Source organism: Nitrosomonas limosa (assembly GCF_054188085.1).
Genome location: NZ_CM135180.1, coordinates 1 through 57,671 on the forward strand (window position 1 = coordinate 1; position 57,671 = coordinate 57,671).

The following is a 57,671-nucleotide window of genomic DNA, read 5'->3' on the forward strand; positions in this document are numbered from 1 at the left end:
CTCAATATAGTAGTTTTTTCTCGCAGCTAGCTGTAAAGACTTCTTAGCAATTCAATTCCCCAACAGACGCCGAAGCCGGTAATTTCGCTATCGACCGCTCCTAATCCGCCTTTATGACTACTGGCGGATAGATCCATATGCAACCACGGGATATCGGCAACGAATTTTTGTAAGAAGCATGCGGCGAGAATATGATCGAAATCACCGTCTAATTCGCATTGTTTAATATCAGCGATTGTGCTCTCCAGACTTTCTTCATAGTCCGGATCCATTGGAAACACGCAAACGCGCTCTCCGCAATTGTTGCCAGCCGTAACCGCTTTTTGGGAAAGCTCATTGCGATTGCTGAAGATTCCGCTATATCGTGATCCCAGCGCGGTTTGCATACTGCCCGTCAGAGTGGCGAAATCAATAATCAGATCAGGTTTTTGTTTGCTTGCCAGGGTCAGCGTGTCAGCGAGTACCATTCGTCCCTCGGCATCGGTATGGATAATTTCAATTGAAAGTCCACTGAGAGCAGTAATCACATCACTTTGTTTATAGGCGCGGGGGCTGATATGGTTCTGCGCAATCGCAAGCCAGCAATCGATTTTTACGGGGATTTCAGCGCGCGTGGCTGCCAGTAAAATGCCGAGTGCAACTGCCGAACCGTTCATGTCTTCATGCATACCTTTCATAGAGCGGGCTGGTTTCAAATTGTGTCCGCCGGTGTCGAAGCAAATACCTTTGCCGACTAAGGCTACATTTTTAAGTTTTGTGTTTTGATTACTATGATGTTGTAAATGCACAATCGCAGCGTCTTCGGTATCGCTACCCTGAGCTACGGCTACGAAAGCGCCAGCGCCCATTTCTTTAAGTTTACTAATATCATATTCCTGATACTTCCAGCCTTCACTTTCGGCCAGTTTTTTTATTTGCTGACGGTATGTTTGGGGGGTTAATTCATTGGCAGGCAACACTGTGAGGCCGCGAGCCAGTAGATTGCCTTCCGCCAATGCCCGTTGCATTTTGAAGTTTCCGTTATCTTCGTATCCATATAGGCTGATTTTAGTGAGGGGTTTTCTCGCAGGTTTATTTTTTCTTACTGGTAAGGCAGCGCCATTAACCCATGCCACATAGAGTGCACATTCCGCAAAACTTTTTTTCTGTTGGGTATTACCAAGGATCACAATGTGTACTTCTAACGGATTTTCCTGCAGCAGCAGTTTCATGGCCTTGCGCATGGTGGTTTGCTGGTTAAAGACTGGCTGAGCGGAATCAAGCATGACCCAGGTGCATAGTTCACCATTCTGTAAGTTAGCGCACACAGGTGTTTCGCTGAGGTCGGTTAATTTCATGCCGCGACGGAGCAGCAACTGATTTAACGACTCCTCGCCGGGGATATAGTTTTTTTTGGGGAATTTTTCTTGTTTGGGTAGAACTACGAGTATGTAGGATGCTTTGATGGATGGGGGGTCAAACAATGATATATTCTGGTTCTGGTGAAGTGTTGCCAGCATTGAAAACTTTCCTGTCGAGTATTATTTTTAGAGTGACAATATCGGAAGTCATTGCATTAAGAATGATTGCAGATAATATTGCTATTATATACGGGTTAAGGGTGTTTGGGCTGCGTAGCCGGCTACAGAACAGTGCGTCCCTATGTATATAAATGGAGAATAAACGTAATGCGTCAGTATCTCGAGTTAATGCGGCATGTGATTGATCATGGTCATCGGAAATCGGATCGGACAGGTACTGGTACGCTGTCAATTTTCGGACATCAAATGCGTTTCAATCTTGCTGATGGTTTTCCATTGGTAACTACGAAGAAATGTCATTTAAAATCCATTATCTATGAATTGCTTTGGTTTCTCAGGGGTGACACAAATATTAATTACTTGCGCGATCATGGTGTTACAATTTGGAATGAATGGGCTGATGAAAAAGGTGATTTAGGGCCTATCTATGGTCATCAGTGGAGATCCTGGGCAACAGCGGATGGCCGTTATATCGATCAGCTTCAGCAAGTAATTGAGCAAATTAAAAACACTCCCGATTCACGGCGTATGCTAGTTTCTTCCTGGAACGTCGGGGATTTACATAAAATGCGACTGCCCCCATGCCATGCTTTTTTTCAGTTTTATGTGGCAGGTGGACGATTGTCATGCCAGCTTTATCAACGCAGTGCGGATATTTTTCTTGGGGTGCCGTTCAATATCGCATCTTATGCCCTGTTAACATTAATGATTGCGCAAGTTTGCAAACTTGACGCCGGTGATTTTGTTCATACTTTGGGAGATGCACATTTGTATCTGAATCATCTGGAGCAAGCGAATGAGCAATTATCACGTGAACCGAGAACGCTTCCAGCGATGAAGTTAAATCCTGATATACGCGAGATTCTTAATTTTAAATATGAAGATTTTGTTCTGGAAAATTATGATCCTCATCCTGCGATTAAAGCACCGGTAGCCGTATGACCCCACTGCGATTTTCTATTTTGGTTGCAATGGCGAACAATCGGGTGATTGGCAAGGATAATCGATTGCCGTGGCATCTGCCAGCGGATTTAAAGCATTTTAAATTTCTAACAATGGGTCAGACGATTGTAATGGGAAGGAAAACCTATGAATCCATTGGAAAACCACTTCCAGGGCGTGCCAATATCATTATTACCCGCCAGACGGATTACGAGGTGCCAGGTGCCCTGGTGGTTAACTCCATCGAAGATGCATTGCAAATCTGTGAAGAAACGAGCGTTGGCAATACCGAGAATTTTATTATTGGCGGAGAGAAGTTATACCGGCAAGCGCTGAAATTCTGTCAACGCATGTATGTTACTGAAATTCTAAGAGATTATGAAGGTAATGTCTTTTTCCCTGAGTTTGATAAGAACGAATGGGAAGAAAAACAACGTGACAAGCATGTTTCTGCGAAAGATGACAATCTGGAATATCACTTCGTCATTTATGAGCGGAAAATATAAAACAAGTTTATTTGTCTCATAAATTAAGCTACAAAACGATAAAGGCGCGATGAGCAATTTATGCTCATCGCGCCTTCAGTTCAAATTAGATTTCGTGACTACGCGAGTGATAGCCCAAGAATCATATTACCTTTACATCCGGTAGCGGAAAACCGTTGAAGTTGCTGGCATAAGCTGTGGTGTAAGCGCCAGCATTCGGAATGTAAATGAAATCACCTTCCTGGATATCGTTTGGTAGCATCAGATCCTGCATCAGGATATCAACCGAATCGCAGGTCGGTCCGGCAACGGACCATGAGATTTGATTGCCTTTCCGGTCCGTTAGAATGTCATAGCGCAAACCTTCGGTCATCTCGATAACACCGCCAAACATACCGGCATCCCAATACATCCAGCGCTTACCATTGCGGGTTGCCGTTCCTACTACACGGCAAACAAAATAGGCTGAATCGGAAACCAGATAGCGTCCGGGCTCCGCCATGATGCGAATGCTATCAGGTAAGTCAGCAATGGCTTCGTTTATTACCTCCGCGATGACTTCAATCGATGGAATCGGCTTAATATGACGAACCGGATAGCCGCCGCCGATGTTTAATAGCCTTGGATTCAAGCCGGCTAATTGCATTTCGGCAAAAACCTTTTTAGCACGCTCAATACCTACACGCCAGTTTTGCGGATTACGACATTGCGAGCCGACATGAAAAGTAACACCTGCCAGGTCCGCTTTCAGTGAAGCAGCTTCCTGTATGATCTCGTTGATGTCGCCCAGATGTGTTCCAAATTTGCCTGCTAACGGCCAATCACTGCCGATGTTGGGTGTGTCGATACGCAAATACATTTTGGCATCTGGTTTAACACTGAAGATTTTACGCAGCTCTTCAATACTATCAAGAACATACCATTCAACGCCTTTCGCTGCAGCGTACTCTAGGTAGGTTCTTGATTTCATCGGGTTGCTATAAAAAATCTCGGCAGCCGGTACTCCGATACTGAGTAATAAGTCGAGTTCGGCAATAGAGGCTATTTCAAATCCGGCGCCTTCTTCAATCAGGGTTTTTAGGACGCGTTCATCAGGATTGGCTTTAACGGCATAGTGAGGATTTACTCGTGGCATGGCCGTTTTAAATCGTCGGGTTTTTTGCCGGATAATGTCGCTGTCGACCAATAAAAAAGGTCGTTCATAACCTTCTTTCAGAGCATTTTGTACATGCTCAAAATTCAGACTGATTTCAGGATGGGTGTCAAATAGAATTTCAGATTGGTCGGTTTTTTGAAGTGTGGAAAGTGTGGCCATGAGCGTGCTCCTTTAAAAAACGCTACGTTTCAGGAATATGTACATTAACTAAATCGGCTGGAGCAAAAAAGTTCTTGGTGCTTCTCATGATGACCTCCTTATCGGTAAATTGTCTGTTTTTAATTTGCACGCATTATAGTCTGCATTGTGTGCAAATCAAGTATTTTTTAAAACTTTTATAATCTTTTATTCGTCAAAATAGTCTATTCAAAAACAATAGGTTATGTATGCCTATTTATATGCGGCATTAGACGGGTATTTTAAAAAAAAGTTTAGCGCTTTTTATTGGAAAAAGGCGAAGGCTGGATAAGTAGTCAGAAGTTATTTAGGAAAAGATCATGTGCTTTCGCGGTAAGGTAAAAAAACTTCAGTTCCATTGTAAACGTAAATAGCCATCTATTTTTTCATCGAAGTGGAGGCGTAGAAGATTTTCACCGCGCCGAATCAATGTTTGCCGTGGGATGGGTTTAAAAGGGCCTGCGGCTGAAGTTGATTTTTCCATTCTTAACCGTCCGGTGCGCGGTGAGAAAATCTTAAGTTCAAAACGACCAGGAGCAACTTCACGCAATGACGGTGCAAAAGGTTTTGCCAGAGGCTCTCCGATAAACACACCCTGGCCCGGCCAGGCAACACTTTTCCAGTATGCTTCGATAACACTGGCGCCGGTTGCATAGTAGAACATCGCAACTGCAGGCGCAGGAAATTTTTGTGGAAAGCTGCAGGGCTCTACAGCGGTCCCATAACTGGCGGTTGCGCCTGCTTCCAGCCAGCGCAAGCTGCTCATCTGCAAGGAATCTGTCAACATGCCGCCATACGATGTCAGATGATCCGCGATTGCGCCTGGCAGAAAATCCAAGGTATCTAACATTGGGACGTTAACCATCCCAGTGAAATAAAAAAGCACATCATCACGATCAGCAATATGGTTGGTAGCAAGGATTTGTATCGGGAATACACCGGAGAATTCATCTTTGATCATCTGAAAACCAGGTGCGCGGCTGTTGCGAGCGGTATCGGAAGTGCTCAATAGATAAGCCTGGCCTTTCGGAAAAGTCCGGTCGGAACGGATGCCGCGGTCAATCAACGCCTTGGCGTTCTCGAAAGAAGTGCCGGCCAGCATCATGGCTGGCCGGACTCTATAATCGGTATAGGGTTTAGTACCGGGCGAATTGAAATAAGGGTTTAGCGCTGTGGGTGCACAAGTTTCAGCGCAATATTTGTGATCGAAGCCGAAAGCCAAAGCCGCCGTCAACGACATGCACCCAACCCGGTAAGGAGCCGCCCAGGTGACGGCAAACGCTTGGACGTAATCCGGTGTTTTTTGATCGATAATAGCTTTCAGTTTTGCAAATTCATCAGGTGTGATTTCGCTGTGGCCGGGTTGGAAACGGATGCGAATGATATTGACTGGCGGAATCTTTCGCGCTGATTGGTAATAATTACCGATCTGACGGGATAATGGATCGCTGTCATTGATGATGACGGCAATATCTTTCGGCTCCAAGCCGGTACGAGGCAAGGAGATGTGTCGGAGCGCATCCGCCAGGCATGTTGAAGAGAATAGTATCAGCAGCCATAGGGCAGAAAGTTTTGGAATTAACTGCAGTCCTTTCAGCGTCAACATTAAAGCGCGCCTCCATAGGATTAAGAACCTTAAATTTTTGGCAGCGTAACGCCGTGCTGTCCCTGATATTTACCGCCGCGATCTTTATAGGAGGTTTCGCAGATTTCGTCCGATTCAAAAAAGATCACTTGTGCGACACCTTCATTGGCGTAGATTTTTGCTGGCAGTGGCGTGGTATTGGAAAATTCCAGGGTTACATAGCCTTCCCACTCCGGTTCAAACGGCGTGACATTGACGATGATGCCGCAACGCGCGTACGTCGATTTTCCCAGGCAAATCGTCAGCACATTGCGTGGGATGCGGAAATATTCGACCGTGCGGGCAAGCGCGAAAGAATTCGGTGGAATGATACAAATATCGCTTTTGATATCGATGAACGAATTCGGGTCGAAATTTTTCGGATCGACAATCGTCGTGTTGATATTGGTGAACAGCTTAAACTCGTCGGAGCAGCGGATATCGTAACCATAGCTCGATGTGCCGTACGAGACGATGCGTTGGTCATCCTTGTGACGGATCTGATCGGGTTCAAACGGCTCGATCATGCCGTGCTCCAGTGCCATGCGGCGTATCCACTTATCTGATTTGATAGTCATGTCCCGCTATCCTAATTGTCTTCCATGATAATTTTGGCGAACAGCTCCGAGTGATCCTCCGCCGCCTCGGCAATTTTTACAGCCACCCGCCGAGCGATCAGTTTATAAATTTCCGCGATTTTGCCATCCGGCTCGGAAATCACGCTGGGCTTACCGGCATCGGTATGCTCGCGGATTTTGATATCGAGCGGTAATGCACCCAGCAATTCAACGTTATAGTCCTTGCACATTTTTTCACCGCCGCCGGTGCCGAAAATCGGCTCGGTATGACCGCATTTCGAGCAGGTATGCGTGCTCATGTTTTCGACGATTCCCAAAATCGGGATGCCGACTTTCTCAAACATTTTGAGGCCTTTGCGGGCATCGAGCAAAGCGATGTCTTGCGGTGTGGTGACAATGACGGCACCTGTCACCGGAATCTTTTGCGCCAGCGTCAATTGAATATCGCCGGTGCCGGGGGGTAAGTCCACTACCAAATAATCCAGATCCTTCCAATTGGTATCATTTAACAGTTGCTGCAAGGCTTGCGTTACCATCGGTCCGCGCCACACCATCGGTGTTTCGACGTCAACGAGCATTCCGATCGACATTGCCTGAATACCATGTGCGTGCATCGGCTCCATCGACTTTCCGTCAAGCGACTCCGGGTGACCGGTGATACCCAGCATCTGCGGCTGCGACGGGCCGTAAATGTCGGCGTCAAGGATGCCGACAGAAGCGCCTTCAGATGCCAGCGCCAGTGCCAGATTGACCGCCGTGGCCGATTTGCCGACGCCGCCTTTGCCTGAGGCCACGGCGATGATGTTTTTCACGCCGGGAATCAATTTGACACCGCGCTGCACGCTGTGTGGAATGATTTTGCTGCTGACCGTGACCTGAATCCCGCTGATATCCGGTACCGAACGCAACGCGTCGGTGATCTGTTGTTGCACTTGATGCTTCACGCTGTTGGCGGGATAGCCGAGTTCAATGGCGACAGCTACGTTGTTTCCGTTAATTTGAATGCTGTTGACCGATTTGGCGGTCACATAATCTTTGTTCGTGGTTGGATCAATGGTTTGTTTCAGTACAAATTGAATCTGCTGCTCGGAAATAGTCACTACAAAACTCCTTTAATACTGCCTGCTTGAGGCGAACAATTTAATGCATGGATGGTAACAAATATCGGGAATGCGCACACAGTTTGTTACAATTGACATTTATTTGACCTGGTGCATTTAGAGCGAATGAACATGCGAAAAATTCTGGTGACTTCCGCGTTGCCTTACGCCAACGGCAGCATCCATTTAGGCCACTTGGTGGAGTATATTCAAACGGATATCTGGGTGCGTTTCCAGAAGATGCGTGGCCACAAGGTGCATTATGTGTGTGCCGACGATACGCATGGCACGCCGATTATGCTGCGTGCGGAAAAAGAAGGCATCACGCCGGAAGCATTGATTGCGCGTGTTCATGCCGAACATCTCGGGGATTTTACCGGGTTCCATATCCAATTCGACAATTACTACAGTACGCATTCGCCGGAAACGCGGCATTTCTCCGAAGATATTTATCATAAATTGAAAGCCGCTGGTTTGATCGCGGTGCGCGGTATCGAGCAGCTCTACGATCCGGTCAAAAACATGTTTCTGCCGGATCGTTTCGTCAAAGGCGAATGTCCGAAATGCGGCGCCAAAGATCAGTACGGCGATTCCTGTGAAGTCTGCGGTGCGGCGTATGCGCCGACCGAACTGAAAAATCCGTATTCCGCGGTATCCGGCGCGAAACCGGTCAGTAAATCGTCCGAACATTATTTCTTTAGCTTGTCCGATGCACGTTGTGCTGATTTTCTGCGGCAGTGGGCATGTAACGGTGATCACTTGCAACCGGAAGCTGCCAACAAAATGCGCGAGTGGGTCGGTGAAGCCGGGGAAAACAAACTCTCGGATTGGGATATTTCGCGCGATGCGCCGTATTTCGGTTTTGAGATTCCCGGCGCACCGGGTAAGTATTTCTACGTCTGGCTTGATGCACCGATCGGTTACATGGGTAGCTTCAAGAACTTGTGCGAGCGCGAAAATATCCGGTTCGACGACTACTGGCAACCGCAATCGGACGCGGAACTGTACCATTTCATCGGCAAGGATATTTTGTACTTCCACGCATTGTTCTGGCCGGCGATGCTGAAAAATGCCGGTTATCGAACACCGACCAAGATTTTCGCGCATGGTTTCTTGACAGTGAACGGCGAGAAAATGAGCAAATCGCGCGGAACGTTTATCACCGCAGAAAGCTATCTGAAGCAAGGACTCAACCCCGAATGGCTGCGCTATTACTACGCCGCAAAACTCAATAGCACCTTGGAGGATATCGACCTGAATCTGGAAGATTTTGTCGCACGCGTCAATTCCGATCTGGTCGGCAAATTCATTAACATCGCCAGCCGCTGTGCGGGATTCATCACCAAGCGTTTCGACGGCAAATTAGTTGCGGGAGAACAATACCAGGTATTGCAAGCGATGGTCGACGAGCATTTTTCTAGCTGGCGTCCTGATGCGATCGAGCAAGCATTCGAGGATCGCGAGTTTTCAGCTGCGATCCGCCAGATCATGAAGTTCGCCGACGAAGCCAACGAAATGATCCATCATCTGGCGCCGTGGGAAATCGCCAAGCAACCGGATCGAAGCGACGATTTACACCGTGCGTGCAGCCTCGGCATTCAATTGTTTTATATGCTGGCGCGGTATTTAAAACCGATTTTGCCCGGCACGGTGCAGCAGATCGAGGCGTTTCTTAATCGCGAACCGTTAACCTGGCCGCAATTGTCCGCCGATCAACCGGTATCGAGCCTGTTGCTGCCTGCGGGGCACGCGATTAACGCGTATCAACATTTGATGACGCGTATTGAAGTTAAGCAAATCGATGCGCTGATTGCTGCCAATACGCAAAGTCTGGCTGCAGCGGCAGCGCAATCGCCCGCCCGGCACGCAGAAAAACAACAACATGCTGCCAGCCAAGTTACCCCGATTGCCGAAACCATTTCCATCGACGACTTCAGCAAAATCGACCTGCGCGTCGCCAAAATCGTCAACGCCGAGCATGTGCCAGGCGCGGAGAAACTCTTGAAATTGACGCTCGACATCGGCAACGAACAGCGTACCGTCTTTGCCGGCATCAAATCCGCGTATGACCCGGAACAACTGAAAGGCCGCTTGACCGTGATGGTCGCCAATTTGGCGCCGCGGCAAATGAAATTCGGTTTATCGGAAGGCATGGTGCTCGCAGCCGGTGGCGGCAATCCTGGTGAGTTGTTCATTCTGTCGCCGGATAGCGGCGCGCAGCCCGGCATGCGGGTCAAGTAACTCCCGGATATGGAAAACAGCGCGACCAGCCAATTGAGTGACCAGATTCAACGGTTGGAACTTGATCTGCTGCAAAGTGATCTGAGCACGCATTCCGGATTGATCGACGAATTACTGGCGCAGAATTTTGAGGAAATCGACAATCAAGGGCAATTGCATAGCCGGGCCGATGTGATCGATTGGTTAAAACGTAAAGACCCCGACTTACACTGGGCATTCCGGAATTTTCGCGTCAAAGTGCTGGGTGATGATCTGTTGCTGGCTATTTACACCCTGCGGAAACCGGATACAGCAAGCAACCCAACACCGGGATCGATTCGTACCTCGCTATGGCAACGCCAGGGAAAGAATTGGAAAATGATTTTTCATCAAGCCACAAAAATAACAGGAGCATCCGCACCATGAACCAGGAGATCGCCGTGGAACTCAACGCCGAACAACAACTGATCGACATCAAAAACAACCTCGCCACTGTCAAACAGCGTATCGCCGATGCCTGCAAGAAAGCCGGGCGCGACCCCGCCAGCGTACGATTGCTGCCCGTGACCAAAACCGTATCCGCGGAACGGCTGCGCATCGCCTATGCCGCCGGTGTTCATGAAATGGGTGAAAACAAAATTCAGGAAGCACGTGAAAAATCCGAGGTGCTCGCCGATTTGGGTATCAAATGGTCGATCATCGGCCATCTGCAAACCAACAAAGCCAAATATCTGGCGCGTTTCGCCAATGAATTCCAGGCGCTCGACAGCCTCAAAGTCGCCGAAGAACTCGATAAACGTCTGCAAAACGAAGGCCGTGCGATCGATGTCTATGTGCAAGTCAACAGCTCCGGCGAAGAAAGCAAATTCGGCCTGCCACCCGAAGCCGTGCGCGATTTCGTACAACACCTGCCGCAATTTTCATCACTGCGCATCAAGGGGTTGATGACGCTAGCAATTTTCTCCTCCGACCACGACCGCGTGCGCGAATGCTTCGTCAAAATGCGCAACATTCAAGCCATGCTGCGCCAGGAAGCCCCTGCGGGATTATCGTTCGACGAACTGTCGATGGGCATGTCCGGCGACTACGAACTCGCTATCGAAGAAGGGGCCACCGTAGTGCGCGTCGGCCAAGCGATCTTCGGCAAACGACCGCTGCCGGATAGTCATTATTGGCCGGGATTGGGGTGATGGACTTGTCTAAGGCCCAGTAAATAAAGTACGTCCCACCTTATTTGTATCGGAGGTGTTTTAATGAAGCGCGATTGGGATGTTGTTCGAGAACTCCTAGTAAAAATTGAAGAGTGCTCAAATCCTGGTGAAGCTCTAAGTTTGTCAAGCTTTTCTAGTGAACGCTCTGCTGAAATCTCTTACCATGCCGAGCTGTTGCTTGAAGCGGGTCTCGTTGATGGACAGATACTGAAAACAATCAGTCGCGGCCCTCATGACTTTTTTCTGCATCGACTTACTTGGAATGGTCACGAATTTCTCGATAGTATTCGTAGTGAAAGTGTTTGGGAAAAAACAAAGAAGGTGTTTGCGTCAAAGGGAATCGAAATGACAGTTGATCTGGTCAAATCTGTTGCAACAGAAGTCGCAAATGTTGCACTCAAAGGAGTTATTGGTAGTTAATTCAAGCCAAGCGTTAAGGGTGTAATCAGTTTTCTGCAGCTCTTTATCAATCCGGTAACAAGGTAAGTTGGATTGCCTCAGAAAGTTCAACATCCAATGGAAAGAAAAAAGATGAGTAGTACGATCTTACCATTTTCTTAAGCTATGCATCTCTTTCAAACATAAGGTAAACTGAAAATGATTGATAGGCCAACACATTTCCGGCTTGCCCGTCCGGTCAGCAACCTGCACCGGATGCGAGAAATGTACCAAGCAGGACTTGGATTGGAAGAGCCCGGTTGGGCTGCCGAAGAAAGCCCAACATTAAACGGCGATCAATCGGGATTGGTTGGAAAAAATCAATTCACCCCCTTATTCTCAGCGCGGGCGAAGTGGAAAAATGCGCCGACCGTCAGGGAATTGATCGCGATTGTTGACACCTACCGGCTATTCACTTGAAATGAATAGCCGGTAGGTGTTTCCAGAAACTGATATCCTTGAAATTTCCCGTGATTTTATTTCCACTAAGTTCAAAATTTGGCTGAAAAGCAGCAATTAATGTGGCGCTAGGATTGATATTATCAAAAATAAACTTAACCTCAATAGGAACCCCTTGTATTGCCACAAAAGCTATATTTATGAATTCCCCTAATCCACCACCTGATTTGCCAAGCGCAGTGACGGATGAGGTTTCGTATACTTGACTCAAATTATCATAAAGCTTACTGGTAGAGCCAGCCAATGCGCTAATACCGGCATTTTTGTTGGGACTCAAAACTTTTGTCAAACAAGGTACTTGATTGTGTCCTGAACGTGCGCAACCATGAAAATCGACCTTGATTCCTCCGGCAGACATTGTTCCCAACGGAATGGGTGAAAAGGAAGTATCTTTCGGTGTCGCATCCAGGACCGAAAAAGTACCCGTCGCTAAATTAAGCTGTAATGTGACGCTGTCATAATTCGTTGTGCCATCGACCGAAACATCCGGTATGACCAGAATGCCGTTGCTGCTGGTGAAATTCTCGTGATACACCGCGAACATCGCATTCAAATGGATGATTTTCCGGTACATTGCTGCCCCAAAGTGATGAAAGAATTGATATACGGTATCGCTTTATCCGCTTCCCACAGCGCTAAATACAATTTCTGATCAAGTCCTTGGTTGCCGATTTGAATTTTTCTGAGATTCAAGTCCTTGTTTTTGATGTCGGCGAGCCATTCCGGCAGCACGCACACGCCACGGTTGAGGGCGGTCATTTGCAGCATGATTTCGAGTGATTCGATGGGTTTCAGTTGCGCCGGTTCGAGGTGCGCGGGGGTGAGGAAATGCGTGAGAATATCGAGCCGTTCCAGCGGCACTGGGAAGGTCAGTAGCGTTTCCTTGCTCAAAAGCTCCGGCGTTATTTGCGGTAAATCCGCCAGGGGATGATCGGGCGCTACCAATAGAACTAACTGATATTCCGCGAGGATTTCGTACGCGATGTTGTCTTTTCGCACCAGGTCGGGTGTGATCAACACGTCGATGTGGTGATTCAGCAAGCCTTCCAGACCGGAAAATTGAAATTTCTGCACGATGTCGACGTCGATGCCGGGCATTTGTCGCATGTACTGGCCGATCATGCCGGTGAGCCATTCGAAGCAGGGGTAGCATTCCACGCCGATGCGCAAAATGCCTTGCCGGCCTTCGCCGTAAGCTTGGAGGGTTTTTTCGGTTTGTGACAAGACCGGCAACACTTGATTGGCGGTTTCCAATAGCAGCAACCCCGCCTGAGTCAGGCGTAAATTCCGGCCTTCGCGCTCCCACAACTTGACGCCGAGTTTTTTTTCCAGATAACTAATTTGGTGCGATAACGCCGGTTGGCTCAGGCACAACGCATTGGCGGCTTCTGTCAAGGTACCATTGGCATGCAGCGCTTGGATGATTTTGAGGTGGCTGTGTTCGATCATGTATGAGAAAACCTTATTGGAATGTTAAATCTTATCATTATTATTTATTAATTGTCCTTCGTACAATAGCGCCACTTTGAATAACGATGAATGGTGGTGGAACGATGGTAACGACACATAACCTTGGTTTTCCGCGAATTGGAAGAAGCCGTGAATTAAAATTCGCGTTGGAAGCCTACTGGAAAGGCGAGCAAACCGAACACGCTTTATTGGAAACGGCGGATACGCTCAGGCAGCAGCATTGGCAGGATCAATCGCAACTGGATTGGATCCCGGCCGGGGATTTTTCATTATACGATCACGTACTGGATACCAGCTTCATGCTCGGTAACATTCCCGAACGAGTCAGCGCCTTGGCAGGAACCGAACTGGATCATTATTTCCGCGTCGCCAGGGGCCGCTCGCCTGCCGACAAATCGGCTTGCGGTTGTGTTCACGCCGGTGAAATGACGAAATGGTTCGATACCAATTATCATTACATCGTGCCGGAGTTTGCCGGCGATACGCGCTTTTCTTTGAATGCCAGTCGCTTGCTCGACCAAATCCGGCAGGCGCAGCGCATTCATTCGCAGGTCAAGCCGGTGATTCTGGGGCCGGTCAGCTATTTGTGGCTGGGTAAATCCAGAGATGGCAGCGATAAACTCGAGTTGCTCGGCGCGTTGCTGGCGGTTTATGCGCAATTGTTGAGCGAACTCAAGAGCGCCGGTATCGACTGGGTACAAATCGACGAGCCGGTGCTGGTGATGGAGCTAGCGGAACCGTGGAAACACGCATTGCGGCAAGCGTATTTTCAACTGCAAGCGACACAAGCGAAACTGCTGTTGACGACTTATTTCGGGCAACTGCAAGACAATTTGCAACTGGCGTGTGAACTACCGGTTGCAGGCTTGCATCTGGATGCGGTCAGCGCACCGGATGAAATCGCCAAAGTGATCGATTGGTTGCCGGCGCATAAAATTCTGTCATTGGGCATTGTGAATGGCCGCAATATCTGGAAAACCGATCTGACCGCGACGTTGGATTGGCTGGAACCGGTGCACGATCGCTTGCAAGACCGGTTGTGGCTGGCGCCGTCGTGTTCGTTGCTGCATGTTCCGGTCGATGCCGCGAGCGAGATCAAGCTGGATCGCGAGATCCATTCGTGGCTGGCGTTTGCAGTGCAAAAACTGCACGAAGTGGCGATATTGGCAAAAGCACTGAATCATGGCCGGGAAAGCGTTGCGGGCGTGTTGCGGAACAATCAGGCTGCGATCGTCAGCCGCTGGCAATCAAGCCGCGTGCATCAGCTACCAGTCAAAGCACGCTTGCAGGAAGTTACCAATGCGCTGGGTAATCGCCATTCACCGTATGCGCAGCGTGCCATCGTGCAGCACAATCGATTCCGCTTGCCGCTGTTTCCGACCACGACCATCGGCTCGTTTCCGCAGACGCAACAAATCCGGCAAACACGCCGGGATTATCGCGCCGGTCAGTTGACGGATGCGGATTACCGCCAAGCCATGCAACAGGAGATCGAACGCTGTGTGCGCGAGCAGGAAATGTTGGGATTGGATGTGCTGGTGCACGGCGAGCCTGAACGCAACGATATGGTGGAATATTTCGGCGAGCATCTGGACGGTTTCGCGTTTACCCAGTTCGGCTGGGTGCAATCGTACGGTTCGCGTTGCGTCAAACCGCCGGTTATTTTTGGTGATGTGTCGCATGGCCAGCCGATTACCACCGAATGGATTCAATACGCCCAATCGCTTACCAGTAAGCCGATGAAAGGCATGCTGACAGGCCCGGTGACGATGCTGAACTGGTCGTTTGTACGCGACGATCAGCCGCGGTCGGAGACCTGTTTGCAATTGGCACTGGCGATACGCGATGAAGTATTGGCGCTGGAACAAGCCGGTATCCGCATGATTCAAATCGACGAAGCAGCGTTGCGGGAAGGCCTGCCGCTGCGGAAAGCGCAGTGGAATAATTATCTGGATTGGGCGATCCGGGCGTTCCGCATCGCCGCCAACGGCGTTGCCGACCAAACCCAAATTCACACGCATATGTGTTATTCTGAATTTAATGACATCATTGAAGCGATTGCACGCATGGACGCGGATGTCATTACCATTGAAACTTCCCGTTCGGCGATGGAATTACTCGATGCTTTCGATCGCTTCCAATATCCGAACGAAATCGGGCCGGGTGTGTACGATATTCATTCGCCCAATATTCCGTCGGTCGATTCGATTGTGCAGTTACTGAAAAAGGCTGCACAGCGGATTCCACCCGAACGGCTCTGGGTGAACCCGGATTGCGGGCTGAAAACCCGGACCTGGGAAGAAGTGAAACCGGCGCTCAGCAATATGATCACCGCCAGCCGGCAGCTTGCCAATCAATTGAGCCGCGCGGCTGCCAGCTAAATTTGACTTGCCGGTGTTATTTAGCGATGATATGCAACACTTTATCCATCATGGTTTAAAAGGAGTAAACATGACAACCAATACCCTACTCAAACAAAAAATCAGCGCCATCATTAACGAAAAACATTTACTCAAACATCCTTTTTATGTGGCTTGGACCGAAGGCAAACTGACCAAGGAGCAATTGCGTCACTATGCCGAGCAGTATTTTTACAATGTGCTGGCTGAACCGACCTACTTGAGCGCGGTGCATTTCAACACCCCGCATATTCACTCTGAAACCAACAGCGGTGACATCAGCGTGCGCCAGGAAGTATTACGCAATCTGATCGATGAAGAGCATGGCGAGAAAAATCACCCGGCGTTATGGAAGAATTTTGCGTTTGCACTGGGTGCGAACGATAAAATCCTGGCCAATACAGCGGCATTGCCATCCACCGAGAATCTGGTCAATACATTCCGCGACATTTGCCTGAATCGTCCGTTCTATGCCGGATTGGCCGCATTGCACGCGTTTGAATCGCAAGTGCCCGATATCGCGGCAGTAAAAATCGATGGACTGGCAAAATTCTATGGCATGACGAATGCGGATGATTACGAGTTCTTCTCGGTTCACCAAAAAGCCGATATTTATCACTCACAAGCCGAATGGGCAATCATTGAACGCTTTGCCGATACCCCGGAAAAACAAGCCGAAGTGCTGGCCGCAACCAAAGAAGCTTGCGATGCGCTGTGGGGCTTCCTCGACGGTATCCATGAAACCTATTGCAGCAATCTGATTTGCGAAGAAAAAACTGCTGCAACTGTTCACTAAGCGAACAAAACCTTCGCAAGTTTTTGGCAAGTCTGGCGTGAAGCCAGGCTTGCTGCAACCAACAATCCTACCTTTAATCAATCCCGCGGTTTTTGAATCCTAATTCAACCGCATCAATCATCATCGCCGCGACATCGAATCCAGTTTGCTGAGTGATTTCCTGCATGCCGGTCGGGCTGGTGACATTGATTTCCGTCAGATAATCGCCAATTACGTCGAGACCGACGAGCATTAAACCCCGCCGGGCGAGTTCCGGACCGAGTGATTCGGCGATTTCCCTATCTCGTTGCAACAGTGGTTGTGCCACGCCGGTACCGCCGGCGGCCAGATTGCCGCGTGTTTCGCCCGGCTTGGGGATGCGCGCCAGGGCATAGGGAACCACCTGACCAGCAATCAGCAGTATGCGTTTGTCCCCTTGCGCAATCTCTGGAATGAAGCGCTGCGCCATGATGGTGCGGGTGCCATAGTGCGTCAACGTTTCGATGATGACGCTGAGATTATGGTCGGCGCTATGAACCCGGAACACACTGGCGCCGCCCATGCCGTCGAGCGGTTTTAGGATGATATCCTGGTGTTCGTTAAGAAATTCCCGGATCAACCGCGGTTGACTGGTGACCAGGGTCGGCGCGGTGAATTGCGTAAACTGCGTGATGGCCAGTTTTTCATTATGGTCACGGATGGCTTTCGGGCTATTGATAACGTACGCTCCCTGACTTTCCGCCAGCTCCAGTAAGTAGGTGCTGTATACATATTCCAGATCGAAAGGCGGGTCTTTGCGCATCAGCACCGCATCAAAAGCATGCAAGGGGGCTGGTGTTAAATCACCAATCTGGTACCAATGACCATTGGTTTGAGGCGTGCCGGATAACGTTAATGCTCGTGAGAAACCGGTTACGGTATTATTGATCAATGCGATATCGTGCTGGTAAATCACATCAATCGAATATCCCCTGGTAATTGCTTCGCAGATCATTGCATAACTGGAATCCTTGGTGGTTTTGATCGAATCCAGTTGATCAATGATGAAGGCGAGTTTCATGCTGGCACGGGTGCGGGTTGCTGAGGATGTCTGTCCGGATCGGTCTGTTCCAGTTCGAGGGCAGCCGCCAGTAAAGCGAGACGAGCGACCACACCATAGGCATAAAAGCGATTCGGGATGATATTGGGTTGCGCGGCATCCGCTTCCAGGCAAGAAGTTTCAAACGCCAGCGGTACAAAATGCATACCCGGCGCATTCAAGTTTTCATCGATGCCACGACCGGTATGCACCCGGTAAAAGCCGCCGACGACATAACGGTCTATCATGTAGACGACGGGTTCCGCCACTGCCTGGTTAATCGTTTCAAAGGTATATACGCCTTCTTGCACCAGTACATGCGACACTTGCAAGCCTTCTTTGACGACAGCCATCTTGTTGCGTTGTTTGCGATTGAGGCTATAGATATCTTCGCCGCTTTTAACCGTCATGATGCCCATGCCATACGTGCCGGAATCCGCTTTGACAATTACGAAAGGGTCTTCTTTGACCCCGTAGTGTTGATATTTTTTGCGGATGACGGACAAAATCCGGTCAATCGCTGCGGCGACGCATTCCACCCCTTGTTTTTCCATGAAATTGATTTCTCCGCATGAGGTGAAACGCGGGTTGATTAGCCACGGATCAATACCGATCAAATCGGCAAACTCCTGGGCTATTCGATCGTATGCAGCGAAATGATTGGATTTTTTGCGCGTTGACCAGCCGGCATGCAACGGCGGAATGACGGTTTGTTGCAATCCTTGAAGGATGTCGGGAATACCGTTTGATAAATCATTGTTGAGCAACACGGCGCAAGGATCAAAGTTCTCAGTTCCCAATTTATTGTCTTTGCGGACAATCGGTTCCAGCGTAATTGATTGGCCATCCGGCAAATCGAAGCGGGTCGCTTTCGTCACTTCGGGGAGCAGCGTACCGATACGCACGTTTAATCCAGCGCGTTGCATGATATTTTGCAGCGTGGCGACATTCTGCAAATAAAAAATATTGCGTGTATGGTTTTCCGGAATCAATAAAATGCTGTGCGTTTCCGGACAGATCTTTTCAATCGCGCTCATCATGGCTTGCACGCAAAGCGGGAAGAACTCCGGGTTGAGATTATTAAAACCGCCCGGAAACAAGTTGGTGTCAACGGGTGCTAGCTTAAATCCGCTATTGCGCAGATCAACCGAACAATAGAACGGGATTGCATGTTCACGCCATTTCTTGCGTAACCAATGTTCAATCATTGGCATGGCGTTGATGATGCGATTTTCTAATTCAAGGATGGGTCCGCGTAGTGCAGTTGAAAGATGGGGTACCGGCATTGTGATCAGGATGATTAATAGACTTTCATTATAGCATCTTGTTTTGTGTCGATTGTGGCCCGCCCGATCCTGCAGTATCTTTACGCCTTTATTCTAATTAACTGCTTTCATTATGTTCGATCCATTGCAACCTGTTCTGATTTTGCTGGCCGTCGCCGTATTGGCAGTGGTGGTGTTTCGTCTATTGCGCCTGCCGCCGATGCTGGGTTACTTGTTGGCCGGCGTTTTGATTGGTCCGCATGCATTAGGATGGATCGCGGATAACGATGAGACTCGGCATTTGGCAGAGTTTGGCGTGGTTTTTTTGATGTTCAGCATCGGTTTGGAATTCAGCTTGCCTAAGCTCGTCGCGATGAAGCGCATCGTGTTCGGTTTTGGTACAGCGCAAGTTACTGTGACGATTGCGGTGGTGATTGTCGTTGCGTGGATATTCCATTTGGATTGGCGTATTGGGCTGATACTCGGCGGCGCTTTGGCGATGTCGTCCACTGCGATTGTGAGCAAGATGCTGTCTGAACGGGCCGAGCTTAATTCGCTGCATGGCAAACAAGTGATTGGCGTTCTGCTGCTGCAGGATTTGGCGGTAATCCCGTTGCTGATTATCGTCCCTGCCCTGGCCGTTCAGGCAAATACAGAGGCGGATGATTTCACCGCTATGTTGATGCTAGCGATGTTGAAAGTAATCGTTGTCTTAATGTTTGTTTTTTTTATTGGGCAGAAGTTGATGCGCCGGTGGTTCCACCTGGTGGCCCGGCAAAAGTCTTCGGAATTGTTTGTGCTCAATGTGTTGCTGATCACATTAGGGCTGGCGTGGATCACGCAAATGGCGGGTTTGTCGCTCGCGTTGGGAGCATTTTTAGCCGGTATGTTGATTTCCGAAACCGAGTATCGCTATCAAGTGGAAGACGATATCAAACCTTTCCGGGATGTGCTGCTGGGGTTGTTTTTTGTCACCATCGGCATGTTGCTGGATTTGCAAGTAGTCCTGGATAATTTTGTTTGGGTATTTGTCATCTTGCTGGCATTGACGGTTCTAAAAATCGCGATTGTTGCCGGTTTGTCGCGCTTGTTTGGGGCCAGCACCAGTGTTGCGCTCAGAACCGGGCTGAATTTAGCGCAAGCGGGCGAATTTGGTTTTGTGTTATTAGCGCAGGCGAATGAAATCGCATTGATTGAAAATTCGGTGCTGCAGCCGGTGTTGGCTGCGATGGTCATTTCGATGTTCTTGGCGCCATTTTTCATCGAATATAGCGATGCGATGATTCAACGGTTTTATAGTTCCGATTGGATGCATCGCGCGATGCAGATTACTTCGATCGCCGCGCAAACCATGGCGGCGCAAAGTCACGTGATTATTTGCGGCTACGGACGCGGCGGTCAAAGCATCTCCCGCATTTTGGAACAGGAAAGTATCCCTTTTATCGCGCTGGATCTCGATCCGTATCGCATTCAGGAAGCAACCCGCGCCGGTGAGTCGGTGGTGTATGGCGATGCAGCGAGGCGGGAAGTATTGATCGCAGCAGGCCTCATGCGTGCGAAAGTGCTTGTCGTGAGTTATTCCGATACCGTATCCACGTTGAAAATTCTGAAGCATGTGCACGAATTGCGCCCGGATCTGGCAGTTGTCGTCAGAGCCCAGGATGACACCAATATTGATCTATTGAAAGAAGCAGGCGCAACCGAAGTTGTTGCCGAGATCATGGAAGGCAGTTTGATGCTGGCTTCGCACGCGCTGATGTTTGTTGATGTATCCTCCGTGCGTATCTTGCGCCGGATACGGGAAATCCGGGAACAACGCTACAGCCTGCTGCGCGGATTTTATTATGGTTCGGATGAGATGGACGATGGTAACGAAAAAAATTCTCCGCGTTTGTTAACCATTACGATACCGCCGGATGCCGCAGCCATTAACAAGACTTTAAAGGATATCGATCTTGCCGTCGAAGTGACTGCGGTACGGAGACGCAATATCCGTGGGCCACTGCCGACGGATGAAACGCGGCTGGAGTCAGGTGACGTGATTGTGCTGAGGGGAACGCAAGAAAATCTGGCGGCTGCGGAGATTAAATTATTGCAAGGTTAGACAATATTTTAAGCTGGAAAAATGAAATTTAAAATAGCAAATCCCTATTGGCATTGTGACTTTTTATGAAAAGATTTCAGTCATTTACAGCATTTAAGAATGGACAGTGCGGCGAAGAAAGTGTATATTCGCGGTTCCGCCCTTTGCTCTTTTTGAAGGGCAGGTGTTGGGCAGTCGATGATTGCATCAACAAAAAATGGCGCAAAAATAAAGCGCAAAGTTCATCTTATATGGAGGGAGATATGATTAAAGCTGTTCAAGCAATGGTTGGTTTAGGATTGCTCTGTTTCGGTGCGACACAAGCTGTAATGGCTGCAACGGACATTTCTAAATTACCGCGTGTAAAACAAGAACTGGTAGCTCCGCCGAATGTACCGGCACACGAGCAAGTTTCAAAAGGTCCAAAAGTTGTTGAAGTAACTATGGAAACCGTTGAAAAGCTGATCGAAGTAGCTCCAGGTGCAAAAGTTTGGGCACTGACTTTCAATGGTAGCGTTCCTGGTCCGCTAATCGTTGTTCACGAAGGCGATTATGTTGAACTGACTTTGAAAAATCCAAAATCAAGCACATTAGCGCATAACGTAGACTTCCATGCTGCTACCGGCGCATTGGGTGGTGCAGGTTTAACGCTGGTTCAACCGGGTGAAGAAGTTGTGTTGCGTTGGAAAGCAATTAAACCAGGCGTATTCGTTTATCACTGCGCTCCTGGTGGAACCATGATTCCATTCCACGTTATTTCTGGTATGAGTGGCGCTATCATGGTATTGCCAAAAGGCGGCCTGAAAGACGAAAAAGGCAAACCATATCGTTATGACCGTGCATACTACATCGGTGAACAAGATTTCTATTTGCCGAAAGACAGCAGCGGCAAATTCAAAGAATACGGCTCACCAGCTGAAGGCATGGCTGATATGCTGGAAGTCGCTAAAGGACTTATCCCAACTCACGTAGTATTCAACGGTGCAGTTGGCGCCATCACTGGCGATAACGCATTGAAAGCTAATGTAGGTGAAAAAGTTCTGTTTATCCACTCACAAGCTAACCGTCCTTCCTATCCGCACTTGATCGGTGGACACGGTGATCTGTATTGGGTAGGCGGTTCATTCAGCGATGTACCTCTGACCAGCCAAGAAACCTGGTTCGTGCCAGCAGGTGCCGCAGTTGCTGCAGCTTATCAATTTCATCAACCTGGTTTGCATGTATACCTCAGTCATAACCTGATTGAAGCGGTATTACTGGGTGCTGCTGCTCATATGACCGTTGAGGGCAAATGGGATGATGACATCATGACTCAAGTTAAAAAACCAGCCAGCTATGATGCAAAAGCTGCAATGGACCACTAAGATTTGATTTAGTGTAACTTACAGTCATTATCAGAGGCCTCAACCAATCCCGGTTGAGGCCTTTTGTTTTTCAGTGTTTAAATTTCCAGATCCCATCATGTCGATTAAATCGCATATCCGGACAATTCCGCATTATCCGCATCACGGCATTATGTTCCGTGATATTACAACCTTATTGAAAGATCCGGTCGGGTTACACACGACGATTCAGGAGATTGCGCATCGTTATGAAGCAGCGGCGATTGATAAGGTCGCCGGTATCGAGTCGCGTGGTTTTATTATTGGCGCACCGGTCGCCTATCAACTCGGCAAGGGATTTATACCGATTCGAAAGCGAAACAAGCTACCTGCGGAAACAGTCGGCAGAGATTATCAATTGGAATATGGCAGCGACCGGATTGAAATTCATGTGGATGCCATTCAACCGGGAGACCGGGTGTTGCTGGTCGATGACTTGATTGCCACAGGCGGAACCGCGGAAGCGGCTGCCGGACTGATTACGGATATGGGCGGCATCGTGGTTGAATGCTGCTTTGTGATCGACTTGCCGGACGTCGGCGGGCGGGTGCGGCTAGAGAACCTCGGTCACAAAGTATTCGCGCTGTGTGAATTTGCCGGCGGCTAATTTCCGGAAGTGAGCGCAACGGAGATTCATACAATCTCAAGCTTGCCGCAATGCGGTCAGTAGTTTTTCGTGAATCCCGCCGAACCCGCCGTTGCTCATGATCAAGATATGATCGCCCGGACGTGCAATGATTGCGATAGCTTGAACGAGTTGATTCAAATCGTCGCTGCAATGCGCTTTATTATTCAATACAGCCATCGTGTTTGCCGCCCATTGCGAATCCTTTGTGAAGCAAAAAACTTGGTCGGCGGTTTGCAGGCTGGCGGCGAGTTGATGCTTCCAAACCCCCATTTTCATAGTATTTGAGCGTGGCTCCAGGACTGCGATAATTCTTGCCTGATCGACGTGTGCTCGCAGGCCATCCAAGGTCGTTTGAATGGCAGTCGGGTGATGGGCGAAATCGTCATAAATGGTAATGCCGTTAACTATACCGCGCATTTCCATTCGGCGCTTCACGTTTCTGAATTGTGCTAACGCTTCGAGCCCGATATTCACCGATACTCCCGCATGTCGAGCAGCGATCAGCGCTGCAAGCGCATTCATCCGATTGTGCTCGCCCAGCAAATCCCATTGCAAGGAGCCTTGATAAGTGGCCCCCAGATAAACCTCGGTGTTTTTTTCGTGCAATCGCGTATGCCAGCCGGGTTCAGTACCGAAGTACTCAACCGGCGTCCAGCAGCCTTGTTCCAAGACATCTTGCAGATTGCTGTCTGTTCCGTTGGCGGCAATCAGGCCGTTATTGGGAATAATCCTCACCAGATGATGAAACTGCCTTTTGATGGATTCGATATCCGGGAAAATGTCGGCATGATCGAATTCAAGATTGTTTAAAATGGCTGTTCTCGGGCGATAGTGAACAAATTTTGAACGTTTATCAAAGAATGCCGTGTCATATTCGTCGGCTTCAATGACAAAGAACGGTGAAACTTCCGTAGCACATAATTCGGTCCGAGATGAGGGTGGCGACAGGTTTCCGATGCGTGCCGATATGCCGAAATTTTCCGGGATACCGCCAATCAGAAATCCCGGGTTTAAACCGGCGTAGTGCAAGATCCAGGCCAGCATGGAGCTGGTTGTGGTTTTGCCATGCGTACCGGCAACCGCGAGGACCCAGCGTTTTCTGAGAATATTGTCTGACAGCCATTGTGGACCCGAAACATAGGGTAAGTTGCGGTTGAGAATTGCTTCCATTAATGGGTTGCCGCGCGTGATCACATTACCGATCACAAATAGGTCCGGCTGGATGTTAATTTGCTCGGGCGAATAGCCAGCGATCAATTGAATACCCTGTGATTCAAGCTGCGTGCTCATCGGCGGATAAACATCTTGATCGCAACCGGTAACAGTGTGCCCGGATTCGCGCGCGATGGCGGCAATACCGCCCATGAAAGTGCCACAGATTCCAAGAATATGAATGTGCATGCTCGATTTTGTAAGAATGATTGCGTGAAGTAAAAAATACGATTATGAATGTCATTCGTTCAGGATTATAGTTTATCCGTGTCATGCCCGGAGAATGTTTGAGGAGTATGGATGTGCATCGATCAGGCAGGTAAATGTTATGGCATTATCTTTCTGTAACTTATTGGTGAAACTATGCGATTAGCCGATCAATCTTATCGTGGACGATTTGCGCCGTCACCGACCGGACCACTGCATTTCGGCTCACTGGTTGCTGCGGTAGGCAGTTATCTCGACGCAAAATCTCAAAATGGGAAATGGTTGGTCAGGATCGAAGATATTGATTTGCAGCGTACGATACCTGGAGCAGCGAACGAAATTTTAACGGCACTGGAAGGTTTTGGATTTGAGTGGGATGAAGAAGTGGTTTATCAGAGTCGGCGCACGGATGTCTATTCGAATGCAATGAATATTCTGGAGCAGCGTGATCTCGTCTATCCTTGCGCATGTTCAAGAAAGGAAATTGCAGATTCCAGCATCCGCGGTTTAAGCGGTCTGATTTACCCGGGAACATGCCGGCACAATCCACCGCACGGAAAAAAATCTTATGCCATGCGGATACGAGTGACCGATGCAATAATTTCGTTTTCCGACCGAATCAAAGGCCGGTATTCGCAAAAATTGAGCCGTGATATTGGCGATTTCGTATTGCGCCGGGCGGATGGAATCTTTGCTTATCAATTAGCTGTGGTGATAGACGACGCGATGCAGCATATTACCCATGTGGTGCGCGGCGCCGATCTTCTCGATTCAACGCCGCGCCAAATTTTCCTGCAGCAAGTGTTGGGCTATCCAACGCCGGCGTATATGCATTTGCCGGTAGTAACAAATCTGCACGGTGAGAAACTCAGCAAGCAAACCAACGCGATGCCGGTTGATGTCGCGGATGCATTACCGCTATTGGTCAAAGCCTCACATTTTCTGGGGCAGCAGCCGCCACCGGAACTGTTGCAGGGAGATGTTACTTCTTTTTGGCAATGGGCCATACAGAACTGGCAAGTAGCTTCTGTACCGGGCTGATAATCGGTATGGATCTTTAAAGGATTTCTAAGCCGCTGGTTTGAGATTTATGCTAGTCTGTATCGCTGGAATTGACTTTGCAGCTTGTAGAATGAGGAATGACTGTGGCTTTCTTGCCGTTTAATATCGCAAAAAATAAGCAATTAAAGGTGGTCATCGCCGGAGGCGGCTATGCCGGGCTGGCGGCATTAACGAATCTTTTGCAGTTTGCCCCGGATACGGAAATCACAATCATTGATCCGCGGTCGCATCACATCAAAATAACGCATTTGCACGAAACGTTCCGATATCCCTTATCGGACTTGCTGGTTCCTTTTGAAACCATAGAAAAACGCTACGGTTGCAGGCATATTCAAGCTTCTTTGCAGATTGATCCGGAAGCTTTGCAAAGCTATCAAGAGAAAAACCAGTTGGTGGTCAATGATGAGGCGATTGAATTTGATTATCTGATCATCGCTGCGGGTTGTGAAAGTAAAGCCGTTGATTCGGAAAAACCTTCAAATGTACTGACTTTGAGCGATTTTATGGAGTCCAGCGGCGCCGATTTGTTGTCAACCAGGTTGAATAATCGTGATTGGCCGGCACCATCGATTACCGTTATTGGCGGGGGCGCAACCGGCATTCAGTTTCTTTTTGAGATCAGGCAATACCTTCTTCGCGTCAATAGAAAAGTCAAATTAACCTTGGTTCATTCAGGGAAGCACGTGCTAGAGCAATTCCCCGGCGGTTTTGGCACTTACGTCGAGTCGCGCATGGACGATATGGGCATCGACTTCTATCCGAACACTTATTTCTGTGAACAGCAGGCAGAGCAAGTTTTATTGACTGACAAAGAAACAAAAACGCAAATAGTGCTATCATCCAATTTGGCAATTCTATTTTTGGGCAAGAAGCAACAGAATACCTTCTCTGCCAACGCATTTGGGCAGATTCTTGTTGACCAGGAGCCATTGCACAATATTTTTATAGCTGGAGATTGTTCGCAGTTTCAATCGCTGGGCTCGAATACTCTGACCGCACAATCGGCGGTTAGGAAAGGTAAACTGGTAGCACGTAACATTCTAAGGCACGCTGGCTTTCCAGGGTTTCTTGAACCCTATCTTCATCATGAGTTAGGGTATGTCGTGAGTCTGGGGGCCGCGGATGCAGTCGGATGGCTGGTTGCGGAAAGCAACATCATCACCGGCATCCCTGCCTTAACCATTAAAGAGCTAGTAGAAGCGCAATATGACTTATTATTGGCAGGAATCGATACGTACGTCGTTTAGATTATCCTGCGGGAGACATAATATGCTTGGTTTGTTCAAAGATAATCCGGTGGTTGGCAAAGCCAGCACAATCATCAAGAGTCCGCCCGATAAACTTTTCGATTTTATCGGAAATAATCTGCTCACCAACTATCCGCGATGGTCACCGGAAGTTAAGGAATTGGAAAAAATCACCGATGGTCCGGTCAAATTGGGAACGGTATGCCGGCAGGTGCGGATCGATCAGGGGAATCGCTCGGAGTCGACATTTAAAGTCAAAGTATTCGATAACGGATCACGCATTTGTTTTGAGGGTGTTTCCAATCCCTACCGGTGCGATTATTTGATTGAACCGGTCAATTCATTGGATAGTCGCATTACGTTCATTTTTGAGTTGCTCAGTCTGGATTTACATGTAAGACCTTTTGAGAAACTGGTACGCATTGCGGTGCAAGATGGTACTGAAAGAACCGTTATGAATATTAAAAAATTAATCGAAGCAGAGCAGGCCAGTTCAAATTAATCAGTCATGATTGTGCCTTAGTAAACGAATTTTTGGTTAACCTGGAGAAAAATCATGGATTTTATCGTTGAAAAAGACCCTGGATTAATTCCGCAAGTATTGTCCAAGATTCTTGACTCATGTGTGAATGGGGTAACGTTGGCCGATCCGGATCAAGAGGACATGCCCTTGGTGTATGTCAACAAAGCCTTCGAGCAAATCACCGGTTATACGCTGGAAGAAACGGTTGGAAAGAACTGCCGCTTCTTACAAGGCAATGAACATGATCAAGCGGCCGTTCAGCAATTGCGCGACGCGATAAAAAATAAAAAACCCGTGGAAGTAGTGCTGCGCAATTACCGTAAAAACGGAGAACTGTTTTATAACCATCTGTTGGTATCTCCGCTCTTCGATTCACACGGCAATCTGCTTTATTTTCTCGGCGTGCAGTTCGACATCACACCGCGGATACGTGCCGAAGAAGAAATTAAATCACTCAAAGAGCAGTTGGCCGCACTTAAAAAATAAACTTTCTGATACATGGTTGCCGAAGGTTGCGGGCTGAAGCCGGTAACATTATCGTTCGGCTTGGTCTATGCCTATTCGATCGACCGGAGCGATGCTCGCGCCATCGCAAAAAAACTTGCTGCGGCCGATCAAACGGTTTGTGATGCGTAAGGAGCGTTATGAGTTGTTTGAACGCAGGTAAGTTTTTAGATTCCTGCTATTTCTAATTCTGTAGAATACAAACAAGGCGCAAAGCAACTCGCAGGGATTGATTCGATACTTAGAAAACTTTATTCTTCAGTAAAGTAATCTGTATCAATTCGCTTAATCTCGTATGTTGCTTTTACAGATACGCCAAGATTATGTTCGATCATATACTCCGACAACTGTGTGCCATCGATAAGTACCACTCGCGGATCAATATGGGATACATAGTCACGGGCATCTTGGGAGAATGTTCCCGTAGTAAGGAATACTCCTTTCCGGGCTCTTTTTCCATGTAATGCGCCCACGAATTTCTGGATTTCTGGACGTCCGACATTGCCAGTCCAACGCTTAGCCTGTATGTAGATAGCTTCTAATCCGAGGCGATCTTCACTGATGATTCCATCGATGCCTTCATCACCCGATCTGCCGATGGCGCTACCAGCTGCTATGCGATTGCGACCATATCCCATTTTGAGCAGTAATTCCACAACCAGCTTTTCAAAAAAAGCGGGTGTGCATTGTTTAATATGCTCAAGGAGCGAATTAGCCAGTTCTTCGTTTATGCTTTGATAAGATTGTTCTAGTAATTCTTCGGGTGTTTCTGAGATTTCTGGCGAGAAAGCGATTTTTTGTTCGGTTTTATTTGTTTTCGTGGGTGTTCGAAATGCTCTGAATTTTTCAAACTGAACCAAAGATGAGATTGTGATTTTGTTTGGTTTTGTACCCAAAAGTGTTTTTCCTTCAGTGGTAACTTGGAATTTGCCTCTTTCTGGGGAAAAAAGAAGCCCAGCTTGTTCCAAGTATACTTTTGCCCATGCAACTCGATTATCAAATCTACGCTGTCTCCCACTAGGTAAGAGTTCTGCGATTTCGTCGCTGGTTAAAGCAAAAATTGTAGTGAGATGCTTACGAGCATCACTCAATGTTCGTACTTTTCCGTCACTAGCAAAATGAAGCAAAGGGAGCATGAGCGTTTGAAAATCGGGAATGGGCATATTATTTTCCTAAACAGATTTATATTTCCTTGATAGCGCAATATGTTATGTCAAGTTGTTTAATAGATTATTTCGATATTACTAATCTGAAAATGCCCATCCAGTGATTCCAGCAAATCATCATGCAAATACACCCGCCAATCGTTTCCCAATTCCAATTCACTGCAGGCCGATTCATTACGGTACAGGAGCGTGACCGGGCAGTAGTTCGCATAATGTTTTTGCGCTTGTGGGGAGAAAGGACTTAACAGCGTCTTGAGACCCGAAATCAAATCGTTTGTTGTGGCATCGCAGCGGATTAACAAGCGTTTGGCGAAGCGCGTGCGGATTCCGGCGAGGTCGTACAGTTGTTCGGCGGTGATGCGCAGTTCGCTGTCTTCTTCGCCATTGTAGGCACGGTTGCTGACCTTCGCTTCAACGATCAGCAATTGATCTTCCTTGAGCCAGGCGCGGTTGGCGTCGAACAGTTCGCTGAAAACCACCACTTCGAGTCGCGCTTTGCCGTCATCGAAGTTGATGACGCCCATGCGGCCGCGGCGCGTCATTTGCACGCGCAGTGAGTGGATGATGCCGGCCAGCAATTGCGGTTCGCGGTTCGGGTTCAGACGGTCAAGGCGAGTGCGGATGAATTGTTTGAGTTCCGGTGCATAGGTGTCAAACGGATGGCCACTGAAGTAATAACCCAAGCTGATTTTTTCCTGGTGCAGTTGTTCCCGTTTGTTCCAGGCTTCGGTTTGTATTAATTGGGTCTGCAAATGCGACTGGCTGTCGAAATCTCCGAACAAATTTGCTTGGTTGCTGGCCTGGCTCTGCTGCTCGGCGGCTTCGATTGCCACCCCGACGGATGCCATCAGGCTGGCACGGTTGGGATTGAGCGTATCGAACGCGCCGACGCGAATCAACGATTCCATGACCCGGCGGTTGGCGATACGACGGTCGACGCGGTTACAAAAATCAAACAGATCGACGAAAATCCCGTCTTGTCCGCGTGCTGCGGTAATCGCATTGATTGCCGATTCGCCGGTGCCTTTGACGGCGCCAAGGCCGAATCGGATGGTTTGGCTGTCGACTGGAATAAAGCGGTAAACGGACTGATTGATATCCGGCGGCAGGATTTTTAAGCCATTGGCGATACTGTCTTCAACAAAGATTTGCACTTTGTCGGTGTCGTCCATGTCGGCGGACAAACACGCCGCCATGAATGCTGCCGGATAATGTGCTTTCAGATAGGCGGTCTGGAAAGCGATTAGCGCGTAGGCAGCGGCGTGCGATTTGTTGAAGCCGTAGCCAGCGAATTTTTCCATCAATCCGAATAGCTCGGTGGCTTTATCTTCGCTCAAACCGTTGGCGACTGCGCCATTGACGAAAATATCCCGCTGTTGCGCCATTTCCTCGACTTTTTTCTTACCCATCGCGCGGCGCAGCAAGTCGGCGCTGCCCAAACTATAGCCGCCAATGACCTGCGCGATTTGCATCACCTGTTCCTGATAAATCATGATGCCGTAAGTTGGCCCGAGAATCGGCTCGAGACGCGGGTCGAGATATTCGATCGTTTTCCGGCCATGCTTGCGGTCGATGAATTCCGGGATCAAATCCATCGGGCCAGGTCGGTACAACGCGACCAACGCGATGATATCTTCGAAACGGTCCGGTTTGGCTTTTTGCAGCAGGTCGATCATGCCGCGCGATTCAAACTGGAAGATTCCGACTGCATTACCTTTGCGCATCAATGCATAAGTTGCTTCGTCGTCGAGCGGTAAAGATTCCAAAGAGAATGGAGGAGCGGACGGATCCTCGTTCGGATGCAATTGGCGGATGTAGTCTACGGCGCGATCCAGAATGGTCAGTGTGCGCAGCCCGAGAAAATCGAATTTCACCAGTCCGATTTTTTCGACATCGTCCTTGTCGAGCTGACTGACAACTGCATCCGCTGATTCGGTGCAGTAAATCGGACAGAAATCGGTGATTTCGCTCGAGGCGATCAAGACACCACCGGCGTGCATACCGATGTTGCGCGTTAGGCCTTCGAGACTTTCCGCCAGCTCCAGCAGATTGCGCACGTCTTCCTCGGCTTCCGCGCGCAAATTGAGCTGCGGTTCGAGCTGGCGCGCTTTTTTCAGCGTCATGCCGATTTCGAACGGTACCAGTTTGGCGAGTTGATCGACAAAGTTATACGGTAAATCCATGACCCGGCCAATATCGCGGATCACTGCTTTTGCCGCCATCGAGCCGAAGGTGGCGATTTGCGATACCTTACCGGTGCCGTAACGCTGCTTGACATAGTCGATCACCAGCTCGCGCCGGTCTTGGCAGAAGTCAATATCGAAATCCGGCATCGAAACCCGCTCCGGATTCAAGAAACGTTCGAATAGTAAATCGTAGCGCAGCGGATCGAGGTCGGTGATGCCCAGCGAGTAGGCGACCAGCGAGCCGGCGCCGGAACCACGTCCGGGGCCGACCGGTACGTCGTTTTGCTTGGCCCAGTTGATAAAGTCGGCAACGATTAGAAAATACCCGGCGAACCCCATCTGGATGATGGTGTTGACTTCAAATTCAAGGCGCGCCAAGTATTGAGGCAGTTTGCCGGTGCGTGTTGGATCATCCGGAAACAGTTGTTGCATGCGTTTGTGCAGACCTGCCGCCGCTTGGTCCCGCAGGTATTGATCGAGGCCTTCGTTGTTGGGGGTTGGAAACAATGGCAAACGATTGATCCCCAATTCCAACACCAGATTGCAACGCTTGGCGATTTCGATGGTATTGGTGAGTGCGCTGGGGATGTCGGCGAATAATTGCGCCATTTCATCCTGGGTTTTGAAATACTGTTGTTCGGTGTAATGCTTCGGGCGGCGCTTATCATCCAGGGTATATCCTTCAGCGATACAGACGCGCGCTTCGTGGGCGCGGTAATCATCGGCATTCAGAAATTGCACGGGATGTGTGGCGACCGCGGGGAGATCGAATGTTTGTGCCAGCATCAGGGTTTGCTGCACGAGCATGGCTTCGTGCGCATGACCGTCGCGCTGAATTTCAAGATAAAACCGATCGGGAAACAAGTCCGCCCATTTGCGAGCCTGAACAGCGGCTTGCTCCGCATTGTTTTGCAGAATGGCGTGGCCGATGTCGCCAAAGCGTCCCCCCGATAGCGCAATGAGTCCCGCCGTGCCAAATTCGTCAGGCTGCAGCCATGTTTCCTTGATTTCAGCCCGGCCATGGTATTGGTTCTCACGATAAGCACGCGATAGCAACCGCGACAGCAGTAGATAACCGGCGTGCGATTGACACAGCAAAAGCAACCGGATCGGTTTGTTGCGGTCGGTTTCGTTGGTGATCCAGACATCGCTGCCAAGAACCGGTTTAACGCCATTTTTGATGGCGCTTTGGTAGAATTTGACCAGTCCGAACAGATTGGCAAGATCGGTTAACGCCAATGCCGGCATTTGATCCGCGACTGCTTTCGCCACCGCATCGGGAATGCGGATTGTGCTATCCAGAATGGAGAATTCGCTGTGCAGCCGCAGATGAATAAAAGCAGGGGTGGTTGGCATGGTGTTACAATCCGGATCAACTGACTCTGTCATTGACTAATCGAACGTTATTTTACCTTATGTTGAAATCACCAGAACTTTTACTTCCAGCCGGTACTTTGGAAAAAATGCGCGTTGCTTATGCTTTCGGCGCTGATGCGGTGTATGCCGGACAGCCGCGCTATTCATTACGCGCGCGTAACAACGAATTTGCATTGGAGCAGATTAAAACCGGCATTACCGAAGCGCATGCAGCCGGGAAAAAGTTTTTTGTCGCCAGCAATATCATGCCGCATAACGCCAAAGTCAAGACATATATGGATGATATGGCGCCGGTTATCGCGATGAAACCGGATGCTTTGATCATGGCGGATCCGGGATTGATCATGATGGTGCGGGAAAAATGGCCGGAAGTGCCGGTTCATTTGTCGGTGCAAGCTAACACCGTGAACTACATGGGCGTCAAGTTCTGGCAGAAAATCGGCTTGACGCGAGTGATACTGTCGCGCGAGTTGTCGCTGGACGAGGTGGCGCAGATTCGCGATCTTTGCCCGGATATGGAAATCGAGGTGTTTGTACACGGCGCACTGTGTATTGCCTATTCCGGACGTTGTTTGTTATCGGGTTATTTCAATCATCGCGATCCGAATCAAGGTACGTGCACCAATTCCTGCCGCTGGGATTACAAAGTGAAAGCAGCGGAGGAAAATCCGAGCGGCGACATTCAAGAGATCGGGAAAATCGACTTCGATTTCGGCCAGGTGATGCAGCAGTCGGAACAATCCGCCTTATCCGGCGGTTGCGGACCGATCGAGCGGCATCCGGCAGCGGATCAAGTCTATCTGATCGAGGAAAAGGAACGGCCTGGTCAACTGATGCCGATCATGGAAGACGAGCATGGCACGTACATCATGAATTCCAAGGATTTACGCGCGGTCGAGCATGTCGAGCGGCTGGTCAGGATCGGTGTGGATTCACTGAAGATCGAAGGGCGTACCAAGTCTCTGTATTATGTCGCGCGCACCGCGCAAGTCTATCGTAAAGCAATCGACGACGCAGTTGCCAATAAACCGTTTGATCCGGCGTTACTGGGTGAGCTGGAGGGCTTGGCTAATCGCGGTTATACCAGCGGTTTTTATCAACGTCACAGCACGCAAGAAACGCAAAACTATTTGCGCGGACATTCCGAATCTAACCGCAGCCAGTATGTCGGCGATGTCACCGGCTTCGATGCGGCCAACGGCCTGGCGGAAATATTGGTAAAAAACCGCTTTCAGGTGGGGGACCGTTTGGAAATCATTCATCCGTCCGGCAATCAAGTGGTCGAGTTAGCGCAGATGCTCGATACTGCAGGGCGGCCGGTTCAGGTTGCACCCGGGAGCGGTCACCGGGTCAAGATACCGCTCGGCAGAAATATGGAAAATGCCTTCGTCGCACGGTTTTTTTAGCATTGATGCTGAAAAAAACTCAGAATTTTTTGTGGCAGCCAATTCAACGTGCCAGGGAACGGTCCTTGCATGAAGCCGGCGTGACCGCCTTCTTCCGGGAATTCCAATAGAACCTCAGCGGACACTTCGTACGGATTCGGCAGCACGGATGCTGGCATGAACGGATCGTTGCGCGCGTTAATCACCAACGTCGGTACTTTGATATGCGGCAGCCACTGTTTGCTGCTCGATTGCCGCCAATAATCATCGGTATCGCGGAAGCCATGCAAAGGGGCGGTCACGATATTGTCGAAATCGTATATTGACGTGCATTTCCTCAACGCCTCGGCGTCAAACAAGCCGGGGAACTGTTGCAATTTCTCGAATGCTTTGTCTTTAAGCGAGTTCAGGAAATGGCGCGTGTAAACCAAGTTGAATCCCTGATCCAATGCTGATCCGGCTGCCGCTAAATCAAGCGGTACCGACACAGTCGCGACGCCGTTAACCAGAGCTTTCGCACTTTCACCTTGTTCGCCTAGCCATTTTAGTAGCGCATTACCGCCGAGCGATACACCGATGACGTAGACCGGTTGCAATGCATCCGGTTGCTGCGTTTGGCGGATTATGCGTCGCAGCATCCAATCGATTTCCTGCGAGTCACCGGCGTGATAGGCGCGCGGCAAGCGATTGGGTGAGCCGGAGCAACCGCGGAAATGGATCACGACGCTGCGCCAACGATATTGGGTCAGATTGTTGATGGCGCTGAGAATGTAGTGACTCGAAGAATCACCCTCAAGGCCGTGGAAAAAAATAACCAACGGTGCTGCATTGGAACCATCGACCCAATCGATGTCAATAAAATCACCATCGTCGAGTTCCCAGCGTTCACGACGGTACTGGTAAAGCGGGGAGGGTTTATTAAAGTAGGGATAGAGTGTTTGTGGATTTCCACCCGGAAGCCACGACGGTGCTATATACGGTTGTGTGTATAAAGGGATAGCAATTTCAGGCATAGATACTTCGTGCAAGTTGGAGGAAAACAAAATTTTCGCAACTATACCTAAATTGTTGCAGATACAAAAATGATCGTGGCCAGTTTTGACTGGCCACGGGTTAGAAATCTAGGATTTATCGAGAAAAACGCGAATATTTTTTTAAATCTTACTCGATTATTTTTTATTCTCCCATTGCAATCAAATTTCTTTCGTTCATGTCCGGACTATGATCTCTCTCGGCTCGATTGCCAGCAATGTTACCGCGATTTGTGACTTTCTTTTTTCCCAGAAGAACAACCGAAGCTGGTTGTTTAAAATCATTATTCGCAACGTTGAAAATGGAAGTTGCGCCAACCAATTCACTGGCTTGTCTTTCCAGAGAAGCGGCAGCGGCAGCGGCCTGCTCAACGAGAGCGGCATTTTGTTGGGTGACTTCATCCATTTGCGATATGGCTTGATGCATTTGGTCGATGCCAGTACTTTGTTCTTTGGATGCTGCGGTGATCTCAGACATTATTTCGGTGACGTGTTGAATGGCACCGACAATTTCATCCATGGTTTTTCCGGCCCGGTCGACCAAGTCGGTACCTTCCGTGACTTTATTAACTGAGTCATCGATCAGCATTTTAATTTCCTTCGCTGCGGTAGCGCTACGTTGCGCAAGATTACGAACCTCAGTAGCCACGACCGCAAAGCCGCGTCCTTGCTCCCCGGCCCGTGCGGCTTCAACCGCGGCGTTCAGCGCCAAGATATTGGTTTGGAAAGCAATGCCATCAATCACGGAGATAATATCAGCGATTTTGCTGGAGCTTTCGCTAATTATTGACATGGTGGTTACAACTTCTTTCATCATACTTCCACCCTTGGCGGTTATATCGCTGGCAGTTTTGGCAAGTTGATTGGCGCTAATGGAATTGTCGGTATTCTGACGTACCGTGGTAGTTAATTCTTCCATGCTGGCTGCCGTTTCTTCCAAAGAAGAAGCTTGTTCTTCGGTGCGCTGCGATAAATCCAGGTTGCCTGCGGCTATTTCCTGGGTTGCCTGACGGACAGATTCGGCGTTTTGTTTTACATCCAGAACGGTTGCTCGTAAATTAACACTCATCTGCAATAGCGCCCTTGATAATTCACCAAATTCATCGGTGCGTTTTATTGTGAATTTATGAGTAAGATCACCGGCGGCCATAGTATTGGCAACGGTAATAGCTTGTTTTAGAGGTGATACGGTGTTTTTTATTAAATCGAAAGCGAAGTAGAACATCAAACCTAACCCGACCAAAGTGATGCCAGCAATCGAATTGCTGAGGGCTGAGATTGAAGATTGTGTAAGGCCCCACCAACCCAATCCGCCAACCGTCATCAAAAATAGCGCAGCGATTGCCATAAAGAGGCAGATGCGTTTACCGACGGTCATTTTAAATAACCTTGATAGTTTACCGATCCAGTCGGTGCGTATGACTTGGCCCTTTTCAATTTTTAAATGCTTAGCTTTGCCTTCGAGAATTTGCCGGTAAACCGGTATGGCTTGATTGATTGCTTCCTGGGATGCCTTGGTGCGAACGGAAAGATAACCGGTTACTGCGCCGTTCTTTATGATGGGAGTTGCATTGGCGGTAATCCAATAGTAATCGCCATTTTTGCGCCGGTTCTTGACGAGGCCTGTCCATGGCTGTCCTTGTTTAAGTGTATTCCATAAGTCTTCGAAGGCTTCAGGCGGCACGTCGGGGTGACGCACGATATTGTGCGCTTTACCGATCAATTCTTCTTCAGGAAAACCGCTGACTTCGATAAATGTCGGATTTACATACGTAATTCTTCCTTTTGTGTCGGTGGTGGAAACGATCAGCGTGTCATCGTTAATGGGATATTCAATGTTTGTAACTGGAAGATTGAGTCTCATGATTAACCTCTTGTAATATTTTTTTGAATCTGACTAACCCTGAGTTTTACGGTTATGGAAGCATAAATATTTTGTCAGTCGTTTCTCTTAATTTTTAAGATATCAAGAAGTTATTGTAGGAATGTTCTTATTATTAAACTTCAGTATTTGTAATTGGTTTTGTAACCATTAACGAAAGCTAGACGCATGTTGATCGAATAATACGATCAATGCGATGTTTTCTGGCGACGCAACCCTAACTTTGTGCAGAATTTTATTAGTGTAAGAATAGCCCGGAAACTTGCCTTATTTTCGTGTGATTGTCGGAAAACTATTTGAATTACTATTAACTTGAAATATTCTCTTCGTGATTGTGTATAGTGAAAAACATATGTGTTTCGTATCAGAATCTAACGCAGTCGTTAGAAAGAACTTTTTCTTGGGTTGTGGGATTGATTAATAAGAAGAATCAAAGAATAAATGGAATCAATCAGAAAAATCCTATATTTTTTAATTTATCAGGCAGATACCATTACGCCCCATGTATCCATAGCATTTGTGATTTGCCCAGTTGCCTAGAATCTTTTAGCGATAAATCTAAGCTTTTCTTTTGAGCAGAGTCAACGACCATGAATTTACGAAATGAATCCGCACGGATGAATGTTTTTATTCCTTTTAGCGGTTTAGCTTCTGCAAGTTTATCTATATCAGAAGCTGAGACTGGCAAACCGGATTCTGGAAGTAATTTTTCAAGAACTCAGTTCGTTTCCAACCTATTTGTTAAGGAAAATGGCTCATTAAAGCTCATCGATTCGGAATATCAGCATCGGTTACAAATTTTGGAATGTCTGTACAAGATTTCGAGCGATATGCTGGTGATTAACTCGATTGATGATTTATGTTACCGATTAATTGCTCATGTGTCTCTGTTATGGCAACCAGATCAGGAAGTCTTTCCTTATTTGGAAATTGGTGATCGATATTTCATTCAAGATGAGACTATGAGGCTATTAGGTAATAAACTGTCTGCTCCAATTAAACTGGGCGGCGAGATCGTTGGCCAATTCGGAATTAATTATAAGCATATAGAATATCCAAACATGGCGAGTTTTAATGTTTCTGACTTTCTTAGCAGTATTGCTGAGGATATCGGAGCTTGGTTACAGAGAAAGAGGCTCCGTGACATGGAAATTGCCTACTTGAATGATGTCAGGATGACGGAGCGAGCAATCAATGAGCACGCAATTATTGCGGTTACAGACTTGTGTGGAAAAATTGAATATGTCAATCAGAAGTTTTGTGCAGTCTCGAAATATTCAGCTGAAGAGTTAGTCGGGCAAGATCATCGGATCATTAATTCAGGCTATCACTCCCGGGATTTTTTTCGTAACTTATGGTCCACAATTTCCAAAGGCAAAATCTGGAAAGGTGAAATCAGGAATCGGGCAAAAGATGGTAGTTTTTACTGGGTTGATACGACTATCATTCCTTTTCTTGATACGAACGGATCTCCTTTTAAATATGTCGCGATACGTACCGAAGTGACGGCACACAAAAAATTGGAAGCAAAAATGGAAGAACAGGTTACAGAATTGGCTCGCTCCAATGATGAGCTTGAACAATTCGCCTATGTCGTTACCCATGATTTGCAGGAACCATTGCGTGCCATCACCAGTTTTGTGCAGTTATTAAAAAAATATTGTAACGAGCGATTGGATGAACGTGCCAACGATTTGATATCTCATGCGGTAGCCGGAGCAAATCGCATGCAGATGCTGATAGACGATTTGTTAACCTATGCGCAAGTAAATGCCAGTCAAGCGATGACTGATATTGACTGTAATCAATTGCTAAGTAATTTGTTGATTGATCTTTCGATTTGTATCGATGAGTGTGAAGCTATCGTCACCTATGATAAGCTTCCCGTGGTTAAAGGGATTCCCTTTCAATTTACGCAATTATTTACTAACTTGATCAATAACGCGCTTAAGTTTAAAAGAGCGCATCCACCTCAGGTACATATTGGTTTCAAGGAAAAACCGGATGAATGGATTTTCTCGGTAACCGACAACGGTATCGGCATAGAGGAACAGCATTTAGATCGAATTTTCAGGGTGTTTCAGCGGTTACATAGCCGCAAGGATTATACGGGTACCGGTATTGGTTTGGCGATTTGTAAAAAAGTAGTTGAATATCATGGCGGCAGGATATGGGTAGAGTCTCGGCCCAGTATCGGGTCGTCATTTTTTTTCTCGGTCCCGAAACGATGATAAATAAGCTATGAGTGATCAAAAAATGAACCGTTCCGGCGTGATTCTAATGGTTGATGATAATCCCACAGATGCCATGTTGGTTAAAGAAGCTTTCGCATGCTCTGATGAAAATACAGAAGTTTTCGTCGCAGAGGATGGTGTTTTTGCGCTGGAGTTTTTAAGAAAGCAAGGTTCATATCTTCAAGTTCCCCGTCCCGATATCATTTTGCTGGATCTCAATATGCCCAGGAAAAACGGTATCGAATTTCTAGCGGAGATGAAAGCGGATTTAGACTTAAGAATTATCCCGGTCATTATTTATACTGCCTCCGCTACAGATCAGGATATTAAATCTGCTTTTCAGAATTACGCGAATGGTTATATCAGGAAATCGGCTAATTTCGATGAGTGTATTGGAATTGCCAAATCAATCAGTGACTTCTGGTTTTCAACATCAATTCTTTGTAAACCATAATCGGGTATGACCGGCTCCGAAATTCATATCTTATTAATAGAAGACAATGAAACCGATGCAATTCTTGTGCAAAGTGATTTGCAACAGGCAATGGGCGATCAAGTTTCCGTTGTTCACGCCGAGCGGCTCAGTTCTGCATTACAGCTGATACAGGAACAATCATTTGATTTGATTTTATCCGACCTCACTTTGCCGGACAGTGATGGCGTTGAAACCATTAATCATTTACGTAAACACGCGGCCAGTATTCCCATTGCGGTATTGTCATTTCGCGACGACGAAAAACTTGCGATCAAATCGATCAAAGCGGGCGCGCAAGACTATCTCGTCAAAGGTAGCTTGACTGAAGGTGTTCTTGCGCGAGTGATCCGCTACTCGATTGAACGCAAGCGTATCGAAGAAGGTATCCGGAAAGCCCAGCAGCGGTTTCAGACCATCTTCGAGAAAGCTCCGCTTGGCATTGCTTTGATAAATTTGCAAAGCGGCAGCTATTATGATGTCAATCCGAGGTATGCAACCATTACCGGCAGAAGCGTGGAAGAGCTTCTTGAAGGCAATCAGTCCGACATTTTTTACCCTGAGGATGTGCTGTCTTATCATAAAGATATTGAACTTTTCATCAAGCAGCGGTCACAGGATTGTAAAATTGAGAAAAGGATTTTACGCCCGGATAAGGCTATTATCTGGATCGAAATGTCGATTGTTCCTTTCGAAATCATAGCTGACAATGAAATATCTTATTTATGTATGATAGAAGATATTACAGAACGCAAGCGTATGATCGAGAATTTGCGGCATTTGACAGCGCATTTGCAGGATGTCAGGGAAGAAGAGAGAACTCGGATTGGCCGTGAAATTCATGATGTGCTGGGAGGAACGTTGACTGTTCTGAAAATGGATTTAGATTGGCTTTCTAAGAAAATCACTGCAGAACCCATGCACGAGCGGATTAAGTCACTCTATCAATTAACCGGGGAAGCGATTGAAACTGCGCGACGGGTATCGGTGAATTTGCGGCCCAATGTACTTGATAATTTGGGGTTGCACGGTGCAATCGAATGGCTGATTAGAGAATTTGAGCAACGAACAAATATCAAATGTAACTTAGAATCCATGGTTGAAAATTTATCATGTCGCAATAAAAGTTACGAGACCAGCATTTTCCGGATTATTCAAGAAATTTTTATAAACATTACGCGACATGCGCAAGCCACTCGGGTCGATATTGAACTGGCTGAAGAAAGTGGTGAAGCGGTGATAACGGTCAGGGATAATGGTGTTGGAATTAAGGAATTTCAAATTCTGAATCCTGAATCCTTTGGAATCATAGGGATGAATGAAAGAGCGCAGCAGCTTGGTGGAAAAATAGAAATTATGGGAATACCGTCGGAAGGGAGTGTCGTAACATTAAGATTGCCGCTTGCAGTGGTGGCAGCCAGTGATGGAGAAAGCATAAATGATTAATGTTCTGATTGCTGATGACCATGCATTGTTTCGAGATGGACTGAGAAGAATTTTTAGCGAAACGGATGACATCGAGGTGATTGCCGAAGCTGTGGATGGTAAAGATATCATCAAGAAAGCACGGGAATTTAAATGGGATGTAGCGTTGCTGGATATCAATCTGCCCGATATGAATGGCTTGGATATCCTGAAGCGGATAATTTCAACAAACGCTTCATCCTGTGTGCTGGTTCTGAGCATGTACCCGGAAGAAGAATATGCCATACGGGCTATTCGCTCGGGTGCATCCGGTTATTTAACGAAAGACAGTCCGACCGATCAACTGATTCACGTGATTAGAAAGCTCTCCAAAGGTGGAAAGTATGTCAATCCGGAGCTGGCGGAAAAATTGTTGTTCAATCCGTCCATGGATACTACAGAATTGCTCCATACGTCCTTCTCTGATCGCGAATTTCATGTATTCAAACTGATCGTTGCCGGGGAGTCTTTAACATCGATTGCCAGCAAGCTGTCGTTAAGTGTAAAGACGGTCAGCACTTACCGGTCTCGCATCTTGGAAAAAATGAATATGAAGAATAATGCGCAGTTGGTCCGGTATGCGATTCAACACAAGCTGGTGGAATAAGGGGCAGGATCCTGTTGCTATAGTTTTCCCGAGAAGTACTTCAATATCAGTCTTCTGAGTATCATTAATTTTCCATGAAAGAAATGTTCGGCCCCTGGTATCACAACAACGGGCTGTGATGTCGGCTCCGCCCAGGCCAATACTTCCTCCGGCAATACGATGTCATCTTTATCGCCCTGAATAATTAAAGCACATTGAGTAGTTTCAGGGACTGCAGGTGCTTTGAGTTTTGCGACTGAAGGTGCGATCAGAATGAGATAGGCTGGCGCCAGTTCTTTTGCAGCTAATAATTGTACGGCGCCCCCAAAAGAGAATCCTGCCAAAAGCAGCGGCAAATCCGTAAACTGATTACTGAATTGATCCCGGACTGCTTGCGCCACTGCGATGACGTCTTCTGTTTCACCGGCACCATGCCCGAAAGCGCCTTCGCTTTGGCCCACGCCGCGGAAATTGAACTTCACAGTAATAAAATCAAGTTCCAGTAAAGTTGAGAATACGGTTTGCACAACTTTGTTGTCCATCGTTCCGCCATGAAGCGGGTGCGGGTGTGCAATAACGCCAATTCCTCTCGGATTCGAGGAAGGTTCGCCCAGTTCGGTTTCCAGTTTTCCGGTGGGGCCGCTGATAAAAAATTTATGACGGGCGATTGACAAGTGGTTTACCCGGATAGATAGATTGTGACAACAGGTTAAGATTAAATCTTAAGCCGTTCGACAATCTTGCCCTTGATCAGATGTTCATCAATGATTTCATCAATGTCGTCTTTATCGATGTAGGTATACCAAATTTCCTCCGGATAGATGACGATAACCGGGCCTTCATCGCAGCGATCCAGACAACCCGCATTATTAATGCGAATTTTTCTTTTGCCATCGAGTTTTAACGATTTAATGCGTTGCTTGGCATAATCGCGCAGCTCTTGAGCGCAAAAATTATTACAGCACTTTGCACCGCCCTCGCGTTGATTGGTGCAAAAAAAAACGTGATATTGGTAATAGCTCATGGATATGCTGGTAATGGAAAAAACAGGACTAGTTTAACTCAATTTAGATGGATCCTGAACAGGCAGGGTGCTCTATCATAGCGACAGGTTTGTTATTGATCGCAAACAACATTGTCTATCGTGTGAATCGATTTGCTGATTTGACAAACCTGCTGAATTCCAGTACTTTCGATGCGGGATTTGTAGCGGGTATCCATTAATTCAATTCGCGCGAACGTGAGTGATATCGTTCTTCAGCGAGCCGACTGTACATATATCCATTGATGTGCAGAAATCTATTGCATTCTGTGAAATAGCGACAGCATAACCATTGCGTGGTAGAAATTTCTGAACCGAAATGCAGTTGCATATGCCACTGGAATTGGAGTAATCACGGAAGACCATGAAGAAGATTGCAATCTTACAATCGAACTATATCCCTTGGAAGGGCTATTTTGACATCATTGCTGCAGTCGATGAGTTTATTATTTATGACGACGTGCAATTCACGAAAAACGACTGGCGCAACCGAAATAAGATTAAAGCGAGCGGCCAGGTGCAGTGGTTAACTATCCCAGTGCGTCATAGCATCTCTGACAGGATCTGCGATGTGAAAGTGTCTTTTAGTGATTGGAATGTTAAACACTGGAAAACATTGCAAATGAATTATGGTCGAGCAGCAGCATTCAGGGATACGGCGGAGTTTATTGGAGAATTGTACCAATCGGAAAGATCAGCTTATTTAAGTGAAATTAATGCAGAATTTATCCGGGCAATTAGCGGTTTTCTTGGAATTGATACCAAAGTCACCCGCTCATCCGACTATCGTTATAGTGGTGATCGATCGGAAAGGCTGATAGCACTCTGTAAGGCAGCGGGTGCTAATTGTTATTTGAGCGGCCCGGCAGCTAAATCATATCTTGATGAATCGTTGTTTGAACAAGAAAACATCAGAGTTGAATGGATGGATTACTCGAATTATCCAGAGTATCCACAGATGGGTGGCCCTTTCGAACATGGTGTATCCATCCTTGATCTGATATTTAACACCGGGAGTTCAGCAGGTTCATTCATGAAGTTTGTAAAACCGGCAGCACACAGTTAACGAGGAGAGTTGTTCTATGATCGAAGCCACTAAAGACAAAGTTGTTATTGCAGGCGCAGGGATGACCGGTCTGATGATGGCGCTTCGGATTAAACAGCTTGATCCGGGTATCGGTGTGGTTATCTTTGACAGAGCCGATCGGCCGGGTGGCATGTACCAAAGTATCGAATATCCTGACGGCAGGCTATTTGATTACGGAATGCACCTTATCTATGAATCTTGCAATCCTGATGTCGATAATCTTTACCGTGAAGTGATGGATGAACGGGACTGGCATATTCATGAAAATAATGAGAAGGATATTGCCGGTTTGTATTTTCGGGGGCGATTGCAGAATTATTCTCATTACGTCGACCTTAGATCCTTCGACGATGTTGAGAAGAAGCGATTGCTTGGCGACTTTATGTTTAATCTTGGAGGGAGCGTTAAAGATTGCGGGCGTTCTGGATGGCAGTTCTTGCTGAATCAATTTGGTAACGAAATCGTTGAGTTAGTGCATCGACCGCTTATTCAATCTTTGTATGGGGTTGATATCGAAGCTATCGATCGATTTGCTGTTAAAGCATCAGCATTAGAACGGGTTATCCTGTTCGATCCCGATACAATGCTTGACCTGATGAAATCCGATCGGATACGGTCGCGCTTAGCGTTTCCGGATCAACTGAATCTGCCACCATATCGCACCAATAATCAAAAAGCGTTATACCCTAAGCGTTTTGGAATGAAACATTATGTCGATCGATTGGTGGATACCTTGCAACAGCGCGGGGTGGAAATTTTGATGAATGTCGCCGGTATGTCTTTACAGTGTTCAGATGATCATGTGGATTCGATTACGATTAACGGCAAGGATGGAGATTCCAGGAAAATTCCGGTTCAAACATTATTCTGGTCGATAGGCTGGCCGAGTTTGGGACATGCTTTAGGTACGGATATGTCCGGTATTGGTAAACCCGCTGGTACCAAAGTCGTATTCGCAAATTTCGTGTTCGATCAGATGCCGCTGATGGATCGGCTTTATTATTTTTATTGTTACGACCCGGGTTTTGCAGCATTCAGGGTGACGAATTATGTGAATTATTGTCCGGCTGCTGCTGCCGATGGCTTTCCGGTTTGCGTCGAGCTTTGGCCTTCCCGTTTGGGATTAGATGCTAAGAATTTGTCAGATGAGCAATGCATTGCTTTGGCATTGGATGAGTTGCGTCGCTTTGGTGTGATTACCGAAAAACATGCGCTTAAATTCTCGGCGATTGAGAACAAGGGGGGCGAATTTCCATTACCGTCGATAGCTAATGTAACCGCTATCGGAGAAATTAAAAAGCGGGTGCTCAGCAAAAAAATGAAAAATATAGAAGTGACAGGGATCATGGCAAGTGATGATTTGTTTTTTATCCCGGACATTTTGAATCATGCCTTCTCAGTTATTGAAAAAACTTTTACAGGTGAAAACAAATTATGAATAGCGTTACCATTGAAAAATTGCCCTTTTACTGGCGGTTAAGTCCATCCGGAGAGTCTCGCAGCAACATTGTCGAGGATTTCTACCCGTTTGAATTTTCCCAGCGGCCGGAATTCGGGCTGGTGATTCAGAAACGAAACGAAGCTGTGTTGGAAGCCTTGGAAAAAATCTATCAGCAGGAATATAACATTGGCTATTTGCAGGATACCTATGAAATTGCCAGACAATACGGGGTGGATTTTGTGCGTTTCCTTGACAAAGTGCTCGCCGATAATCCCGGAATTCACAAGGTTCTGGAAATCGGTTGCGGTGGTTGTGTCATTCTCGAAGGACTGATGAAGCGGGGTTACGATGTGGTTGGCGTTGATTCAAGCCCGTTTGCCGCAAAAGAAGGTGCAAAGAAAGGTGTGAAAGTAGTGACGGCTTTTTTCCCAACGCCATTGGTCACAGAAAAGTTCGACTTGGCTTTTCATGTGGATGTGCTCGAGCATATCCACAAGCCGCTGGAATTTCTCCAACAAATCCGGGAAAACTTGAATCCGGATGGAATCGTCATCGTCAATGTGCCGGATGCAACTGAAAGCATCGAAATCGGAGATATTTCGATGGCGATGCATCAACATCTTAATTATTTTACGGAAGATTCGCTATCGGCGTTGTTACGCAGCGCCGGCTTTGATGTGATGAGCGTTGTCAAGGCCGGTTATGGCGGATCGCTGTATGCCGCAGCACGCCGATCAAAAGCTGCGGCAACTGAGCAACCGGAGGCTGGTGTTGATTTCTCATCACATGATCGTTTCCCGGAACTGGCGAAGCGAGCGCTTTCAACATTCGACCAGCTTGTTACCAACGTCCTGTCGGATAAATCTGCGAGCCTCGGATTTTATGTGCCATTGCGCACATTGCCTTACATTGCCATGACTGGTCGTTTTTCCGGTTTTCGTTTTTTCGATGATACCAATCACTGGCACTATCGGGAGTTCGACGGTGTACCGATAACAATTGAGAATTTTGGCGATTTGCAGAAAAAACCGGTTACGCACATGTTGATTATGAGCTTAACGTTCGGTGATGTCATTCAGAAAAAGATTCATGCCAGCTTCGGTAACCAAATTAAAACTTATACACTTTCAGAGATAGCGCGCGGAACAGCATCATGACAAAGCAACACGCCGGTTCACCGCAATTATCGGTGGTAGCGACAATCTATAATGCTGCACCCATGGTGCGGGAACTGGTCAACAGGCTGAGAGCAGTGTTGGAAGGAATGGGCGTTACGTATGAAATAGTTCTGGTGGATGATTGCAGCAAGGATGATTCGTTGTATGTCATGCAAACGCTTTCTGAAGAAGATACTCGCGTCAAATCCATTGCGCTGAGCCGGAATTTTGGGCAACAGGTTGCCATGAGCGCCGGTATCCATTATGCACGTGGCGATTATGTTTTGATTATGGATGGTGATTTGCAGAATCCACCTGAATCAATTCCCTTGCTGTATCAAACGGTTCAGCAAGGGTACGATATCGTTTATACGACATCGGTTAGCCGGAATAATTGGGTTGATGCAGCGACATCATGGTTGTTCTGGAAATTCATGTATATGGTAATGAAAGTGAATATCATCAGAAGTCAGCTAATGATGCGGATATTTACCCGCCGGGTAGCGGAATATTTTAAGCGCTATCCCGAGAAGGTAAGAACGATCGTTGCTATCATTAGCGATATCGGCATGAAACATAAGGTTATCGAAGTGCCGAATAGCAAGCGCGCCTGGGGAAAAAGTAATTACAATACAATAAAACGGGTCAATCTCGCTATTGATGTGCTGCTGGATCTTTCAAACAATCCACTGAATATTTTATTCTACAGCGGACTGATTATCCTGTGCCTTACCGGTGTTTTGTCACTGCATTATCTTTATTTGTATCTGTTTGAAAATATCCTGCCTGGCTTTACCACCATTATCTTATCAATCCTATTTTTTGGGAGTATTAATCTGATTTCATTGGGATTGATTGCAAGATACATATCCAATATTTACACCGAAGTAAAGAATAGACCTCTGTTTCTGGTGCGAAAAACCATCAACGTGTCCGAAGATCAGCAGTGTGACATTAAACGCTGATTGATTATCCTTTCCCCAATGGCAAGTTTCCATCCAACAAAAGCCGCTACCGAGCTTCATGTTGGATTGAATTCGAGTGCTATTTTCTGTGTTTGTTATCTTCAAGGAAGAGAAAACCAGCAAGCTTGAAATGAGCCGCATACTATCCAAGCAGTGCAGTCTTCGCTAGGGTTCTCAGCGATTATGACGGATAAAGCCAACTGCCAGAGAAAGGTAACTCTTCGTTGCATACCTCAAACCAATATTCAATCCGTGTGGAACAAAAGCATTGTTTGTAATCAAACCATCCGCATTCGAGCAGTAAAAAACCGAATCAACTTCATCATGCCAGTTATCGGGATATGGATACATGTAAACGTAACGTTTATCTGGCCAATCCTTTTACCCCTTCCTGTCAAAAACATCGCTGATATCCATAAGGTGCACTTGTTTATCAAGTGAGTCACACATTGTCGAAATTTATTGTTCTTATAAGTCGCTGAATCTATAAATGATTATTGACTTATAACTCAAAGTCCTTGTTTCAAGCCCCGTTAACTTGCTAGCAGGGATTACACATCTTTATTCGATGAATTGATTTGATTCTCAAGCAGGATATGTCAGGAAACTGAATTAGTTAAAGTTAGTTGTTTAGTTTGTCGCAATATTGGAAGTGCGCTGCAGGTTGTATTTAATGTATTTATTTAGAGAGGAGGTCAATTGAAGAAAGTTGCGATATTGCAGTCGAATTATATTCCATGGAAGGGCTACTTCGACATCATCGCCGCTGTTGATGAGTTCATTATCTACGACGACGTGCAATTTACTACGCGGGATTGGCGCAATAGAAATAAGATTAAAGTAAATGGTCAATCTCAGTGGTTAACTATTCCAGTGAATCAGAGCCGTTCCGACAGAATCTGCGACGTGAAAGTATCTTTTGTTGATTGGAATGTTAAGCATTGGAAGACATTGCAGATGAGTTACGGTCGTGCGGCCGCATTCCGGGGTACGGCTGATTTTGTTGGTGAATTGTATCGTTCACCACGATCGACTTACCTAAGTGAAATCAATGCAGAATTTATCCGGGCAATTTGCAGCTTTCTTGGAATTGAGACTAGAATCACTCGATCATCGGACTATCGTTATGGCGGAGAGAGAACGGAAAAGTTGTTAACGCTTTGTAAGGCAGCGGGTGCTAATTGTTATTTGAGCGGCCCGGCAGCTAAATCATACCTTGATGAATCATTGTTTGAACAGGAAAACATCAAAGTTGAATGGATGGATTACTCGAACTATCCAGAATATCGGCAGATGGATGGCCCTTTCGAGCATGGCGTATCCATTCTCGATTTGATATTTAATACCGGAAGTTCAGCGGGATCATTCATGAAATTTGTCAAACCGACTGCAAATATTGCCAAGCTAACAGTACAATGCCAGAGATCATAATTTCTTCACTATCTGACGATGCTAAACACAGTTCTTCAAGGACAATTCTTTACTGGAATTAAATGAAATTATCAACCGAACGTATCCTGTTTTTTATATTCTGTATTCTGGCGGCGTCACCTTTGTTATTTTCACATTATCCGCCAATGATTGATGTACCGCAGCATGCCGCGGTAATTGCTACCCTCAATAATCTCTCGCTGCCAGATTTTCCTTATCATGATCTTTACTATGTTGATTGGGGGCGCCCTTATTTGGGCGGGTACTTAATTCTTTGGGGAGTGAGCCAATTCTTGCCGATATTGGTGTCAATTAAGCTATTGATTGCCTTGGCTGTGATCGCCACACCGCTCGTTGCATCGCTAATTCGCGCTCACTTCGGTGGCGATTCCAGGTGGGATTGGTTGCTGCTCCCAATCGGTTACGGTTTTGCATTTCAATGGGGTTTTTTCAATTTCATCATTGGTGCACCATTTGTTTTGCTATTTTTGTTGTGTGCATTCAAATATGCGGAAGCACCGAGACTAAAATCGGGGCTGTGGTTAGCTTTGTTTTCATTTGCGTTGCTGCCAATTCATTTGCTTGTAGCTGCTTTTGGTTGCGGACTGGCATTTTTATATGTTATTGCTGGTTCATTACAATGGAAACAGAAATTACTGGCAGCTTTACCTTTTATTAGCCCATGGCTGGTTATTATCGCTTATTTGTTAGTGTGGGTGAGTGCAGGTGAACAAGTTTACAGCGACGGCCCTTGGGGACTCAGTATTTATAGACCGATTGAAATACTGGCAACCTCGGTAGGACTGATTCCCGGCAGAATAAATGCCGCTATTGCTTTGTTGATTCTTACTGTGCCGTTTCTCCTCGGTGCCCGTATTACCAACGATAGACCAAGGCAAATAGTATTTTTAGCTTACCTGCTGTGGATGATGGTTGGACCCAATTTTATTTTAGGGAATTTTTTTACGTACAATCGTTTTTCATTGTACGCTGTCCCAATGTTGTTTGTAATTATGACAAAACCGGCATCTGCGGCGCGTTCTGTGAAATATGAGCCTTTACTTCGCGGCTTGCTGGTCGTCGTCCCTGTGGTGCTCATCGTGTTACTTTGCTTCCGGTTTGCAAGTTTCGATAAAGAATTTCAAGATTACCGGGATATTGAGACAGAGATGCAGCCGCAAAAACGCGTATTAGGTCTCATCTACGACAACCAAAGTAAAATTTTCAAATTACCCATGTATTTGCATTTCGCATCCTGGTATCAGGCAGAACATTCCGGAGCAGTGGACTTCAGTTTTGCTCAGTTTAGCGGCTTACTGCTCAGATATAAACCTGATGCCTCGGCAGCTGCTGTACCTCCACCGTTTGCATGGCGGCCTGAGACCTTTGATTGGAATGCGAATAAAGGCTGGCTTTATGATTATTTTCTTGTTCGATCCGAGAATGGTATCGATTCAAAAGTCATTGACGAGGCGGAATGTGAAGTGAAATATGTAACGCATAGCGGCTCTTGGTGGCTGTATGAAATAGAACTGGGAGATAAAGATGATCCCGCTTCGTGTGCGGCGAAACGTGCCGCAGAAATTCAACGGCAATAATTTCTATGAGTTTCTAATTGCGTCCTCTAATGCGGTCACAATTTCTTGCTGCTGATTGATATCGAGACCTATCCAGAGTGGCAACCGGATGACTCGCTCAGCACAAGCGTCAGTGTTAACCATCTCACCGGATATTCGTCCGAATTTCTTGCCGGCTGGCGACGAATGCAGCGGGATATAGTGGAAAATTGCGCCAATTCCTCGTGATTTCATTTTTTGCAGAATCTCGTCGCGTGGTAGGTGTTCTGGCAATAATATATAGTACATATGCGCATTATGCTGACAGTGATCAGGGATGATCGGTCTGCGCAATAAACCCCGATTCTCCAGCGGTTCAAGCAGCTGGTGGTATTCATTCCAGATATCAATACGCTGCTTGGTAATTTCCTCGGCAACTTCAAGCTGCGCCCATAAAAACGCTGATATCAACTCCCCCGGTAAGAAGGAAGAACCAACATCCTGCCATGTGTATTTATCTACATGTCCTCGAAAAAATTGCGTGCGATTGGTGCCTTTTTCTCGAATGATCTCGGCTTGCAACGATAATGACGGGTCATTGATGAGAATGCATCCACCTTCTCCGGAAATGACATTTTTGGTTTCATGAAAGCTGTAAGCTCCAAGATCGCCGATGCTTCCGAGTGCGCGCCCTTTATAAGTGGACATCACACCTTGCGCGGCATCTTCCACGATTTTGATATTGTATTGCTTGGCAATAGGTAAAATGGCGTCCATTTCACACGATACACCGGCGTAGTGAACGGGAACAATGGCTTTGGTGCGTTCTGTGATGGCGTCGGCTATCAGGTTTTCATCGATATTCAATGTATCCGGTCTAATATCGACAAAAACCGGGATACCGCCTCGCAGTACAAATGCATTGGCTGTCGAAACAAATGTGTAGGAAGGCATGATAACCTCATCGCCCGGCTGTATGTTTAATAGCAGCGATGACATTTCTAAAGCCGCGGTGCAGGAATGAGTTAATAGAACTTTTGCGCTGCCGGTGTGGGATTCAAGCCATTGGTGGCATCGCTTGGTGTAAGGACCGTCTCCCGCAAGTATATTATGGAAGTGCGCATCAGCAATGTAGTAGAGCTCTTTGCCGGACATATGGGGTTTGTTAAAGGGAATCATGATATTTCCTTTGAGGATGAGTAGCTTGTTTTATTTTTGATCGACTTTTTGATGATTTGAATTCTCGCTGAAAACAAAAAATTTGAACGTAATAAATAAAAAGCCAGCCACTATAAAAATGGCAATTCCTTGCACCCATTGGTGCGGATAATGATAATAATCAACAAATATCAGAAGTAACAGAAAATTAAGAGTGTAACCCATTATATGCGCGATAACATAACGGATCGTCGAGTTGACCCAGTAACCCTTGTGCTGAAACGTCCATTTGCGATTGGCTAAATAACTGGTTGTTGCGCCGCAGAAATATAATAAAGTCATCACCAGCTTCGGTTCGGCGCCGAAGGATGTAATGAGCAGATAGACTGCATACCAGCTTAAATTGGTGATGATACCAATTAGGCCATAATAAAACAGTTGCGTGAAGGATTTGGTTAAGGGTTGCGTCATACTGTAATCGGGATTGCAATTATCCGGATGTAACAACGCGGTGCAGCCAGTGATAACTGTACTTTATTCTCAGCCATTAATCTTACAGAAAAATGAACCTACAAGCTTATTGGAATATTTGCCAGGCAAGCAGTCCGGCGAGAAGGATCGCAATAAGGGCGAGTAAACGGTTCTGGCGCTTTTCTTCGGTAATTAAATCAGCCATTCTTTTTTCCAGTTCATGGTTGCGATTTTCCGCCAATGCTTGATGGATGAGGCGGGGAAATTCGGGCATGATAACGGCCCAGTTAGGCGCTTCTTTTTGGATGCGGCTGGTGAGTCCGCGCCAGCCGATTTGCTCTGACATCCAGTTTTCCAGAAATGGTTTGGCAGTTTTCCACAGATCTAAATCAGGATCCAGATCACGCCCCAAACCTTCGATATTAAGTAATGTTTTTTGTAATAAAACCAGTTGCGGCTGGATTTCAACATTGAACTGCCGGGAAGCCTGAAATAATTGGAGCAGAACACGGCCAAACGAAATTTCCTTTAATGGTTTGTCGAAAATGGGTTCGCAAACGGCTCTAATGGCAGCTTCAAAATCGTCGACCCGGGTGTCTTTAGGAGCCCAACCAGCTTCGACATGCGCTTGCGCAACCCGAGCATAATCACGACGGAAAAAAGCGAGGAAGTTTTGAGCCAGATAATTTTTGTCTTGGTCGCTCAGTGTTCCCATGATGCCGAAATCAACTGCAATGTAGCGGCCGTCATTACCGACAAAGATATTGCCGGGATGCATATCCGCATGGAAATAGCCGTCACGAAAGACCTGCGTAAAAAATATTTCCACGCCGACACGAGCCAACTGCGGGATATCAATGCCTTGAGCTTTCAGCTCATCGACATGGCTAATCGGAATCCCTTTGACACGTTCCATGACCATCACATTGCTGCGGCAGAAATCCCAATAAACTTCCGGAACCAGCAGTAATGGAGAATTCAGGAAATTGCGGCGTAACTGGCTGCAATTCGCCGCTTCACGCATCAAGTCGAGCTCATCGTCCAGGTGTCTGGCAAATTCCGAGACCACTTGACGCAATTTCAGGCGCTTACCATCCGCCCATAGCATTTCGGCTAGCCAGGCGCCTGTATCCATCAAGGCCACATCGTGCGTGATAATGGGGGAGAGGTTGGGACGCAGAATCTTGACCGCTACTTCGGTGCCGTTGTGTAATACGGCTAAATGCACTTGCGCAACGGATGCGCTGGCAAGCGGGGTGAGATCAAACTTGTAAAAAACCTCATCGACCTTCTGACCATATTCCGCTTCTAGCGTGGTCACAACCAGATCAGAAGAAAACGGAGGGACTTGGTCTTGTAGCTTGGCCAGTTCATCGGCGATGTCCTGAGGGAGTAAGTCGCGCCTGGTGGAGAGCATTTGGCCGAATTTGACAAATATCGGACCCAGTGTGGTTAAAGCCAGCCGTAAACGCTCCCCCCGGGGTTTGTCCAGTTTACGCCAAAAGGTGAGGGTTTTGACAATGACACGTAAGAACTGTAACCGGCTATGGCTCAGAACAAATTCATCCAATCCGGATTGAAACGCAACGTACAGAATTTTTAGGAGTCGGAATAGGCGCATGAATAATTAGGGATCGGGGGCGAGCTTTAAATTCCGTAGGTCAGTTTGTGCATTGGGGATTATTATTCATAACCACATAATTTCCGGCTGTCATTGTTTTTCCGTATTATCGCTGAGTGGTGAAATTTGCTGAATCAGTCGATTTATCCGTTGCTCCAGCAACTCAGTTTCTACTTGCAGATTTGCCGCTTCTTCAGCCATCTGCTGAATAGCAGTGAATTTGGTTAAAGTAACATTTTCTTCAGTCAGGTATTCTTTCAACGATCTGGTTAAACGATCAACATTATCAATTTGCCAGTGCACAAAGTCTTTGCCGCTTTGCGCAATACGATGGGCTGGGATGTCGCCGACTACTTTGCTCAGATCATTTTCGAACACTACGCTTACATCAATTTGTCTGCCGATATCGAGTAATTCCCCTGCCAGAGCAGAATCACCCACCGTTGTTATGTGTTCGAAAACACTCGCATCACCTGAAAAAAATCTGAACAACATCGACTGTGTCAGCACCAACGTGGCGTCAGCGCTGCTTTCGCTTTCCGCTGATTGCATTTCCCCGGCGCCGTCAATCAGCATTCTAAAAGTGATCATCGGAGGTATCTTAATACAGATCGTTTTGCCCGCGTGTTTTTGTAATCGCTTGCTTGCCCATGCTTCACAGCGTAACACATGATTGACGGGATTGATTGCAACTGCTGCCAGCATTATATGTACGATAAATAGAACTTAAGAACCGGAATAACCGAAAAAGTCATCGCTATTTCGGTTTATTACTTAAATTACCCCAAACAGGAATATTGACTGATTAAAATGCCGGTTGAGTATAGCATCATATCGGCGAATCATTATATTGTTGATCGAAGCAACGTATTTTGGAAGTAACCGCTTCGCGGCGCTATCCCGGCTATCCGCCCAGTTTCCTCTTCAAAATAGTATTGACTTGCGCCGGATTGGCTTTTCCTTGTGTTGCTTTCATGATTTGACCGATCAGTGAGTTAAAAGCTTTATCCTTACCGCTGCGATAGTCGGCAACCTGTTGAGCGTTGGCAGCTAATACTTCATCCACCAGTTTTTCGATAGCAGCGTCATCCGAAATCTGCTTCAAGCCTTTTGCAGCAATGATCGTATCCGGGTTTTTATCCAGTTCACCGTTCCACATGCTCTCAAATACGATTTTCGCACCTTTACCGGAAATAGTGCCGTCATTGATACGTGATAAAAGTGCGGCAAGTTGTTCAGGGCGGATTGGGCAGTCGTTGATCTCAACGCCGTCTTTGTTCAATTGCCCATTGATGTCACCCATAATCCAATTGGCGCAAAGCTTGGCTTGAGACGGTAAGTATCTGATTGTCGCCTCAAAATAATCCGCAGTTTCGCGCGAACTGGTCAGTACAGCTGCATCGTAGGCGGATAAACCGAATTCTGATACATAGCGGCTGCGGCGTGCTTGCGGCAATTCCGGGAGGGTTGCGCGGATTTGTTCAATCCAGTTTGATGAAATTTCCAATGGCAATAAATCCGGATCGGGAAAATAGCGATAATCGTTGGCGTCTTCTTTACTGCGCATGGTTCGTGTTTCATCCTTGTTGGCATCGTACAGCCGGGTTTCCTGGCGGATCGTGCCGCCATCTTCAAGAATTTCAATTTGCCGCCGCGCTTCATAGTCGATGGCTTTTTCCAAAAAACGGAATGAATTCAGATTCTTGATTTCGCAGCGCGTACCCAATTTCTCGACGCCGTGCGGACGTACCGAGACATTGGCATCGCAACGAAACGAACCTTCCTGCATGTTGCCATCGCAGATCCCTATCCAGCGCACCAATGAATGCAAAGTTTTGGCATAAGCCACCGCTTCAACGCTACTCCGCAGGTCTGGTTCGGAGACGATTTCGAGTAATGGTGTTCCGGCCCGGTTCAAATCGATACCGCTCATACCATGAAAATCTTCATGTAAGGATTTGCCGGCATCTTCCTCCAGGTGCGCTCGCGTCAGACGGATAGTTTTTTCCACACCTTCAGTTTGAATCGTCACGGTTCCGCCTTGTACGACCGGCAGTTCGTATTGGCTGATTTGATAACCTTTAGGCAGATCGGGGTAGAAATAATTTTTACGCGCAAAAATTGATGGTGAATTGATTTTGGCGCCGATTGCCAAACCGAATTTAACGGCACGCTCAACTGCACCTTTGTTCAATACCGGCAACACACCAGGCAGCGCCAGATCGATGACACACGCTTGCGTATTCGGAGGTGCGCCGTAGGCGGTGGAAGCGCCTGAAAAAATTTTGGAACGAGTTGACAGTTGTGCATGAACTTCAAGACCGATGACAATTTCCCACTGCATGATATGTTTTCCAGCTCAAATGTATTTCACAAACGAAGGGTAGTTTAAACCGGCGACCGGGTATGCCAATCCGTGGCCAGTTGATACTGATGTGCGACGTTCAGCATGTGTGCTTCCGAGAAGTAATTTCCGATGATGTGCAAGCCGATCGGGCGGTTTTTATCGCCAAAACCAATAGGGATCGACATCGCCGGCAAACCGGTCAAATTGGCGGCGCTGGTGTAGATATCCGACAGATACATCTGAATCGGATCGCCGCTTTTTTCTCCAAGATTGAATGCCACCGTCGGTGTCGTTGGCCCCATGATGATGTCGCATTGCTGATAAGCATTGGTAAAATCCTGCGCAATCAGACGGCGCAGCTTTTGCGCTTTAATGTAATAGGCGTCGTAATAACCATGCGACAACACGTAAGTTCCGATCAGAATGCGCCGCTTGACTTCCGCGCCGAAACCTTGTGCACGGGTTTTGCGGTACATGTCGGCGAGATCGCTGTATGATTCGGCACGATATCCATAGCGCACACCATCGAACCGCGACAAATTGCTGGAAGCTTCGGCAGGTGCCAGCACATAGTAAACCGGGATCGAGAGCGGTGCATTCGGTAGCGAGATTTCGACGGTTTGAGCACCCAGTTTGCGATATTCATCCAATGCTTTGTCGACAGCGCTGGCGACATCGTTGCTCATGCCAGCAGCAAAATATTCCTTCGGTAAGCCAATTCGCAAGCCGGTCAGCGATTTTTGCAGTTCGCGGGCATAGTCCTCGGTCTCACGTTGTAGACTGGTAGAATCGCGTGCATCAAAGCCGGTCATGACGTTTAATAGCAATGCCAGATCTTCGGCTGATTTGGCCATTGGGCCGCCCTGATCGAGGCTGGACGCAAAAGCGATCATGCCGTAACGGGATACTAATCCGTAGGTTGGTTTGATGCCCGAAATACCACATAATGCGGCAGGCTGGCGGATCGAGCCGCCGGTGTCGGTACCGGTCGCGGCAGGAGCCAGTCTGGCCGCAACCGCGCAGGCAGCGCCGCCGGAACTGCCGCCAGGTACCGCGGACGGATCCCAAGGATTTTTCACCGGACCGAAATAAGAGGTTTCATTACTCGATCCCATGGCAAATTCGTCCATGTTGGTTTTTCCAATATTGACAGCACCGGCTTGATTGAAGCGTTCGATAACACCGGCATCGTAGGGTGATACGAAATTTGCCAGCATTTTTGAGCCGCAGGTGGTCAACCAGCCTTTGGCGCAGAAAATATCTTTCTGGGCGATCGGGATGCCGGTTAACGGTCCTGCTTGTCCGGCAGCAATCATTTTGTCTGCTATCTGCGCTTGCGCCAAACTCATATCTTCATTGATCGTGATGAATGCATTGTATTCTGAATTGAATTGCTTGATACGTTGCAGGAATTCGGTAGTAAGCTCCGTGCTGGAAATTTTCTTTGCGGATAGTTGATCTGAGAGTTGCTTAAGGCTGTCGTTAAACATGGCGATACGGAATCGTGAAAAAAATTTTTCGTAAAGTTATTGTTTTTCTATATATTATTAATATTTTTTATTCTATTACTTGTGGAACCAGGTAAAGATCCGCTTCGACTTGCGGTGCGATTGATTGGTATAATTGGTGCTGGTCGGTTTCCGTAATTTCGTCTTCCCGTAATCGTTGAAATACGTTTTGCGCATGAGACATCGGTTCCACGGTTTCGGTGTCAACAGCCTGCATGGATTCAATCAAGTTAAAAATACCGGATAACTGTCCCAAAGTCTCTTTAGCCTCTTGATCGTTAATCTCAATATAAGCAAGTTCAGCGATCCGTTTTACATCGTTTACAGACAAAGTCATTTTATATCGGTAGCCTTATATT

The 57,671-nt window shown here is 47.2% G+C and carries 51 protein-coding genes; 28 read left to right on the forward strand and 23 right to left on the reverse strand.

All coding sequences use genetic code 11. The annotated features are described in order from the left end of the window. Positions 1–26: 26 nt before the first annotated feature. Positions 27–1,499: a M17 family metallopeptidase gene (locus ACV7NC_RS00005; protein WP_458153343.1), complete on the reverse strand. Its 1,473-nt coding sequence runs from the start codon at positions 1,497–1,499 to the stop codon at positions 27–29. Between the two features lie 168 nt (positions 1,500–1,667). Between ACV7NC_RS00005 and ACV7NC_RS00010 the strand changes: the two genes are divergently transcribed. Continuing rightward, on the forward strand, positions 1,668–2,462 hold the full coding sequence (locus ACV7NC_RS00010) for a thymidylate synthase (RefSeq protein ID WP_458153345.1): 795 nt from the start codon (positions 1,668–1,670) through the stop codon (positions 2,460–2,462). Beyond that, positions 2,459–2,968 (forward strand): dihydrofolate reductase, encoded by a 510-nt coding sequence (locus ACV7NC_RS00015; RefSeq protein ID WP_458153346.1) that lies wholly within the window; start codon positions 2,459–2,461, stop codon positions 2,966–2,968. Before ACV7NC_RS00010 ends, ACV7NC_RS00015 begins: the two co-directional genes overlap by 4 nt. 121 nt (positions 2,969–3,089) lie before the next feature. Here ACV7NC_RS00015 and ACV7NC_RS00020 read toward each other — a convergent pair whose 3' ends face one another. The 4 genes from ACV7NC_RS00020 to apbC form a co-directional block, all read right to left on the reverse strand. After that, positions 3,090–4,262, reverse strand: coding sequence for a type III PLP-dependent enzyme (locus ACV7NC_RS00020; RefSeq protein ID WP_458153347.1), 1,173 nt, complete (start codon positions 4,260–4,262; stop codon positions 3,090–3,092). Between the two features lie 367 nt (positions 4,263–4,629). Further along, positions 4,630–5,886, reverse strand: coding sequence for a TIGR03790 family protein (locus tag ACV7NC_RS00025; RefSeq protein WP_458153348.1), 1,257 nt, complete (start codon positions 5,884–5,886; stop codon positions 4,630–4,632). A gap of 29 nt (positions 5,887–5,915) precedes the next feature. Beyond that, entirely contained in the window at positions 5,916–6,482 is a 567-nt protein-coding gene (dcd, locus tag ACV7NC_RS00030) for a dCTP deaminase (protein ID WP_458153349.1), read from the reverse strand. A gap of 11 nt (positions 6,483–6,493) precedes the next feature. Next, positions 6,494–7,582: an iron-sulfur cluster carrier protein ApbC gene (gene apbC / locus ACV7NC_RS00035; RefSeq protein ID WP_458153350.1), complete on the reverse strand. Its 1,089-nt coding sequence runs from the start codon at positions 7,580–7,582 to the stop codon at positions 6,494–6,496. 126 nt (positions 7,583–7,708) lie between these two features. Between apbC and metG the strand changes: the two genes are divergently transcribed. The 5 genes from metG to ACV7NC_RS00060 all read left to right on the forward strand — a co-directional run bounded on the left by metG (position 7,709) and on the right by ACV7NC_RS00060 (position 11,871). Further along, positions 7,709–9,823 (forward strand): methionine--tRNA ligase, encoded by a 2,115-nt coding sequence (metG, locus tag ACV7NC_RS00040; protein ID WP_458153352.1) that lies wholly within the window; start codon positions 7,709–7,711, stop codon positions 9,821–9,823. Between the two features lie 9 nt (positions 9,824–9,832). Next, positions 9,833–10,228 (forward strand): DUF4440 domain-containing protein, encoded by a 396-nt coding sequence (locus ACV7NC_RS00045; protein WP_458153354.1) that lies wholly within the window; start codon positions 9,833–9,835, stop codon positions 10,226–10,228. Beyond that, positions 10,225–10,992 (forward strand): YggS family pyridoxal phosphate-dependent enzyme, encoded by a 768-nt coding sequence (locus ACV7NC_RS00050; protein ID WP_458153355.1) that lies wholly within the window; start codon positions 10,225–10,227, stop codon positions 10,990–10,992. The genes ACV7NC_RS00045 and ACV7NC_RS00050 overlap by 4 nt, the downstream gene beginning before the upstream one ends. A gap of 63 nt (positions 10,993–11,055) precedes the next feature. Continuing rightward, positions 11,056–11,433: a DUF2513 domain-containing protein gene (locus tag ACV7NC_RS00055; protein ID WP_458153356.1), complete on the forward strand. Its 378-nt coding sequence runs from the start codon at positions 11,056–11,058 to the stop codon at positions 11,431–11,433. Between the two features lie 177 nt (positions 11,434–11,610). Then, entirely contained in the window at positions 11,611–11,871 is a 261-nt protein-coding gene (locus tag ACV7NC_RS00060) for a hypothetical protein (protein WP_458153357.1), read from the forward strand. Here the strand turns inward: ACV7NC_RS00060 and ACV7NC_RS00065 are convergent. Both ACV7NC_RS00065 and ACV7NC_RS00070 read right to left on the reverse strand, forming a co-directional pair. Beyond that, positions 11,864–12,463: a hypothetical protein gene (locus tag ACV7NC_RS00065; protein WP_458153358.1), complete on the reverse strand. Its 600-nt coding sequence runs from the start codon at positions 12,461–12,463 to the stop codon at positions 11,864–11,866. The two genes, ACV7NC_RS00060 and ACV7NC_RS00065, sit on opposite strands and share 8 nt — an antisense overlap. After that, complete coding sequence (locus tag ACV7NC_RS00070; protein WP_458153359.1) at positions 12,460–13,359, reverse strand: LysR family transcriptional regulator; 900 nt, start codon at positions 13,357–13,359, stop codon at positions 12,460–12,462. The genes ACV7NC_RS00065 and ACV7NC_RS00070 overlap by 4 nt, the downstream gene beginning before the upstream one ends. Positions 13,360–13,463: 104 nt before the next feature. Between ACV7NC_RS00070 and metE the strand changes: the two genes are divergently transcribed. Beyond that, positions 13,464–15,761, forward strand: coding sequence for a 5-methyltetrahydropteroyltriglutamate--homocysteine S-methyltransferase (metE, locus tag ACV7NC_RS00075; protein WP_458153360.1), 2,298 nt, complete (start codon positions 13,464–13,466; stop codon positions 15,759–15,761). Between the two features lie 70 nt (positions 15,762–15,831). After that, the gene (locus ACV7NC_RS00080) at positions 15,832–16,575 is read left to right on the forward strand and encodes a 4-aminobenzoate synthase (RefSeq protein WP_458153361.1); all 744 of its coding nucleotides are present in this window, start codon (positions 15,832–15,834) and stop codon (positions 16,573–16,575) included. A gap of 73 nt (positions 16,576–16,648) precedes the next feature. Here ACV7NC_RS00080 and gshB read toward each other — a convergent pair whose 3' ends face one another. Next, entirely contained in the window at positions 16,649–17,614 is a 966-nt protein-coding gene (gshB, locus tag ACV7NC_RS00085) for a glutathione synthase (RefSeq protein WP_458153362.1), read from the reverse strand. Next, complete coding sequence (gene gshA / locus ACV7NC_RS00090; protein ID WP_458153363.1) at positions 17,611–18,918, reverse strand: glutamate--cysteine ligase; 1,308 nt, start codon at positions 18,916–18,918, stop codon at positions 17,611–17,613. The genes gshB and gshA overlap by 4 nt, the downstream gene beginning before the upstream one ends. 112 nt (positions 18,919–19,030) lie before the next feature. On the opposite strand from gshA, the gene ACV7NC_RS00095 reads away from it, so the two are divergent. The 3 genes from ACV7NC_RS00095 to ACV7NC_RS00105 all read left to right on the forward strand — a co-directional run bounded on the left by ACV7NC_RS00095 (position 19,031) and on the right by ACV7NC_RS00105 (position 22,969). Beyond that, complete coding sequence (locus ACV7NC_RS00095) at positions 19,031–21,001, forward strand: monovalent cation:proton antiporter-2 (CPA2) family protein (RefSeq protein WP_458153364.1); 1,971 nt, start codon at positions 19,031–19,033, stop codon at positions 20,999–21,001. Positions 21,002–21,066: 65 nt separating this feature from the next. Continuing rightward, a complete protein-coding gene (nirK, locus tag ACV7NC_RS00100; RefSeq protein ID WP_458153365.1) occupies positions 21,067–22,344 on the forward strand; it encodes a copper-containing nitrite reductase in 1,278 nt (425 codons plus the stop codon). Positions 22,345–22,441: 97 nt separating this feature from the next. After that, on the forward strand, positions 22,442–22,969 hold the full coding sequence (locus ACV7NC_RS00105; RefSeq protein ID WP_458153367.1) for an adenine phosphoribosyltransferase: 528 nt from the start codon (positions 22,442–22,444) through the stop codon (positions 22,967–22,969). A 36-nt stretch (positions 22,970–23,005) separates the two neighbouring features. Here the strand turns inward: ACV7NC_RS00105 and mpl are convergent, their stop codons facing one another. Next, positions 23,006–24,391, reverse strand: coding sequence for a UDP-N-acetylmuramate:L-alanyl-gamma-D-glutamyl-meso-diaminopimelate ligase (mpl, locus tag ACV7NC_RS00110; protein WP_458153368.1), 1,386 nt, complete (start codon positions 24,389–24,391; stop codon positions 23,006–23,008). Between the two features lie 174 nt (positions 24,392–24,565). On the opposite strand from mpl, the gene gluQRS reads away from it, so the two are divergent. From gluQRS to ACV7NC_RS00135, 5 genes are all read left to right on the forward strand, one after another. Then, complete coding sequence (gluQRS, locus tag ACV7NC_RS00115; protein ID WP_458153369.1) at positions 24,566–25,450, forward strand: tRNA glutamyl-Q(34) synthetase GluQRS; 885 nt, start codon at positions 24,566–24,568, stop codon at positions 25,448–25,450. A 98-nt stretch (positions 25,451–25,548) separates the two neighbouring features. Continuing rightward, on the forward strand, positions 25,549–26,718 hold the full coding sequence (locus ACV7NC_RS00120) for an NAD(P)/FAD-dependent oxidoreductase (RefSeq protein WP_458153370.1): 1,170 nt from the start codon (positions 25,549–25,551) through the stop codon (positions 26,716–26,718). A gap of 22 nt (positions 26,719–26,740) precedes the next feature. Beyond that, on the forward strand, positions 26,741–27,220 hold the full coding sequence (locus ACV7NC_RS00125) for an SRPBCC family protein (RefSeq protein ID WP_458153372.1): 480 nt from the start codon (positions 26,741–26,743) through the stop codon (positions 27,218–27,220). Positions 27,221–27,274: 54 nt separating this feature from the next. After that, the gene (locus tag ACV7NC_RS00130; protein WP_458153373.1) at positions 27,275–27,727 is read left to right on the forward strand and encodes a PAS domain-containing protein; all 453 of its coding nucleotides are present in this window, start codon (positions 27,275–27,277) and stop codon (positions 27,725–27,727) included. 12 nt (positions 27,728–27,739) lie between these two features. After that, on the forward strand, positions 27,740–27,877 hold the full coding sequence (locus ACV7NC_RS00135) for a hypothetical protein (protein ID WP_458153374.1): 138 nt from the start codon (positions 27,740–27,742) through the stop codon (positions 27,875–27,877). Between the two features lie 119 nt (positions 27,878–27,996). Here ACV7NC_RS00135 and ACV7NC_RS00140 read toward each other — a convergent pair whose 3' ends face one another. Together ACV7NC_RS00140 and dnaE are read right to left on the reverse strand one after the other, a co-directional pair. Continuing rightward, positions 27,997–28,908 (reverse strand): restriction endonuclease, encoded by a 912-nt coding sequence (locus tag ACV7NC_RS00140; RefSeq protein WP_458153375.1) that lies wholly within the window; start codon positions 28,906–28,908, stop codon positions 27,997–27,999. A gap of 59 nt (positions 28,909–28,967) precedes the next feature. Then, positions 28,968–32,453, reverse strand: coding sequence for a DNA polymerase III subunit alpha (gene dnaE / locus ACV7NC_RS00145; RefSeq protein ID WP_458153376.1), 3,486 nt, complete (start codon positions 32,451–32,453; stop codon positions 28,968–28,970). Between the two features lie 59 nt (positions 32,454–32,512). On the opposite strand from dnaE, the gene trhP reads away from it, so the two are divergent. Then, complete coding sequence (trhP, locus tag ACV7NC_RS00150; protein ID WP_458153377.1) at positions 32,513–33,880, forward strand: prephenate-dependent tRNA uridine(34) hydroxylase TrhP; 1,368 nt, start codon at positions 32,513–32,515, stop codon at positions 33,878–33,880. Here the strand turns inward: trhP and ACV7NC_RS00155 are convergent. After that, complete coding sequence (locus ACV7NC_RS00155) at positions 33,877–34,872, reverse strand: YheT family hydrolase (RefSeq protein WP_458153378.1); 996 nt, start codon at positions 34,870–34,872, stop codon at positions 33,877–33,879. The two genes, trhP and ACV7NC_RS00155, sit on opposite strands and share 4 nt — an antisense overlap. Positions 34,873–35,035: 163 nt before the next feature. Continuing rightward, positions 35,036–36,754, reverse strand: a complete 1,719-nt coding sequence (locus ACV7NC_RS00160; protein ID WP_458153379.1) for a methyl-accepting chemotaxis protein — start codon at positions 36,752–36,754, stop codon at positions 35,036–35,038. A 608-nt stretch (positions 36,755–37,362) separates the two neighbouring features. Here ACV7NC_RS00160 and ACV7NC_RS00165 point away from each other — a divergent pair. The 4 genes from ACV7NC_RS00165 to ACV7NC_RS00180 are packed head-to-tail and all read left to right on the forward strand — an operon-like array spanning position 37,363 to position 41,549. After that, on the forward strand, positions 37,363–39,003 hold the full coding sequence (locus ACV7NC_RS00165) for a sensor histidine kinase (RefSeq protein WP_458153380.1): 1,641 nt from the start codon (positions 37,363–37,365) through the stop codon (positions 39,001–39,003). A gap of 10 nt (positions 39,004–39,013) precedes the next feature. Next, positions 39,014–39,460, forward strand: coding sequence for a response regulator (locus tag ACV7NC_RS00170; protein ID WP_458153381.1), 447 nt, complete (start codon positions 39,014–39,016; stop codon positions 39,458–39,460). 6 nt (positions 39,461–39,466) lie between these two features. After that, a complete protein-coding gene (locus ACV7NC_RS00175; protein ID WP_458153382.1) occupies positions 39,467–40,924 on the forward strand; it encodes a response regulator in 1,458 nt (485 codons plus the stop codon). Continuing rightward, entirely contained in the window at positions 40,917–41,549 is a 633-nt protein-coding gene (locus ACV7NC_RS00180) for a response regulator (RefSeq protein ID WP_458153383.1), read from the forward strand. Before ACV7NC_RS00175 ends, ACV7NC_RS00180 begins: the two co-directional genes overlap by 8 nt. A gap of 17 nt (positions 41,550–41,566) precedes the next feature. Here the strand turns inward: ACV7NC_RS00180 and ACV7NC_RS00185 are convergent, their stop codons facing one another. Together ACV7NC_RS00185 and ACV7NC_RS00190 are read right to left on the reverse strand one after the other, a co-directional pair. Continuing rightward, positions 41,567–42,202, reverse strand: coding sequence for an alpha/beta hydrolase (locus tag ACV7NC_RS00185; protein ID WP_458153384.1), 636 nt, complete (start codon positions 42,200–42,202; stop codon positions 41,567–41,569). A gap of 41 nt (positions 42,203–42,243) precedes the next feature. Then, positions 42,244–42,552 (reverse strand): (2Fe-2S) ferredoxin domain-containing protein, encoded by a 309-nt coding sequence (locus ACV7NC_RS00190; protein WP_458153385.1) that lies wholly within the window; start codon positions 42,550–42,552, stop codon positions 42,244–42,246. Between the two features lie 382 nt (positions 42,553–42,934). On the opposite strand from ACV7NC_RS00190, the gene ACV7NC_RS00195 reads away from it, so the two are divergent. The 6 genes from ACV7NC_RS00195 (at position 42,935) to ACV7NC_RS00220 (ending at position 50,249) form a co-directional block, all read left to right on the forward strand. Continuing rightward, a complete protein-coding gene (locus tag ACV7NC_RS00195) occupies positions 42,935–43,636 on the forward strand; it encodes a WbqC family protein (RefSeq protein WP_458153386.1) in 702 nt (233 codons plus the stop codon). A 16-nt stretch (positions 43,637–43,652) separates the two neighbouring features. Next, positions 43,653–45,095 carry an NAD(P)-binding protein gene (locus ACV7NC_RS00200; RefSeq protein WP_458153387.1) on the forward strand — a complete coding sequence of 481 codons (1,443 nt, stop codon included), beginning with the start codon at positions 43,653–43,655 and terminating at the stop codon, positions 45,093–45,095. Then, positions 45,092–46,255 carry a class I SAM-dependent methyltransferase gene (locus tag ACV7NC_RS00205; protein ID WP_458153388.1) on the forward strand — a complete coding sequence of 388 codons (1,164 nt, stop codon included), beginning with the start codon at positions 45,092–45,094 and terminating at the stop codon, positions 46,253–46,255. The genes ACV7NC_RS00200 and ACV7NC_RS00205 overlap by 4 nt, the downstream gene beginning before the upstream one ends. Beyond that, positions 46,252–47,220, forward strand: a complete 969-nt coding sequence (locus ACV7NC_RS00210) for a glycosyltransferase family 2 protein (protein ID WP_458153389.1) — start codon at positions 46,252–46,254, stop codon at positions 47,218–47,220. Before ACV7NC_RS00205 ends, ACV7NC_RS00210 begins: the two co-directional genes overlap by 4 nt. 699 nt (positions 47,221–47,919) lie before the next feature. Further along, a complete protein-coding gene (locus tag ACV7NC_RS00215) occupies positions 47,920–48,651 on the forward strand; it encodes a WbqC family protein (protein WP_458153391.1) in 732 nt (243 codons plus the stop codon). Positions 48,652–48,797: 146 nt separating this feature from the next. Beyond that, on the forward strand, positions 48,798–50,249 hold the full coding sequence (locus ACV7NC_RS00220) for a hypothetical protein (protein WP_458153392.1): 1,452 nt from the start codon (positions 48,798–48,800) through the stop codon (positions 50,247–50,249). Between the two features lie 3 nt (positions 50,250–50,252). On the opposite strand, the gene rffA is transcribed toward ACV7NC_RS00220, so the two are convergent. The 7 genes from rffA to gatC all read right to left on the reverse strand — a co-directional run bounded on the left by rffA (position 50,253) and on the right by gatC (position 57,649). Further along, positions 50,253–51,386: a dTDP-4-amino-4,6-dideoxygalactose transaminase gene (gene rffA, locus ACV7NC_RS00225; RefSeq protein WP_458153393.1), complete on the reverse strand. Its 1,134-nt coding sequence runs from the start codon at positions 51,384–51,386 to the stop codon at positions 50,253–50,255. 30 nt (positions 51,387–51,416) lie between these two features. Further along, positions 51,417–51,836: a GtrA family protein gene (locus ACV7NC_RS00230; RefSeq protein WP_458153394.1), complete on the reverse strand. Its 420-nt coding sequence runs from the start codon at positions 51,834–51,836 to the stop codon at positions 51,417–51,419. A gap of 106 nt (positions 51,837–51,942) precedes the next feature. Beyond that, complete coding sequence (gene ubiB / locus ACV7NC_RS00235; RefSeq protein ID WP_458153396.1) at positions 51,943–53,457, reverse strand: ubiquinone biosynthesis regulatory protein kinase UbiB; 1,515 nt, start codon at positions 53,455–53,457, stop codon at positions 51,943–51,945. Positions 53,458–53,547: 90 nt separating this feature from the next. Then, positions 53,548–54,162, reverse strand: a complete 615-nt coding sequence (locus ACV7NC_RS00240; protein ID WP_458153397.1) for a ubiquinone biosynthesis accessory factor UbiJ — start codon at positions 54,160–54,162, stop codon at positions 53,548–53,550. Positions 54,163–54,361: 199 nt separating this feature from the next. Then, entirely contained in the window at positions 54,362–55,801 is a 1,440-nt protein-coding gene (gatB, locus tag ACV7NC_RS00245) for an Asp-tRNA(Asn)/Glu-tRNA(Gln) amidotransferase subunit GatB (protein WP_458153398.1), read from the reverse strand. A gap of 44 nt (positions 55,802–55,845) precedes the next feature. Then, on the reverse strand, positions 55,846–57,294 hold the full coding sequence (gene gatA, locus ACV7NC_RS00250; protein WP_458153399.1) for an Asp-tRNA(Asn)/Glu-tRNA(Gln) amidotransferase subunit GatA: 1,449 nt from the start codon (positions 57,292–57,294) through the stop codon (positions 55,846–55,848). 67 nt (positions 57,295–57,361) lie between these two features. Continuing rightward, entirely contained in the window at positions 57,362–57,649 is a 288-nt protein-coding gene (gene gatC, locus ACV7NC_RS00255) for an Asp-tRNA(Asn)/Glu-tRNA(Gln) amidotransferase subunit GatC (RefSeq protein WP_458153400.1), read from the reverse strand. Positions 57,650–57,671 lie beyond the last annotated feature (22 nt).

Coding starts and splice junctions, on each gene's coding strand:
- ACV7NC_RS00005 (WP_458153343.1), bottom strand. CDS start 1,499: ATGCTGGCAACACTTCACCAGAACCAGAATATATCATTGTTTGACCCC.
- ACV7NC_RS00010 (WP_458153345.1), top strand. CDS start 1,668: ATGCGTCAGTATCTCGAGTTAATGCGGCATGTGATTGATCATGGTCAT.
- ACV7NC_RS00015 (WP_458153346.1), top strand. CDS start 2,459: ATGACCCCACTGCGATTTTCTATTTTGGTTGCAATGGCGAACAATCGG.
- ACV7NC_RS00020 (WP_458153347.1), bottom strand. CDS start 4,262: ATGGCCACACTTTCCACACTTCAAAAAACCGACCAATCTGAAATTCTA.
- ACV7NC_RS00025 (WP_458153348.1), bottom strand. CDS start 5,886: ATGTTGACGCTGAAAGGACTGCAGTTAATTCCAAAACTTTCTGCCCTA.
- dcd (WP_458153349.1), bottom strand. CDS start 6,482: ATGACTATCAAATCAGATAAGTGGATACGCCGCATGGCACTGGAGCAC.
- metG (WP_458153352.1), top strand. CDS start 7,709: ATGAACATGCGAAAAATTCTGGTGACTTCCGCGTTGCCTTACGCCAAC.
- ACV7NC_RS00045 (WP_458153354.1), top strand. CDS start 9,833: ATGGAAAACAGCGCGACCAGCCAATTGAGTGACCAGATTCAACGGTTG.
- ACV7NC_RS00050 (WP_458153355.1), top strand. CDS start 10,225: ATGAACCAGGAGATCGCCGTGGAACTCAACGCCGAACAACAACTGATC.
- ACV7NC_RS00055 (WP_458153356.1), top strand. CDS start 11,056: ATGAAGCGCGATTGGGATGTTGTTCGAGAACTCCTAGTAAAAATTGAA.
- ACV7NC_RS00060 (WP_458153357.1), top strand. CDS start 11,611: ATGATTGATAGGCCAACACATTTCCGGCTTGCCCGTCCGGTCAGCAAC.
- ACV7NC_RS00070 (WP_458153359.1), bottom strand. CDS start 13,359: ATGATCGAACACAGCCACCTCAAAATCATCCAAGCGCTGCATGCCAAT.
- metE (WP_458153360.1), top strand. CDS start 13,464: ATGGTAACGACACATAACCTTGGTTTTCCGCGAATTGGAAGAAGCCGT.
- ACV7NC_RS00080 (WP_458153361.1), top strand. CDS start 15,832: ATGACAACCAATACCCTACTCAAACAAAAAATCAGCGCCATCATTAAC.
- gshB (WP_458153362.1), bottom strand. CDS start 17,614: ATGAAACTCGCCTTCATCATTGATCAACTGGATTCGATCAAAACCACC.
- gshA (WP_458153363.1), bottom strand. CDS start 18,918: ATGCCGGTACCCCATCTTTCAACTGCACTACGCGGACCCATCCTTGAA.
- ACV7NC_RS00095 (WP_458153364.1), top strand. CDS start 19,031: ATGTTCGATCCATTGCAACCTGTTCTGATTTTGCTGGCCGTCGCCGTA.
- nirK (WP_458153365.1), top strand. CDS start 21,067: ATGAAAAGATTTCAGTCATTTACAGCATTTAAGAATGGACAGTGCGGC.
- ACV7NC_RS00105 (WP_458153367.1), top strand. CDS start 22,442: ATGTCGATTAAATCGCATATCCGGACAATTCCGCATTATCCGCATCAC.
- mpl (WP_458153368.1), bottom strand. CDS start 24,391: ATGCACATTCATATTCTTGGAATCTGTGGCACTTTCATGGGCGGTATT.
- gluQRS (WP_458153369.1), top strand. CDS start 24,566: ATGCGATTAGCCGATCAATCTTATCGTGGACGATTTGCGCCGTCACCG.
- ACV7NC_RS00120 (WP_458153370.1), top strand. CDS start 25,549: ATGACTGTGGCTTTCTTGCCGTTTAATATCGCAAAAAATAAGCAATTA.
- ACV7NC_RS00125 (WP_458153372.1), top strand. CDS start 26,741: ATGCTTGGTTTGTTCAAAGATAATCCGGTGGTTGGCAAAGCCAGCACA.
- ACV7NC_RS00130 (WP_458153373.1), top strand. CDS start 27,275: ATGGATTTTATCGTTGAAAAAGACCCTGGATTAATTCCGCAAGTATTG.
- ACV7NC_RS00135 (WP_458153374.1), top strand. CDS start 27,740: ATGGTTGCCGAAGGTTGCGGGCTGAAGCCGGTAACATTATCGTTCGGC.
- ACV7NC_RS00140 (WP_458153375.1), bottom strand. CDS start 28,908: ATGCCCATTCCCGATTTTCAAACGCTCATGCTCCCTTTGCTTCATTTT.
- dnaE (WP_458153376.1), bottom strand. CDS start 32,453: ATGCCAACCACCCCTGCTTTTATTCATCTGCGGCTGCACAGCGAATTC.
- trhP (WP_458153377.1), top strand. CDS start 32,513: ATGTTGAAATCACCAGAACTTTTACTTCCAGCCGGTACTTTGGAAAAA.
- ACV7NC_RS00155 (WP_458153378.1), bottom strand. CDS start 34,872: ATGCCTGAAATTGCTATCCCTTTATACACACAACCGTATATAGCACCG.
- ACV7NC_RS00160 (WP_458153379.1), bottom strand. CDS start 36,754: ATGAGACTCAATCTTCCAGTTACAAACATTGAATATCCCATTAACGAT.
- ACV7NC_RS00165 (WP_458153380.1), top strand. CDS start 37,363: ATGAATTTACGAAATGAATCCGCACGGATGAATGTTTTTATTCCTTTT.
- ACV7NC_RS00170 (WP_458153381.1), top strand. CDS start 39,014: ATGAGTGATCAAAAAATGAACCGTTCCGGCGTGATTCTAATGGTTGAT.
- ACV7NC_RS00175 (WP_458153382.1), top strand. CDS start 39,467: ATGACCGGCTCCGAAATTCATATCTTATTAATAGAAGACAATGAAACC.
- ACV7NC_RS00180 (WP_458153383.1), top strand. CDS start 40,917: ATGATTAATGTTCTGATTGCTGATGACCATGCATTGTTTCGAGATGGA.
- ACV7NC_RS00190 (WP_458153385.1), bottom strand. CDS start 42,552: ATGAGCTATTACCAATATCACGTTTTTTTTTGCACCAATCAACGCGAG.
- ACV7NC_RS00195 (WP_458153386.1), top strand. CDS start 42,935: ATGAAGAAGATTGCAATCTTACAATCGAACTATATCCCTTGGAAGGGC.
- ACV7NC_RS00200 (WP_458153387.1), top strand. CDS start 43,653: ATGATCGAAGCCACTAAAGACAAAGTTGTTATTGCAGGCGCAGGGATG.
- ACV7NC_RS00205 (WP_458153388.1), top strand. CDS start 45,092: ATGAATAGCGTTACCATTGAAAAATTGCCCTTTTACTGGCGGTTAAGT.
- ACV7NC_RS00210 (WP_458153389.1), top strand. CDS start 46,252: ATGACAAAGCAACACGCCGGTTCACCGCAATTATCGGTGGTAGCGACA.
- ACV7NC_RS00220 (WP_458153392.1), top strand. CDS start 48,798: ATGATTGATGTACCGCAGCATGCCGCGGTAATTGCTACCCTCAATAAT.
- rffA (WP_458153393.1), bottom strand. CDS start 51,386: ATGATTCCCTTTAACAAACCCCATATGTCCGGCAAAGAGCTCTACTAC.
- ACV7NC_RS00230 (WP_458153394.1), bottom strand. CDS start 51,836: ATGACGCAACCCTTAACCAAATCCTTCACGCAACTGTTTTATTATGGC.
- ubiB (WP_458153396.1), bottom strand. CDS start 53,457: ATGCGCCTATTCCGACTCCTAAAAATTCTGTACGTTGCGTTTCAATCC.
- ACV7NC_RS00240 (WP_458153397.1), bottom strand. CDS start 54,162: ATGCTGGCAGCAGTTGCAATCAATCCCGTCAATCATGTGTTACGCTGT.
- gatB (WP_458153398.1), bottom strand. CDS start 55,801: ATGCAGTGGGAAATTGTCATCGGTCTTGAAGTTCATGCACAACTGTCA.
- gatA (WP_458153399.1), bottom strand. CDS start 57,294: ATGTTTAACGACAGCCTTAAGCAACTCTCAGATCAACTATCCGCAAAG.
- gatC (WP_458153400.1), bottom strand. CDS start 57,649: ATGACTTTGTCTGTAAACGATGTAAAACGGATCGCTGAACTTGCTTAT.